General features: G+C 32.9%; 57 protein-coding genes, 1 pseudogene and 1 riboswitch (1 of these 59 running past the window's edge). Of the genes and pseudogenes, 49 read left to right on the forward strand and 9 right to left on the reverse strand.

Annotated features, from left to right (window positions below):
- The 6 genes from lpdA to LN736_RS11290 all read left to right on the forward strand — a co-directional run.
- Positions 1-1,144 (forward strand): dihydrolipoyl dehydrogenase (gene lpdA, locus LN736_RS11265; RefSeq protein WP_229981555.1); only part of this gene is annotated, 1,144 nt, incomplete at its 5' end.
- A gap of 206 nt (positions 1,145-1,350) precedes the next feature.
- Positions 1,351-2,658 (forward strand): hypothetical protein, encoded by a 1,308-nt coding sequence (locus LN736_RS11270; protein ID WP_229981556.1) that lies wholly within the window; start codon positions 1,351-1,353, stop codon positions 2,656-2,658.
- Between the two features lie 38 nt (positions 2,659-2,696).
- A complete protein-coding gene (locus LN736_RS11275; RefSeq protein ID WP_150357996.1) occupies positions 2,697-3,413 on the forward strand; it encodes a zinc dependent phospholipase C family protein in 717 nt (238 codons plus the stop codon).
- A gap of 100 nt (positions 3,414-3,513) precedes the next feature.
- Entirely contained in the window at positions 3,514-4,053 is a 540-nt protein-coding gene (locus LN736_RS11280; protein ID WP_179978281.1) for a class I SAM-dependent methyltransferase, read from the forward strand.
- Positions 4,054-4,107: 54 nt separating this feature from the next.
- Entirely contained in the window at positions 4,108-5,817 is a 1,710-nt protein-coding gene (locus tag LN736_RS11285; protein ID WP_150357994.1) for a B12-binding domain-containing radical SAM protein, read from the forward strand.
- 20 nt (positions 5,818-5,837) lie between these two features.
- Complete coding sequence (locus LN736_RS11290; protein WP_150357993.1) at positions 5,838-6,143, forward strand: hypothetical protein; 306 nt, start codon at positions 5,838-5,840, stop codon at positions 6,141-6,143.
- Positions 6,144-6,220: 77 nt separating this feature from the next.
- Here LN736_RS11290 and def read toward each other — a convergent pair whose 3' ends face one another.
- Positions 6,221-6,697 carry a peptide deformylase gene (gene def / locus LN736_RS11295; protein WP_150357992.1) on the reverse strand — a complete coding sequence of 159 codons (477 nt, stop codon included), beginning with the start codon at positions 6,695-6,697 and terminating at the stop codon, positions 6,221-6,223.
- A 155-nt stretch (positions 6,698-6,852) separates the two neighbouring features.
- Between def and LN736_RS11300 the strand changes: the two genes are divergently transcribed.
- Entirely contained in the window at positions 6,853-7,341 is a 489-nt protein-coding gene (locus LN736_RS11300; RefSeq protein ID WP_150357991.1) for an ECF transporter S component, read from the forward strand.
- A 216-nt stretch (positions 7,342-7,557) separates the two neighbouring features.
- The gene (gene helD / locus LN736_RS11305; RefSeq protein ID WP_150357990.1) at positions 7,558-9,861 is read left to right on the forward strand and encodes an RNA polymerase recycling motor HelD; all 2,304 of its coding nucleotides are present in this window, start codon (positions 7,558-7,560) and stop codon (positions 9,859-9,861) included.
- A 194-nt stretch (positions 9,862-10,055) separates the two neighbouring features.
- Here helD and LN736_RS11310 read toward each other — a convergent pair whose 3' ends face one another.
- Positions 10,056-10,220 (reverse strand): aspartyl-phosphate phosphatase Spo0E family protein, encoded by a 165-nt coding sequence (locus LN736_RS11310; RefSeq protein WP_150357989.1) that lies wholly within the window; start codon positions 10,218-10,220, stop codon positions 10,056-10,058.
- Positions 10,221-10,607: 387 nt separating this feature from the next.
- Here LN736_RS11310 and LN736_RS11315 point away from each other — a divergent pair, with 387 nt between their 5' ends.
- The 9 genes from LN736_RS11315 to LN736_RS11355 all read left to right on the forward strand — a co-directional run bounded on the left by LN736_RS11315 (position 10,608) and on the right by LN736_RS11355 (position 18,910).
- Positions 10,608-11,327: a TIGR04283 family arsenosugar biosynthesis glycosyltransferase gene (locus tag LN736_RS11315; RefSeq protein ID WP_150357988.1), complete on the forward strand. Its 720-nt coding sequence runs from the start codon at positions 10,608-10,610 to the stop codon at positions 11,325-11,327.
- Positions 11,284-11,994 (forward strand): TIGR04282 family arsenosugar biosynthesis glycosyltransferase, encoded by a 711-nt coding sequence (locus LN736_RS11320; protein WP_150357987.1) that lies wholly within the window; start codon positions 11,284-11,286, stop codon positions 11,992-11,994. The genes LN736_RS11315 and LN736_RS11320 overlap by 44 nt, the downstream gene beginning before the upstream one ends.
- Positions 11,995-12,020: 26 nt before the next feature.
- Entirely contained in the window at positions 12,021-13,025 is a 1,005-nt protein-coding gene (locus tag LN736_RS11325; RefSeq protein WP_229981557.1) for a phosphotransferase, read from the forward strand.
- The gene (locus LN736_RS11330) at positions 13,019-14,161 is read left to right on the forward strand and encodes a (Fe-S)-binding protein (protein WP_229981558.1); all 1,143 of its coding nucleotides are present in this window, start codon (positions 13,019-13,021) and stop codon (positions 14,159-14,161) included. The genes LN736_RS11325 and LN736_RS11330 overlap by 7 nt, the downstream gene beginning before the upstream one ends.
- A complete protein-coding gene (locus tag LN736_RS11335; RefSeq protein WP_229981559.1) occupies positions 14,158-14,871 on the forward strand; it encodes a TVP38/TMEM64 family protein in 714 nt (237 codons plus the stop codon). Before LN736_RS11330 ends, LN736_RS11335 begins: the two co-directional genes overlap by 4 nt.
- A gap of 24 nt (positions 14,872-14,895) precedes the next feature.
- Complete coding sequence (hprK, locus tag LN736_RS11340) at positions 14,896-15,819, forward strand: HPr(Ser) kinase/phosphatase (RefSeq protein ID WP_150357983.1); 924 nt, start codon at positions 14,896-14,898, stop codon at positions 15,817-15,819.
- Positions 15,816-16,361, forward strand: a complete 546-nt coding sequence (locus LN736_RS11345; protein ID WP_179978280.1) for a 5-formyltetrahydrofolate cyclo-ligase — start codon at positions 15,816-15,818, stop codon at positions 16,359-16,361. The genes hprK and LN736_RS11345 overlap by 4 nt, the downstream gene beginning before the upstream one ends.
- Before the next feature lie 137 nt (positions 16,362-16,498).
- Positions 16,499-17,437: a magnesium transporter CorA family protein gene (locus LN736_RS11350; RefSeq protein WP_150357982.1), complete on the forward strand. Its 939-nt coding sequence runs from the start codon at positions 16,499-16,501 to the stop codon at positions 17,435-17,437.
- A gap of 72 nt (positions 17,438-17,509) precedes the next feature.
- A complete protein-coding gene (locus LN736_RS11355) occupies positions 17,510-18,910 on the forward strand; it encodes an aminopeptidase (protein WP_229981560.1) in 1,401 nt (466 codons plus the stop codon).
- Between the two features lie 52 nt (positions 18,911-18,962).
- Here the strand turns inward: LN736_RS11355 and LN736_RS11360 are convergent, their stop codons facing one another.
- On the reverse strand, positions 18,963-19,814 hold the full coding sequence (locus tag LN736_RS11360) for a PHP domain-containing protein (RefSeq protein WP_229981575.1): 852 nt from the start codon (positions 19,812-19,814) through the stop codon (positions 18,963-18,965).
- Between the two features lie 239 nt (positions 19,815-20,053).
- Between LN736_RS11360 and LN736_RS11365 the strand changes: the two genes are divergently transcribed.
- The 4 genes from LN736_RS11365 (at position 20,054) to LN736_RS11380 (ending at position 23,257) form a co-directional block, all read left to right on the forward strand.
- Positions 20,054-20,254, forward strand: a complete 201-nt coding sequence (locus LN736_RS11365) for an alpha/beta-type small acid-soluble spore protein (protein ID WP_150357979.1) — start codon at positions 20,054-20,056, stop codon at positions 20,252-20,254.
- A 153-nt stretch (positions 20,255-20,407) separates the two neighbouring features.
- On the forward strand, positions 20,408-20,779 hold the full coding sequence (locus LN736_RS11370; RefSeq protein WP_150358996.1) for a phage holin family protein: 372 nt from the start codon (positions 20,408-20,410) through the stop codon (positions 20,777-20,779).
- A gap of 209 nt (positions 20,780-20,988) precedes the next feature.
- Positions 20,989-21,426, forward strand: a complete 438-nt coding sequence (locus LN736_RS11375; RefSeq protein ID WP_179977367.1) for a bacteriohemerythrin — start codon at positions 20,989-20,991, stop codon at positions 21,424-21,426.
- 4 nt (positions 21,427-21,430) lie between these two features.
- Positions 21,431-23,257, forward strand: coding sequence for a MutS-related protein (locus LN736_RS11380; protein ID WP_229981561.1), 1,827 nt, complete (start codon positions 21,431-21,433; stop codon positions 23,255-23,257).
- Positions 23,258-23,285: 28 nt separating this feature from the next.
- On the opposite strand, the gene rbr is transcribed toward LN736_RS11380, so the two are convergent.
- Positions 23,286-23,873, reverse strand: a complete 588-nt coding sequence (gene rbr / locus LN736_RS11385; RefSeq protein WP_150358993.1) for a rubrerythrin — start codon at positions 23,871-23,873, stop codon at positions 23,286-23,288.
- Positions 23,874-24,070: 197 nt separating this feature from the next.
- Positions 24,071-24,248: riboswitch (Lysine riboswitch) on the forward strand.
- Positions 24,249-24,368: 120 nt separating this feature from the next.
- On the opposite strand from rbr, the gene LN736_RS11390 reads away from it, so the two are divergent.
- Positions 24,369-25,841 (forward strand): amino acid permease, encoded by a 1,473-nt coding sequence (locus LN736_RS11390; RefSeq protein WP_150358045.1) that lies wholly within the window; start codon positions 24,369-24,371, stop codon positions 25,839-25,841.
- A 97-nt stretch (positions 25,842-25,938) separates the two neighbouring features.
- Here LN736_RS11390 and feoB (LN736_RS11395) read toward each other — a convergent pair whose 3' ends face one another.
- Positions 25,939-28,062 carry a ferrous iron transport protein B gene (feoB, locus tag LN736_RS11395; RefSeq protein WP_150358046.1) on the reverse strand — a complete coding sequence of 708 codons (2,124 nt, stop codon included), beginning with the start codon at positions 28,060-28,062 and terminating at the stop codon, positions 25,939-25,941.
- Positions 28,046-28,300 carry a FeoA family protein gene (locus LN736_RS11400; protein WP_150358047.1) on the reverse strand — a complete coding sequence of 85 codons (255 nt, stop codon included), beginning with the start codon at positions 28,298-28,300 and terminating at the stop codon, positions 28,046-28,048. Before LN736_RS11400 ends, feoB (LN736_RS11395) begins: the two co-directional genes overlap by 17 nt.
- Before the next feature lie 466 nt (positions 28,301-28,766).
- Here LN736_RS11400 and LN736_RS19215 point away from each other — a divergent pair.
- The 8 genes and pseudogenes from LN736_RS19215 (at position 28,767) to LN736_RS11440 (ending at position 37,469) form a co-directional block, all read left to right on the forward strand.
- Positions 28,767-29,875: pseudogene (locus LN736_RS19215) on the forward strand (ABC transporter ATP-binding protein).
- Positions 29,872-30,771: an ABC transporter permease gene (locus LN736_RS11410; RefSeq protein ID WP_326839083.1), complete on the forward strand. Its 900-nt coding sequence runs from the start codon at positions 29,872-29,874 to the stop codon at positions 30,769-30,771. The pseudogene LN736_RS19215 and the gene LN736_RS11410 overlap by 4 nt, the downstream one beginning before the upstream one ends.
- The gene (locus LN736_RS11415; protein ID WP_150358049.1) at positions 30,771-31,559 is read left to right on the forward strand and encodes an ABC transporter permease; all 789 of its coding nucleotides are present in this window, start codon (positions 30,771-30,773) and stop codon (positions 31,557-31,559) included. Before LN736_RS11410 ends, LN736_RS11415 begins: the two co-directional genes overlap by 1 nt.
- Positions 31,560-31,621: 62 nt before the next feature.
- On the forward strand, positions 31,622-32,701 hold the full coding sequence (locus LN736_RS11420; RefSeq protein WP_150358050.1) for a polyamine ABC transporter substrate-binding protein: 1,080 nt from the start codon (positions 31,622-31,624) through the stop codon (positions 32,699-32,701).
- A gap of 45 nt (positions 32,702-32,746) precedes the next feature.
- Positions 32,747-34,117 carry an N-acyl-D-amino-acid deacylase family protein gene (locus LN736_RS11425; RefSeq protein WP_229981562.1) on the forward strand — a complete coding sequence of 457 codons (1,371 nt, stop codon included), beginning with the start codon at positions 32,747-32,749 and terminating at the stop codon, positions 34,115-34,117.
- Between the two features lie 47 nt (positions 34,118-34,164).
- The gene (gene galE / locus LN736_RS11430) at positions 34,165-35,151 is read left to right on the forward strand and encodes a UDP-glucose 4-epimerase GalE (RefSeq protein ID WP_229981563.1); all 987 of its coding nucleotides are present in this window, start codon (positions 34,165-34,167) and stop codon (positions 35,149-35,151) included.
- A 94-nt stretch (positions 35,152-35,245) separates the two neighbouring features.
- Entirely contained in the window at positions 35,246-36,943 is a 1,698-nt protein-coding gene (gene argS / locus LN736_RS11435) for an arginine--tRNA ligase (protein ID WP_229981564.1), read from the forward strand.
- A gap of 145 nt (positions 36,944-37,088) precedes the next feature.
- Positions 37,089-37,469 (forward strand): CBS domain-containing protein, encoded by a 381-nt coding sequence (locus tag LN736_RS11440; RefSeq protein WP_150358054.1) that lies wholly within the window; start codon positions 37,089-37,091, stop codon positions 37,467-37,469.
- Between the two features lie 10 nt (positions 37,470-37,479).
- Here LN736_RS11440 and LN736_RS11445 read toward each other — a convergent pair whose 3' ends face one another.
- The 3 genes from LN736_RS11445 to LN736_RS11455 are packed head-to-tail and all read right to left on the reverse strand — an operon-like array spanning position 37,480 to position 39,698.
- Positions 37,480-37,632 carry a FeoB-associated Cys-rich membrane protein gene (locus LN736_RS11445; RefSeq protein ID WP_207708013.1) on the reverse strand — a complete coding sequence of 51 codons (153 nt, stop codon included), beginning with the start codon at positions 37,630-37,632 and terminating at the stop codon, positions 37,480-37,482.
- 17 nt (positions 37,633-37,649) lie between these two features.
- Positions 37,650-39,416, reverse strand: coding sequence for a ferrous iron transport protein B (gene feoB / locus LN736_RS11450; protein WP_150358055.1), 1,767 nt, complete (start codon positions 39,414-39,416; stop codon positions 37,650-37,652).
- A gap of 48 nt (positions 39,417-39,464) precedes the next feature.
- Positions 39,465-39,698, reverse strand: a complete 234-nt coding sequence (locus LN736_RS11455) for a FeoA family protein (RefSeq protein WP_150358056.1) — start codon at positions 39,696-39,698, stop codon at positions 39,465-39,467.
- Between the two features lie 212 nt (positions 39,699-39,910).
- Between LN736_RS11455 and LN736_RS11460 the strand changes: the two genes are divergently transcribed.
- The 19 genes from LN736_RS11460 to LN736_RS11550 form a co-directional block, all read left to right on the forward strand.
- The gene (locus tag LN736_RS11460) at positions 39,911-40,636 is read left to right on the forward strand and encodes an HAD-IB family hydrolase (RefSeq protein WP_150358057.1); all 726 of its coding nucleotides are present in this window, start codon (positions 39,911-39,913) and stop codon (positions 40,634-40,636) included.
- 70 nt (positions 40,637-40,706) lie between these two features.
- Positions 40,707-41,360, forward strand: a complete 654-nt coding sequence (locus tag LN736_RS11465) for a ribonuclease H-like domain-containing protein (RefSeq protein WP_229981565.1) — start codon at positions 40,707-40,709, stop codon at positions 41,358-41,360.
- Between the two features lie 78 nt (positions 41,361-41,438).
- Positions 41,439-42,137, forward strand: a complete 699-nt coding sequence (locus tag LN736_RS11470) for a FadR/GntR family transcriptional regulator (RefSeq protein ID WP_179978279.1) — start codon at positions 41,439-41,441, stop codon at positions 42,135-42,137.
- Positions 42,138-42,440: 303 nt separating this feature from the next.
- Positions 42,441-43,967 (forward strand): L-lactate permease, encoded by a 1,527-nt coding sequence (locus tag LN736_RS11475; RefSeq protein ID WP_150358764.1) that lies wholly within the window; start codon positions 42,441-42,443, stop codon positions 43,965-43,967.
- 52 nt (positions 43,968-44,019) lie between these two features.
- The gene (larA, locus tag LN736_RS11480) at positions 44,020-45,294 is read left to right on the forward strand and encodes a nickel-dependent lactate racemase (protein WP_150358765.1); all 1,275 of its coding nucleotides are present in this window, start codon (positions 44,020-44,022) and stop codon (positions 45,292-45,294) included.
- 48 nt (positions 45,295-45,342) lie between these two features.
- On the forward strand, positions 45,343-46,131 hold the full coding sequence (locus LN736_RS11485) for an electron transfer flavoprotein subunit beta/FixA family protein (protein ID WP_179977362.1): 789 nt from the start codon (positions 45,343-45,345) through the stop codon (positions 46,129-46,131).
- A 20-nt stretch (positions 46,132-46,151) separates the two neighbouring features.
- On the forward strand, positions 46,152-47,366 hold the full coding sequence (locus LN736_RS11490) for an electron transfer flavoprotein subunit alpha/FixB family protein (protein WP_150358767.1): 1,215 nt from the start codon (positions 46,152-46,154) through the stop codon (positions 47,364-47,366).
- A 47-nt stretch (positions 47,367-47,413) separates the two neighbouring features.
- On the forward strand, positions 47,414-48,826 hold the full coding sequence (locus LN736_RS11495; RefSeq protein ID WP_150358768.1) for an FAD-binding oxidoreductase: 1,413 nt from the start codon (positions 47,414-47,416) through the stop codon (positions 48,824-48,826).
- A gap of 293 nt (positions 48,827-49,119) precedes the next feature.
- A complete protein-coding gene (argC, locus tag LN736_RS11500; RefSeq protein WP_150358419.1) occupies positions 49,120-50,154 on the forward strand; it encodes an N-acetyl-gamma-glutamyl-phosphate reductase in 1,035 nt (344 codons plus the stop codon).
- Positions 50,155-50,177: 23 nt separating this feature from the next.
- On the forward strand, positions 50,178-51,398 hold the full coding sequence (gene argJ / locus LN736_RS11505) for a bifunctional ornithine acetyltransferase/N-acetylglutamate synthase (protein WP_179977361.1): 1,221 nt from the start codon (positions 50,178-50,180) through the stop codon (positions 51,396-51,398).
- Positions 51,399-51,435: 37 nt separating this feature from the next.
- Positions 51,436-52,287, forward strand: coding sequence for an acetylglutamate kinase (gene argB / locus LN736_RS11510; protein ID WP_150358430.1), 852 nt, complete (start codon positions 51,436-51,438; stop codon positions 52,285-52,287).
- Between the two features lie 90 nt (positions 52,288-52,377).
- Entirely contained in the window at positions 52,378-53,553 is a 1,176-nt protein-coding gene (locus tag LN736_RS11515) for an aspartate aminotransferase family protein (protein ID WP_150358431.1), read from the forward strand.
- A 187-nt stretch (positions 53,554-53,740) separates the two neighbouring features.
- A complete protein-coding gene (locus tag LN736_RS11520; protein WP_150358421.1) occupies positions 53,741-53,947 on the forward strand; it encodes a DUF1657 domain-containing protein in 207 nt (68 codons plus the stop codon).
- Positions 53,948-53,963: 16 nt separating this feature from the next.
- A complete protein-coding gene (locus tag LN736_RS11525; RefSeq protein ID WP_150358422.1) occupies positions 53,964-54,824 on the forward strand; it encodes a DUF421 domain-containing protein in 861 nt (286 codons plus the stop codon).
- Between the two features lie 11 nt (positions 54,825-54,835).
- The gene (spoVAC, locus tag LN736_RS11530) at positions 54,836-55,315 is read left to right on the forward strand and encodes a stage V sporulation protein AC (RefSeq protein ID WP_150358423.1); all 480 of its coding nucleotides are present in this window, start codon (positions 54,836-54,838) and stop codon (positions 55,313-55,315) included.
- The gene (gene spoVAD / locus LN736_RS11535; RefSeq protein WP_150358424.1) at positions 55,316-56,317 is read left to right on the forward strand and encodes a stage V sporulation protein AD; all 1,002 of its coding nucleotides are present in this window, start codon (positions 55,316-55,318) and stop codon (positions 56,315-56,317) included.
- 21 nt (positions 56,318-56,338) lie between these two features.
- On the forward strand, positions 56,339-56,692 hold the full coding sequence (gene spoVAE, locus LN736_RS11540) for a stage V sporulation protein AE (protein WP_150358425.1): 354 nt from the start codon (positions 56,339-56,341) through the stop codon (positions 56,690-56,692).
- Between the two features lie 23 nt (positions 56,693-56,715).
- Positions 56,716-56,922 carry a DUF1657 domain-containing protein gene (locus LN736_RS11545; RefSeq protein WP_150358426.1) on the forward strand — a complete coding sequence of 69 codons (207 nt, stop codon included), beginning with the start codon at positions 56,716-56,718 and terminating at the stop codon, positions 56,920-56,922.
- Positions 56,923-57,073: 151 nt separating this feature from the next.
- Positions 57,074-57,671: the start of a sigma-54 interaction domain-containing protein gene (locus tag LN736_RS11550; RefSeq protein ID WP_150358427.1), read on the forward strand. It continues 1,472 nt past the right edge of the window; the window shows 598 of its 2,070 coding nt (coding positions 1-598); it begins with the start codon at positions 57,074-57,076; the stop codon falls past the right edge of the window.

The raw sequence follows: 57,671 nt of genomic DNA on the forward strand, positions 1-57,671 counted from the left end.
GAGAAGAAAGAGAATAATAAAGAAACTTGTATCAGGAGTAAAAGGACTGCTTTCATATAACAAGGTAAATGTGATCAAGGGGTTTGCCAAAATGGAAACTAAAAATTCCATTGTAGTAACCAGAGAAAATGGAGAAGCTGAAAAAATAAGTTTTGACGATGTCATAATTTCCACAGGTTCTCTTCCCTTTGCACCTCTTATACCCGGAATAGGCCTTGAAGGTGTAGTGGACAGCACCGGTGCACTGGATTTTGAATCTCTTCCGGAGACAATAGTGATTATAGGCGGCGGAGTAATAGGCATAGAATTTGCAAGCCTGTTCAGCTTACTTGGAAAGAAAGTGACCATTCTGGAAATGCTGCCGTTTATTTTACCGCCTATAGACAGGCAGATTTCAAATCTAATTGCTGATAAGCTGTCAAAAAGAGGAGTTACACTGAATACCGGATGCAAGGTAACTAAAATAGAAAAGGTAGAAAATGGACTGAAGGTTGATTTTACTAAAGGAGATGGCGTTTCAAGCGTGGAGGCCGAGAAAGTATTGGTAGCCATAGGAAGGCGTGCAAATACAGAGGGGCTTGATTTAGATAAAATTGGAGTAAAGGTGGAAAAGGGAAATGTATGTGTGGATGATCATATGAGAACTAATATAGAAAATATATATGCCATAGGGGACTGTACAGGGAAAATAATGCTCGCCCATGTTGCTTCCGAACAGGGTGTGGTGGCTGCAGAAAATATATCGGGTCAGAATGCAAAGATGGATTACAAGACCGTGCCCTCCTGTGTATATACAAAACCTGAGATAGCTGCCGTAGGGTATACTGAAGAACAGGCCGAAGAAAAAGGAATTGACTACAAAGTAGGTATTTTCCCCATGGGTGCCAACGGAAAGGCCATGATATCAAAGGAAACAGACGGTATAATAAAAATACTGGCGGACAAAAAGACGGAAGAAATCCTTGGCGTTCACATCATGGCACCCAGGGCCACGGATCTCATAGGGGAAGCTGCACTTGCACTGAGGCTTGAAGCTACTGTAGACGAAATAATTACTACTGTGCACGCCCACCCGACTATAGGTGAAGCTTTCAAAGAAGCCGCGCTGGCTGTCCAAAACAGAGCTCTCAATTCTGTAAATTAAAAATTAATTTAATTTGAATAATTCTAAGCTTTAATAATTTTTTTATTGAGGCTTAGAATTATTTTTTAGAGGTGGTAACATGGTGAAATTTTCCGAAATTATAACATACAAATTATTGTAGTATTCTTTCTAAATAAACATTCATATGCAGAAAATTTTTTTAATATAATATTTTAGGATCTATATTTGAGGAGAGTATTATATTTATGAAAAAATTATTGAAAGTTTTATCAATGCTTGTGCTTATATCTGCATCAGTTTTTGCAATTCAATTTTATTTTGATAAAACACATCCCAAAATTCAGGTGGAGTTGAAAGACAACGCTCTAAGTTGTAGTTTGAAATATAGTGGGCTAAAGAACTCAGTTGATTTCACAGTGGATGAAAAGAATAATTATTACATAGCATATAAAAATAAAATACAGATTATAAAAGAAAATGGAAAGAGTTATGATATATTCAAAGATCCTGAGCTGGATATTCACAGTATAGACTATTTTAAAAATAACCTATATTATTCTTCAAAAGATAAAATATATTGCTATAACATGAAACAAAATAAAAATACAGTTCTTTTAGACAATCTCCCTAATTATGGAGATTATAAAGACAGCCTATTAAAAGTAAGAGGAGAATATATATATATATCCATAGGGGCTGCAACTAATTCAGCTGTAGTGGGGGATGACAACAAATGGGTTAAGAAGAATTTCTATGCCCATGATGTGACACCAGAGGATATAACCTTGAGGGGAATTAATTTCGGAAAGTACAAGAGAGGGGCATTTCAAAGTTATAATACAAACAGCTTAAAGGGGCAGATAGTGCCACAGCATTTTCCAGGAAATGCCTCCGTAATAGTATATAATATAAAAAACGACAGCAGTGAAACTTTTGCCTGGGGGATAAGAAATATAGGCGGTATGGATTTTACAAGTAATAATAAACTTATATGCAGTGTTGGAGGTATGGAAAATAGAGGGAGCAGGCCTGTTATAGGAGATACGGATTATATATATGATATAGAGAAAAGTATATGGTATGGATGGCCGGATTACAGCGGCGGTGATCCAGTTACTTCTCCAAAATTCAAGAGTGTCAAAGGTTCACCACTGCAGTTCATACTTGACAACCACCCAAGCACAAATCCTCCGGCTCCATTATATCAGCATAAAAGTGTAGGTACTATAGGAACTTTAGCTGTAGATGCAAATGGAGATTTAAAATCGAGAGATTGTATATTTTTTTATGATAATTCAGATAATATGATCTATAGTTTTCGAGGAGCAGGTTCCCCTTTAGCAGAAGTTAAATTTAAGGATATTTCTAAAATTTCCAGTATAAAGATATACGATAAGTCATTGTTAACACTTGACGGAGAGAGTGGATATTTATATAGTATAAAAAGAGGCAAAATTAATGTAAAGCCGGAAGTAAATAAAAGCATTTACCTATATTTACTTTTAACGGTGATACTTGGAATTATATTGATTTTAAAGAATCAAAATTCTTGAAAGTGCATTAGTATATTTAAAGAGGAGATTATTATTGGATGAAGCGTGGAATTGAAAAAACTTATGGAAATGCTGTTAAAGGTATATTCCTTGCAGTAAACCCACTTAAGAAAAAGATCATGAAGACAAATTGTACTGTTCATAAGTTTATAATTATACAGGCTATAGAAATATTAAAGATCAATGGATATACGGAAGAATATAAGTTTTTTAAAAAATACGTAAAGGCTTTGAATATAGGAGTTACCTGGGCAGATCAAGATTTTAAGAGTTCAAATCATTTTTATCATATAACTAGAGGCAGAGGACTATACGGGTTTTCAGATGCACTGACAGAATGTAAGAAATATTACAATAGATCATTACAATTTCTGAAAGATAGAGAAATTCAAAGGGCTTTATTTTATTTTGGAGCATCCTGCCATCTTGTTCAGGATGTTACAGTCCCACATCATGTAAACAATAAGCTTTTAAACAGTCATAGAAAATTTGAACTCTGGATAATAGGAAAGCTTATGACAGATTATTCTTTTACTACAGAAGAGGAACCCATAATGTATGATAAAGTAGATGATTTTATAAAGAACAATGCCATAATGGCAAACAGCACCTATATAAAAAACAGAAATATAGAGTCCAGAGAGGAAAGATACGGTAGGATATCCATGATTATTATAAAAGAAGCTGAGAGGACTACAGCAGGCTTTATGCTTAAATATTTCAATGAAATAAAAAATTTAAAAATTCTTCCATAGCTTGGAGGATTTTTTTTCCTTTTACAGAACATATATAATAGGTATATAGCATATTATGTATTTTATTATATTTTTTACTATATGTTCATAAAGGATAGTGATTCGATTGAATAGAAATATATTTATAAATATGGAAAATGAAATATTTAAGGGAAACTTACTGGATGTAGGTCTTGACAATCAGGGCATAGTATATAATGTATATAAGCAATTTAACGATAACATAAATGTCGAATATATAAGTGGAAAAGATGAACGGAAAAATATAATGGAGGACTACTATGATAATTGTATACTGTTATTTTCTTTTGATAAACTCTGTTTTAATTTTAAAAAGAAAAATTTTATAATGAATATACATAGATATTTGAATAAAAATGGATTTTTGCATATATGGGATATAGACAAGGGATATAATAAAATTTTTTGTGGAGATATAAAAATAGCAGTACCTGGAGGAAAACTTAAGAAAATAAAAATAAGGGATTTTAATATTTTAAAAAATAGTTCTAAAGAAAATACTTTAAAGCTGCTGGAAGATTATTTTAAGGTTTTAGATTTTAGAAATTCAGATGGAATTTACTATATAAAGGCCAAGAAAAAAATATTGTCTAGTTTCAAACGAAATTCTAAATTGTAATTTGTGATGCCTATTAGAAAACTATGGTGATTTGGAGGTAAATAGGAAACTCATATGAAGATATTACTGACTGCATTGAACTCAAAATATATTCACAGTAATTTGGCAATAAGATATTTAAGAGCTTATACCGAGAAACTTGATTATGATTGTGTTATAAGGGAGTTCACAATAAATGATATACTGGATAGAGTTTTAGAGGAGATCATAAGTGAGAAACCTAACATAGTAGCTTTTTCCTGTTACATATGGAATATAGAGTATATCAAATCTCTGGCTGTACTGATTAAGCTTGTTGATCCTAAAATCCAGATTCTATATGGAGGTCCGGAGGTCTCCTATGACAGCTGTAAATTTTTAAAAGATGCTGCGGGAGAATACGTAATCATAGGAGAGGGAGAAGAAACTTACTGCGAATTTGTAAAACTTCAGATAGAAAATTTCAGGAATTCAGGTAGAGAAAATAGTGAAACAGATTTTTTAAAGCTTAAGAATATAAATGGACTTTGTTTTAAATGGAATAACAAAATAATTTTAAATGAATATAGAAGATTAATGGATATGAACAGAATAGTATTTCCCTATAAAGTGAAAGAGGATTTTCAAAATAAGATAATATATTACGAATCCAGCAGAGGATGTCCTTTTAACTGTAAATACTGCTTATCTTCAACCACTGCAGGTGTCAGATTTCTAAATATTGAAAGAGTGAAAGCGGAACTTCAATTTTTAATGAGAAAAAATATAAAACTTATAAAATTTGTAGACAGGACTTTTAACTGCAACCATGAATTTACTATGAAACTCTGGAAATTTATAATAGATACAGATACAAATATTACCTTTCATTTTGAGATCTCGGCAGATATCCTTACAGAAGATGAAATAGAATTACTTCAAAGGGCCCCTGCAGGAAGAATTCAACTTGAAGTTGGAGTTCAAACTACAAATGACAGGGTTCTAAATAATATAAACAGACATGTTGAGTTTCAAGAAATAAAGAGAAAAGTGAAAAAAGTAGAAAAAAACCACAATGTAAAACAGCATCTTGATTTAATAGCAGGACTTCCGGGAGAGGATTTTAGTTCCTTTAAAAAATCATTCAATGATGTGTATTCTGTGAAGCCAGAAGAAATTCAGCTTGGATTTTTAAAACTTTTAAAGGGATCTGACCTGAGGAAAGATGCAAAAAATTTGGGAATTGTATATTCTCCTTATGCCCCATATGAGGTTTTAAAAACAGACAACATAAGTTATGAAGAACTAGTTGTATTAAAAAGGATAGAGAAGATGGTAGATAAGTACTATAACTCTGGAAAGTTTACACATATACTAAATTATTTTACAACTAAGTTTAAAACCGCCTTTGACTTTTATTATGAATTGGGAATGTTTTTTTATAATAGTGGATATTTAACTAGAAATATATCATCGGCAGAATATTATAAGGTGTTTGTCGAATTTGAAGAACAGTATTTAAAGGAAAAAAATGTTGAATTAAATGAGATAATAAAATATGATTATCTTAAGTTCAATAAAAAACGATGGCTTCCAGATTTTTTATTGAGATATAGGGATAAATATGGAGAAAAACTTATAAAGCAAAAAATACAGGATAAGGATATAGCGGTATCGAAGAATTATTATCTTGAAAAATTTTCTATAAATATAGAAAAGCTCTTGAAAAGCTCCCTTATAGAAAAAGAAGATGGATATGTGGTATTTGACGGAGAAAGGGAATTATATTTTTTCGGCCATATTTAAATAATGAAGGAGTTGATATTATGAACTTGACTATTGATGACAGAGCCCTTGAATATGCAAGAGAAAAAGGCGGAGATTTTGTAGTTAAAACTGTTTCTACATCCGGAGGATGCTGTGCTATGGAAGTACGGGAGATAACTGTAGAATTTTCAAGTGATTTTAAAGGAAGCAATAAAATATTTAATAGGTACAACTATAAGGGTATAAATGTATATGTAGAAAGAGGACTTGAAATGGAGGAAGAAGTACTCATATATGAAAAAGCTAAGCTGCCTTTAATTGGAAATCTATTTGGTTCGAAGGGAATATCTGTAAGATATCTTTAATTATTTTTAGACTGGATATGAATTGAGCTGCCCTAAGGTATTAAAATAGGACAGCTTCATTTTTTTGCCCAATTATATTAATCTGAATCTTTTACCTTATATACTTTTTTTGCCCTGTCTGTATACAAAATGCCGAACAAATGATCTATTTCATGGCAAAATACATTGGATACAATTCCATCAACTTTGTAAGTCAATTCATTGCCCTCTATATCCTGACTTGTCACTAAGATTTTTTTTGGCCTTATCACAACTCCTTCATATCCTGGATAACTCAGGCATCCTTCTACACTTTCCTGTCTGCCTGTTTTTTTGATTATTTTAGGATTTATTAAAATTATAGGCTTAGAATCTTCTTTTTTTAAGTCTATAACTACAATTTTCCTGAGTATTCCTATTTGAGGAGCAGCGAGGCCAACACCGTCAGGACTGTTATTTAAAGTATCCTTAAGATCTTCTATAATTTTCAGAATTTCATCGTCTATTTCTTTCACTGGTCTGCTAACTCTATTCAGCAATTTATCTCCAAATTGCAATATCTTTCTTATTGCCAAATATATTACCTCCCTATTAATCTAATCGCCAATAAATAAATTATACATTTATTTCATAAAAGGATCAATTTAGATTTAATAGCTTTACATTTTGAGTTAACTATTATATTATTAGTGTATATATAAGAGTATATACACTAATTTGGAGGAGAAAAATGAATAATATAAAAAAACTTACTTATTCAGGGCTTCTAACAGCTCTGGCAATTGTAATACCAACAGCTTTTGGAATTTTAAAAATACAATTTGGGCCTTTTAGCGCTACTTTGGCTGCTCATGTACCTATGTTTATGTCGATGTTTTTAGGACCTTTTGCAGCAGTAATGGTGGGGATAGGATCTGTAATAGGATTTTTAGTTACTTCGCCTCTTGTAATAGCAGCAAGGGCAGCCAGTCATATATTTGTTGGATTGGCAGGTGCATTTATGCTTAAAAAAGGAATATCTTTTAAAAAGATCATAGTACTTACAGCGCCTATTCACGGAGTACTTGAGGCCATAGCAGTAATACCTTTCGGGTTTACTATGTACAAGGTACTCATAGTAGTAGGAGTTGGTACACTTATTCATCATATGATAGATGGAGCTATTTCTCTTGGCATTCTGGGAGCACTTTCGAGAAGCTTTAGTCTCAAAAGGATTTAGACTCAAACAATGAGAATATAATTAGAGTAAGAATGAACTGCTGAATGTTTGATTATTCAACAGTTTATTCTTTTGCGCAAATATAAGAAAATGTCCTAACTTAGTAAAAAGAGATTTGTAATATTTCCTTCTTGTGGTTCTGACATGTTATAATGTTAAATATAAAATTTATATAATATCTTATACAGTAAGTACAGGAGTGGGAGAAGGGATACTATGTCTATAGATTCTAGTGAAATGGAAATTGAAAAGGAACATTTGAAGGACACTTTAAAATGGTTGGAATCAGAAATAAAAAATATACAGCAAAATGACAAAAAATTAAAGATGAGCATAGAGGACTTGAGGAAGCAGTCTAGGGGAAAGTATAATGAAGAACTGGATACAAAGGAAAAACTTTATAATATCACCCATAAAAGTCTTGAAAAATACGAAGAAAGCAAAGAAAAACCTTATTTTGGAAGAATTGATTTTAGAGAATACAAGAGCGAAAAAGAGACTTTCTATATAGGCAAATTTGGGCTTGGAGATGTAGAAAATGGAGATGAAAAAGTAATTGATTGGAGGGCTCCCCTGGCGGATTTATATTACAGTGGTGTAGAAGGAGATACATTTTACAAGTCTCCTGTTGGAGTGATAAGTGGAAAACTCAGTTTAAAGAGGAAATTTTTGATTGAAAATGGTAATTTAAAAGATGCCTTTGATGATGGAGTAAACGAGATATTACTTAAATCTGACAATGAAGAGGGCAATCCACTGGTAGATGAATTTCTAAAAGTAAATTTAAATCAAAGTGTGAATAACAGGCTCAAAGATGTGGTGGCAACTATTCAGAAAGAGCAGAACGATATAATAAGAGCAGAAAAAAATACCACTCTTATATTTCAGGGAACTGCAGGCTCCGGCAAAACTACAGTGGCCCTTCATAGGCTGGCATATTTACTCTACAGATATAAAGATAAACTAGGTGGAAAAGACGTTTTGGTTATAGCTCCCAATAAGCTTTTTTTAAGTTATATATCAGATGTACTTCCGGATCTGGGAGTAGACAATGTAAAGCAAATGACTTTTGAAGAACTGTGCAGTAAAATACTGCACATTAAATGTAAAATATACACCAAAGATAAGAAATTGGCAGATATACTTGAAAATAAACAATGTTTTTCTAAAAAAAACATGATCTACAACAGCCGTATAAGGGGGAGTATTTTATACAGGAAATTAATTGACGATTACATAAAATATATTGGGGAAAAGGATTTAGATATAAGTGATATAAAAGTAGATGATTATATTTTATTTGACAGTAGGGAAATATACAGGCTATACACGAAGGATATGAAATATTTGCCTGAAAATCAAAAAAAATATAAGATAAAAAAATATTTCGAGTTGAAGATAGATGATAAAATACATAAAATAATGGATAAAATAGATTTTCTATATGATTATAAAATTGCCAGATTAAAAAAAACTATGAAAGACAGCGCAGGTAGGAGAAATAAAATTAGATTTATCTACGATGAAAGAGATGAAAAGAAAGAATATATAATAATTCAATCGGAGAAAAATTTTGAGGATTATTTCAATAGGTGGACTGAAGTCGATACATCTAAGCTCTATGAAAAATTTCTAACGGACAAGGATGTATTTGAAAAGATCATAAGTAAAAAAGTTTCCAGGAATCGCTGGAACGACCTGGTAAATGAAATACAGGCAAATAAACAGAATAACGTAATTGATAGTGATGATTTAGCAGCTCTTTGCTATTTGAAATTCAAAATAGATGGAATACCCGAAAAGTTCAGATTTAAATACCTGGTTGTGGATGAGGCTCAAGATTACAGCAGTTTTGAAATGACTGTCTTAAAGGAAATAAGTACAGGCAGTTCTATGACTATAGTGGGTGATCTTGCCCAAGGTATATATGATTATAGAAGTATATCTGACTGGAATGATATTATACAGGATATTTTTGGAGTCAACACAAGATATTTTCAGCTGACTCAAAGCTACCGTTCTACAGTAGAAATAATAGAATTTGCCAATAAGATACTTGAGCTTCAAAAAAGTAATCTAATACCGGCAGTACCTGTTTTAAGACATGGGGATTCTCCTAAAATACTTAAATTTATAAACAATAGAGATTTCAGTAAAAGTTTAGATAAAATAGTGAAAAAAGTTCATGACAGTAATAAAAGAACTATAGCCATTATAGGAAAAACTTCTGTCCAATGTAAAAAAATTAGAGATTATTTAAAAAAGTACAGTGCTTACAATTGGAATTTAGTCAAAGAAAATGATAATGTATTGAAAGAAGATAAAATGATAATTCCCTCCTATATGACAAAAGGGTTGGAATTTGACTGCACTATAATTTACAATTGCAATGAGGAAAATTATACCGAAAATGAATTGGATAAGAAGATATTATACGTAGCTCTCACTAGAGCCCTTCACATGGAGTACATATTTTACTCAGGCAAAATATCAAAGATTATTGAAAGTTTTTATAAATAAACCAACCTTATGAGAAAAATTTAAAAAATAGACGAGTTTATATATGAATTTCTAACTTTAGTTTTAGAAGTAGGGGCTCAGCCCCCTATTTTTATTATAGTAAAAAGTTATATAGATTTTTAAAATCAAGTCCAAGGAATAGAGCTTTTAAAATTTAAATGAAATGAATATGTAGTTTATAAAATTAAAAATATCTAACCAAAAGTGTTTTTCCTCTGGTATTCTAAAATTAACTTGTCCAGTTTTTCACTGCATTTAACTACTGTTTCGTCTGTAAGATTACTGTTTCTCATCAGCAGATATAGAGTTTCTTTTAGATTATTTATCTCGATATCTAAATTTGCTAAATCATTTTTCATCGCTATTCCCCCATAAGGTAACTTTACTCCTCTTATATTTTACCAGATAATAATAAAATAAACATATCTTTTATTAGCCAATAAAATACAGTATATTACAAAAATAAACATAATTTCTGTAGATAAGGTGTGGATTATTCTGTGGAGAAAATGTGGAAAAAAGAAAAATGTGTCTGTATATATTGGTATAAAGTGCTATGGAAAAAATTACTAAAATAAAATAATGTCTAAAAGTTTTTTGCATGTATTAATAGCAGATAAGAAATTTTGATAAGAAATAATAATATAACTTACTATAAGTATTTTAAATAGCAATAATAATTAGGGTTCTGTATACAAAAAAGTTATAATTAAAATAAGAAGTACAATTTTGATTTGGTGATTAAAATGGTTTCAATAATAATTCCTGTATTAAATGAGGGTAAAAATATAAAAGCATTTTTAACAATGTTGGAGAAAGTGAAGGGAAAAAAAGAGATAATTTTTGTAGATGGAGAGAGTACAGATAATACTGTGTCAACAGTGAGAAAATGTGCAAAGGTACTGTCTAGTGAAAGAGGAAGAGCAAGGCAGATGAATGAAGGTGCAAAATATGCTAGAGGGAATATACTATGGTTTTTACATGCAGATTCAATTGTAGATCCTAATTCAATTGACTACATAGAAAAAGCTATTGAAGAGGATGAAATTATAGGAGGAGGGTTTTCCCTTTATTTTTATGATTGCAATACACTATTTATGAGATACATATCCACTACTTCAAATATTAGAGCAGGAAAACTTGGAATATATTTCGGGGATCAGGGAATGTTCATTAGAAAAGATGTATTTGAAAAATTAGGAGGATATGCAGACATAGATATTATGGAAGATTTAGAAATATCATTGAGATTAAGGAAAATAGGAAAAATGAAGCTGCTCAGATATGGCATTGGAACTTCTGCAAGAAGATTTAAAAAAAGTGGTCCTATTAAAACCCATATATTAATGCATAAACTCAGGATACTGTATTTTCTAGGTGTTTCATCAGAAAAATTAAATGAAATGTATAGGAGGAGTATGGATGAATGCACTCATACTTATGACAAGAGTACCTATTCCAGGTAAAACCAAAACTAGATTGATGGAAATTTTAACAGGCGAAGAATGTGCCAACCTTCATATCCAATTTTTAATGGATATTTTCAAAGTGTGCAGTAGGTTGGTCAATGACACGGATATATACCTTACATATACTCCAAAAGAAGATTTATCTTACATGAAGGATATGATTCCAGAGTATATTGATACATTCCCTCAAATTGGGGGTGATTTGGGAGATAAAATGGACAATGCCATAGATACTGTACTGCACAAAGGATATAAAAAAGTAGCTTTGATAGGAACTGATATACCAGAAATACAGCCATCCAATATAGCCAGAGCCTTTTCTGTATTGGAAGATAAGGATCTATGTCTGGGGCCGACAGAGGATGGAGGATACTACTTGATAGGTATGAAAAAAAGAAATTCACAAATATTTTCAAGCAGCATAAACTGGGGAAAAAAGTCAGTGATTGAGGGTACTATAGATATTGCAAATAGAAATAATATAACAGTTGGATTTACATGTAAATGTTGTGATATAGATACTAAAGAGGATTTAATGAAATTTAGGGATAAGATGAAGGACAGAACTATAAAGTGGGAAATTTTTCCTCAAAATACCTACAAATTTATAAATGACATCTTATTTAGTAAATACCACAAAATCAAAATCAATACAAATAGTTAGCTTTGTTATATTTAAAAGGAGTTAATATGTTAAAAGATAAATTAATATATAAAATAGAGGATTACATAAATAAAAATAAGGAATTGAGGAAAATAGGCATAGATGGAAACTATTCCATTAATTTTTTGGCACAGGGAGAATATAATATAAATTACATACTGAAATATGGAAATAAAAAATATGTGTTTAGAGTAAATACAGGGAGTCAATTAGAGCTTAAACATCAGATTTTATATGAATTCAATGCACTTAAAAGACTTAAAGTAAGCGGAGTTACGCCTGAAGTATATTATGTAGATGATAGTAGAAAACTTTTGAATTATGGAATTTTAATTATGGAATTCCTAGAAGGTGTACCTTTAAATTATAAAAGGGATCTAGAAAAAGCTGCAGATATTTTTGGCAGGATTCACTCTATAGACTTAAGTGAAGATGATGAAAAAATTTTTATAGTGGAAGACAAAATTTTTTCCAGCAGAGTACTGGAATCTAAAAAATGGCTTAAAGATTTTATGTCATCTCCTCTAGTCAATAGAGAACAAAAAAATTTCTTCTATAAGTTTTTGCAAAAGGCTGAAGATAATAGTTATAGGGAGAAATATTTCATGGATGACAAATGGCATGTGATAAATAATACGGAGGTCAACTCAAATAATTTTATTATAGGTGGGAAAGAGTATTATCTTATAGACTGGGAAAAACCAGTTATAAGTGATCCCTGTCAGGATTTAACTCAATTTCTGGCAAAAACCACTACATTGTGGAAATCATCTTATCTTTTTAGCAAAGAAGAAATAAATGAATTTCTCACTATATACGAAGGCAAATTGAAAAATGGCAAAAGAGATATAAAGGAGAGAGTACATCTATATAAACCTTATCTGTATCTAAGGGCACTTTCCTGGTGTGCCTATGCATGGATTCAATATAAGAATCCGGAAAAGAATATAAAGAACGAGGATACATTGAAAAAGATAGAGGAATACCTAAGTTTGGATTTTCTGAAAAATCTAGAGGTGAATTTATGGTAAATAAGCCCATTGAATTGGATGAAAATATTTTAAATGAGTTGAAAAGCACAGGAAATAGGTGTGTAAAATGTGGTGCATGCATGAAACAATGTGAGATGCTTAGATATTTTTGTAAAAATCCCAGATCTCTATTTAAAAGTGCAGTAGAAGAAAAAAGTATGAATTTATATATACCTTATTCCTGCAGCATGTGTAAAACTTGTAAATCAGTATGCCCGGAGAATTTGGATTTGGGTGATGTATTTATGAATATCAGAAAATATGCAGTGGAAAATAACGGAGGAGTATCTCCCATGAAAGGCCATAGATCCGTGCATATGCATCAAACATTAAGTTTTTCAAGATTTTTTAGCGGTATTTTGGGAGATGAATCCCATAAAAAGATTAAAAGGCTCTTTATGCCTGGATGCAGTCTTTGTGCTTATAATCCAGAGCTTGTATTCAAAACTCTTGAATACCTCAAAAAAGATTTTCCCGAGACAGCAATGATTATAGAATGCTGCGGAAAGCCTTCCAAAATTATCGGGGAGGAGGAAAGTTACAAGCAGAAAATTACAAAATTAAAAAGAATGGCAGATTCTTCCGGTGCTCTAGAGATAGTTACAGCTTGCCAGTCCTGTTTTTTACTTCTTAAAGAATGCGGATTGAATCAAAATATAATTTCACTTTGGAACCTGCTGGCAAAAATTGGACTACCTCAGGAGGCAAAAGGTATAGGAAAGAGCAGTGATATAGTCTTTTCAATTCAGGATTCATGTGTAACTAGGTATAGGGAAGATATTCAAAACAGCGTAAGATATATTGTAGATGAACTTGGATATAAAGTAGTGGAATCACTGCATTATGGAAAACATACTCACTGCTGCGGTATGGGAGGAATGGTTTCTACAACGAATCCAGATATATCCATGCAGGTTATGGAAGATACAGCCAACTCCGGCAGCACCGATTATTTACTTACGTATTGTGCCAGCTGTAGAGAATCCATGTCTATGGGAGGGAAAAAGTCTCTGCACCTTTTGAATTTAATATTTGGAGGTAAGTGGGATTCCAAACGTGAGGTACCTGGCAAAACAAGCCTTTATAAAAGTTGGATGAATAGATATAAAATCATGAGAGGAGGATATAGGATTTGAACAAAAAGAAAACTATATTGCTGAAAATACTGATTGCAATTTTAATTATATCTGCCGCAGTGATATGTTTTAAATGCGACCTGCTGCATAAATGCAGTGCCTCTAACATAAAAGCTTATATAAGTTCTTTTGGGATGCTTGCACCTGTAGTTTATATAATAATGTTTACTTTTGTACCTCTTACACTTTTTCCCAATGCTTTACTTGCCATAGCCAGCGGAATGGTTTTTGGAGTGTTCTATGGTATGATATATACTATTATTGGGGCTGTTTTAGGAGCAGCTCTATCTTTTTATATAGCCAGGTTTTTGGGAAAGGATATAGTAAATAAATTGGTCAGGGGCAGGGGAAAATGGTTCCAAGACGGAGTTGAAAAAGAGGGCTTCTTAATAGTATTTATATTGAGATTGATACCACTGGTGCCTTTTGATATAATAAGTTATGGAGCCGGCCTTTCTAAAATAAAATTCAAAGATTTTCTTATAGCCACTACAATAGGGATAATACCCGGGGTATTTGTATTTATAAATTTAGGAGATAAGTCACAAAATATAAATTCTTTAAATTTTGTTCTGGCTTCGGTTCTTTTGGGTGCTCTTGTTTTAGTATCCTATTTTATTAAGAAAAAAATCACCTTCAATAAACTTCAAAATGATTTAACCGTAACAGAGGTTGACAATTCAAAAAAACTTATGGAAAATAAAGACTAGATGATCCAACTAAGGGGTGATAAAATGCCAGTAACGGTAGAAGATATTATAGAGGACTTGAATTTGGAAGTTATAACTAAAGGAGACAAAATAAATAAAATAACTGAAAGTGATATAAATAGACCAGGACTTCAATTCAGCGGATTTTACAATTATTATGCAAATAAAAGAGTTCAGATAGTGGGTAAAGCTGAATGGAGTTTCTTAGATGCGATGCAGTCAGAACTCAGGAAAAAAAGATTGGAAAAATATTTTGAATTTTATAATCCCTGTACTATAATTACTAGAAATTTACCACCACATAAAGAATTTTTAGAAAGTGCCCTTTCTAATAAAAGATGGATACTTAGAACTGATAGTATATCGACGAGATTCATAAATAAACTGATGAACTATTTGGATGATAAGCTGGCACCTGAAACCAGGCTTCATGGGGTGTTAGTGGATGTATACGGCATAGGTATACTTATAACTGGTGAGAGTGGAATAGGCAAAAGTGAAACTGCGCTGGAACTTATAAAAAGAGGACACAGGTTAGTAGCGGATGATGCAGTGGATATAAAACAGATAAATGGAGTACTTCACGGGACTTCACCATATATTACAGCGGGAATGATAGAAGTTAGAGGAATGGGAATTATTGATGTCCCTGCACTTTATGGGTTGAGTTCTGTACTTAAGACCAAAAATGTCAACCTTGTAATATATCTGGAGCAGTGGAAGGAAGATGAGAATTACGACAGGCTTGGAATAGACAAGGAATACATGAATATTTTAAATGTTCCTGTGAGAAAGCTAAAGGTTCCTATAAGGCCTGGAAGAAATTTGGCTGTCATAGTTGAAGCTGCCGCAGCAAATTACAGATATAGTCTTATGTCAAGCATAACTCCAGTAGATGTAATCAGCAAGAGAATAAAAGAGTTGGAGAAAAAAAGACCATGCAGATGAATAAAGAAGATATCAGAAAAAAAATCAAAGAAAAAAGAGATAGTATGCCTGAAATTAAAAAGAGGGCATTGGACAATATAATATTTGAAAAAGTTTTACTAAGTGAAGAATATCGGAAAGCTGGAAATTTATTTATATTCGTCAGTTTTGGAACTGAAGTTGATACTCATAGAATTATAAAAAGGGCTCTAAGAGATGGCAAAAATGTCTCTGTTCCAAAGACAATATCCAGGGAAAAGGGAATGATAGCGGTAAAAATAAACCATTTCAATGAACTGAAAAGTGGTGCCTATGGAATACTTGAGCCTGAAAATATAAATTTAAGGATGGATGAGTCTACAATAGATCTATGCTATATACCAGGTATTGCTTTTGACAAAGAGGGAGGAAGAATAGGCTATGGAGGAGGATATTATGACAGATTTCTAAAGATGACTAGAAAGGATTCCAAGAAGATAGCCCTTGCATACAGTTTTCAGATTTTAGATAAGGTTCCCAGAGAAGAACATGATATACCTATAGACAATATTATTTCAGATTAAATTTTATTTTAAATTTGCCTGTGAATCAATTTGTTTGAAAGGGCAGTGAATTATTTTCTGATTAAATTAACACACTAATATAAGATGAAACTATTTACATGTAAATTATAGTTAGTTTTTATTGGTGGTGTTTTTTTATGAAGGTACTGGATATAGATAATGGTTTTCAAGAAATTACTGAATCATTTGATTTTGTAAACGGTCATTATTGGATACTTCTGCATGTAGATGAGGTTGAAAAATTAAATGATTTCATATCCGTGGATGAGGAAACTGTAGATGAGTGTAGAAGTTTTTCCCAGGCATCAAAAATAAGTTTTTTTAACGGGTATATTTTTATAATATTTAATGTACTCAATTATATAGAGAGAATAGTGGTATCCAGGGAGTTGAATGTTTTTCTAAGTAGAAATTATATAATAACTGTATACAAAGACAAAATCGATATACTGGAGAATTTAATAAAAGACATAAATAGCTGGAAGAATTGTTTTGTGCTAAAAGACAATCCCCGGGTGTGTATACTTCTTTACTGCATTTTAGACAGAATAGTTATGAAAAATTATGATATAATATCCGAACTAGAAGTAGAGGCAGATAAAATCGAAATAAATATTTTGAAAAACCCGAGGCAGGATCAGATAGACAATTTGATAACTTTAAGAAGACAGGTTTATAAAATAAGAAAGTATTTAAGTCCCCTGATTTATATAGGAGACAGCTTAACTATAAATGACAACCTTGTTATTGAAAAAGAAAGTATAAAATATTTTATAGGCTTAAGTAAAAAAATAGAAAAGCTTATGATTTCCCTTGAAAGCCTGGTCCAGGATTTGGCACTGGTAAGGGAAGCTTTTGAATCAGAGATAGCAAATAAAACAAATGAACTCATGAAAATTTTTACTGTTATAGCTACTATATTTTTACCTTTGAACCTCATAAGCAGTATTTATGGTACTAATTTAAAGGGAGTACCTTTTATGGAAGTGGAAAATGGATGCCATTATGTAATTATAATGATGACTTTTATAGCCATAATCCTCATATGCATATTCAAAAGGAAAAGATGGCTTTAAAATAAACAGGATTGATAATGAATATTAAAATTTGTTTTTTATCCTAAATAAATACAGATAGGAGAGATTATAGTGTCAAAGGATTTAACTAAAAAATATAAATATGCCTGGGATAAATATTCAAAAAAGGATTTTGAATCACTTTTTAAATTATCAGATGAGTATAAGAATTTTATGTCCAAATGTAAAACCGAAAGAGAATGCATAGCGGAATTTGTGTCAATAGCTGAAAAAAGTGGCTATAAAAATATAGAAGATATAAGAGGTAAAAAAGCTTCACTGGAACCAGGAGATAAAGTTTATGCCAATAATAAAGGAAAGACTCTGGCACTCTTTGTAATTGGGAAAAAAAACATAGAGGAGGGCATGAGGATACTTGGAGCACATGTAGATTCTCCAAGACTTGATCTAAAGCAGAATCCGCTTTACGAGGATACGGATTTAGCTTTATTTGACACTCATTATTATGGTGGAATAAAGAAGTATCAGTGGGTTACACTTCCGTTGGCCATTCATGGGGTTGTCGTAAAAAAGGATGGCACTAAGGTCAACTTAGTACTGGGGGAAAAAGAGACTGATCCCGTATTTGGCGTATCCGATTTGTTAATACATCTTGCCAGAGAACAAATGGACAAAAAAGGAGATAAAGTAGTTGAAGGAGAAGATTTAAATTTACTGGTGGGAAGTATTCCAATTAAGGATAAAGATGCCAAAAACAGAGTAAAACAGAACATACTGAAGTTGTTGAATGAAAAATACAATATTGAAGAAAAGGATTTTGTATCCGCGGAACTTGAGGTAGTTCCTGCAGGAGCTGCAAGGGATTTTGGACTGGATAGAAGCATGGTTATGGCTTATGGACACGATGATAGAATATGTGCATATACCTCCTTTGAGGCAATGATGAAAATAGAAAATCCTGAAAAAACCTGTGTAACTCTTTTAGTTGATAAAGAGGAAATTGGAAGCGTTGGAGCTACAGGAATGCAGTCTAGATTTTTTGAAAATACGGTGGCAGAAATCATAGATCTCTGCGGAAAGTACAGCGATTTAAAAGTAAGAAGGGCTCTAACCAATTCAAAAATGCTATCTTCAGATGTAAGTGCAGCTTTTGATCCAAATTATCCTTCTGTCATGGATAAAAACAACTCGGCTTATCTTGGGAAAGGGATAGTCTTTAATAAATATACTGGAGCCAGGGGAAAATCGGGATGCAATGATGCAAATCCTGAATATATAGCTGAAATAAGAAATATAATGGAAAAAAATAATGTGTACTGGCAAACTGCAGAACTTGGAAAAGTGGATCAAGGAGGCGGTGGAACAATAGCATATATACTGGCAGAATACAATATGCAGGTAATAGACTGCGGCATAGCACTTCATAATATGCATGCCCCTTGGGAGGTAGCAAGCAAGGCAGACATATACGAAGCTGTAAAGGGATATACGGTCTTTTTGAATGAAATATAATATAAATTAAAAAATAATTCGTGTAATTGCAAATGTAATTACATGGATTATTTTAATTTAAGGTGTTTAGTTTATTTAAAAATATTTCTATATCTTTTTCCTCTAAATAAACTTCACCTATACTATGAGAGTGCTCGGGATCGTCTCTGTCTTTTCTTGGTAAACCGTGGAAATCTGAACCTGCAGTTATTATTTTATTATATTTTTCAGCATATTTTATAAACTTTTCTGTATCTTTTGGTGCATTCATGGAGTAAATTGCCTCTATACCGTCAAAGGGAAGCTTAAGTAGGGTTTCCATATTGACATCTTTTATGAGAACTGGATGTGCTAAAACAACCACGGAATTTAAAGATTTAAGCAGTTTCACACCATCTTCAGTGGAAAGCTTCTTAGTGGGGACATATGCGGGACAGGAATCGCCTATAAAATTCGTAAATATATCCTTAAAATTATAATTATATCCAGAATCTATTATGGCCTGTGCAATATGAGGTCTTGTAACAATATTGTGAGCATTTTCAAGTATGCTTTGATAATCTAGTTTTATATTAAAAAATTTATATAGATTATCTACTATTTTTTTTGCTCTCTTTTTTCTATATTCACTCATTTCCTGTAAAAAATTTTTAAATTCAGGAGATATATTTGAAATTGCTTTAAAATATCCTAATATATGAACACTTTTTCCATAACATAAAGTAGACAGTTCTATTCCTGGAATAACTTTGAGTTTTATTTTTCTACCAGCATCTAAGGCTTCATCCATACCGGATACTGTATCATGATCTGTTATGGCGATTATATCCATACCCCTTCTGCCGGCCATTTTTACAAGCTCACTGGGAGATAATCTTCCGTCAGATGCAGTGGTGTGTAAATGGAAATCTCCTCTTTTATACAACAATATCACCTACCCTTTTTAGTTTATCTAAACCTTAATATTATATTATACGCTAAATAAATTTTAATTGTAGATTAAAATTTAAAAGTTATGCTAAAATAAACTTTTATATATAAAAATTTCTATCTATGTCATATCATATCTCAATTTCATGCAATTTTATAGAGTAATAATTTTTATATGGAGCAAACTTATAGATGTAATACAAAATAATAATATATAGGAGGAGGAAATCAATCATGGCAAGTAACAGAGGAAATAGAGTCCTAGTTCCACAAGCTAAAGATGCCTTAAATAGGTTCAAAATGGAATCAGCTAGAGAAGTTGGAGTAAACTTAAAAGAAGGATATAATGGAGATCTTACATCAAGAGAAGCAGGCTCAGTAGGTGGAAATATGGTTAAAAAGATGATTGAAGCTTATGAACAGGGCTTAAAATAAAAAATAATATAAAATAAGTTAGGGGGCTGCTGCATAGTTAAATTATGCAGCAGCCCCCTATAATTAAAAAATTTATTATTTTTAAATATTTTTTAGATATTGGGTAAAACTATATTTGCACAGATAATATTTTATTGAAAAGGAGTGACTTCTATGGCTGACGATACAAAGAGAGAACCGGAAAATTCAAAATCTACTGTGGGCAGTTATATATTAAGATTTATCTTAACATTAATCGTGCTTGCAATAACATCTTTTTTGACACCTGGTTTTAGAATAGTAGGATTATGGTCTTATTTAGGGGCGGCAGTTGTAATAAGTATAATAGATTATTTAGTAGAAAGATTTATGAGAGTGGATGCATCTCCTTTTGGAAAAGGATTAAAGGGATTTGTAATTGCAGCTATAATCCTCTATATAACTCAGTTTTTGGTTCCGAACATGAGAGTATCTATATTAGGGGCTATTTTGGCCGCAGTAGTTATCGGAATATTAGATGCTGTAATTCCAGGAAGAGTTATGTAATAAAGTGACTCAGTAAGCTGCTGGTAATTTACCAGCAGCTATTAAATTTCAAAAAATAATCTGCACTAAATTGGAAATGTTATAGGTATCCTATGGTCTGCGATTTTAAAGTTTGCTATAATTACAATGTAAGGAATATATTAATTTTCAAATATATTTTTAGGACAAACCATATAAGGTGTTAATTTTTAAAGGGGGCAAACTTGTAGATGTTTGATTGGAAAGATGAATACAGTTGTGGGATTAAAAGAATAGATGATGAGCATAAAAAGTTATTTGAAATAGGAAATTCCATCTATGAACTAGCCACGAATAAAAATCGTGTGGATTATTTTGATGAAATATTAAATTCGATTGATGATCTGAAAGAATATACAGTTTATCATTTTGAAGATGAAGAAAAAATAATGGACATGTATGAGTATCCAGGATATAGAGAACAGAAAAAAGTACATGATAAATTTATTGAAAAAATTCAAAATGTGGATTTAGAAGAAATTGATGAAAATCAACAGGAGGCAGTGTTAAAGCTGCTGGATTTTGTATATAACTGGATAACAAATCATATAATAGGTATGGATTTGAAGATTAAAGATTATTTTGAAAGTTTGAAGCTAAATGGAACTGTAAAAAAGAAAGAGAGGTAATGGTTTGAACTGCATACAAAAAATTTATTCCAGAAGAAAAGAACATTATTATAAACTTATAAGAAGGCAGAAAAATAACGCCTTATACATAAGCAAATTGAGGTTTGCAATATTCCTATCGGGAATGTTCTGCTCTATATTTTTTTATGCAAAAAAATTTTATTATATGAGTTTTAGTTTCTTACTGGCTTTTCTTATACTATTTATATTTGTCATAAAAATTCATTGTAAATTAAAAGAAAATGTGAACTTCACAGAAAAGTTATGGAGAATAAATGACAATTCTTTAAATAGAGTTGAGGGGAATTGGAATAAGTTCAGCAAAACAGGTCAGGAGTTTAAAGACAAAAATCACAGTTATTCAGAAGATCTGGATTTATTTGGAGAAGGTTCACTGTTTCAATGGATGAACTGCTGTAAAACCTATTTTGGAGAAAAAAAACTAAAGGATGTTCTATCAGGAAATATTGGAAGTAAACAGAATATAATAAGCAGGCAGAAAGCAGTGATGGAATTAAAGCACAAGTTAAAATGGAGACAGCATTTTGAAGCAGAAGCTTCTTTTATAGAAAATGGTGGAAAAAATATTTTAAAAATAGAGAAAATATTGGAAACGGAAAATCCATTTTATGAAAAAAGATATATGATAATTTTGTTTAAGACATTGCCTGTTATAACTATAGCGCTCTTGATTATGAGTTTTGTATTCCATCTATTTGGAAATTATGTAGGTTATACAGCAGTTATAATACAGATAACTTTGCTTATACCTGGAATGAAAAACAGATTTAATATTTTAGATGGCGTATCTGAGATTAAAAATAGTATAATGGTATACGATAAAGTTATATATATGATATCCAGAGAAAAATTCCAGTGCACATATTTAAATTCTTTAAAAGAAATACTTTATAAAAAAGGGGAAACATCAATTGATGCTGGAAGAGAATTGCGGAATTTAAATAAGATTTCAGAGAATGTATCCCAGAGAAAAAATATTTTATACATCTTGATAAACATTTTTTTATTATGGGATTATCAATGCACATTTGCCTTTGAAAAATGGAGAGTAAAAAATGGCAGGTCAATTTATAATTGGATTGAAGCAGTAAGTCAATTTGAAATGCTGAACAGTCTTGCTCTCATAGCTTTTGAGCATCCGTATTGGACAATTCCTGAAATTTTAGATACCCCGCTTGTGTTTAATGCAAAATCCATGGCACATCCTCTTCTTGGAGACAGAGCTGTGTGTAATGATTTGACTTTAAAAAAGCCTTCTAATATAGTGTTGATTACAGGGTCAAATATGTCAGGGAAGAGCACGCTCCTGAGAACTGCAGGTGTAAATTTAGTATTGGCATATGCAGGGGCCCCAGTTCGTGCAAAAAAATTTAGCTGTTCTATAATGAACATTTACACTTGTATGAGAATAAGTGATAATTTAGAAGAAAATATATCTTCTTTTTATGGAGAAATACTCAGAATAAAAGGGATTGTAGAGGCCTGCGGCAGAGGTGAACAGGTATTTTTCCTTTTGGATGAAATATTCAAGGGAACTAATTCCATTGATAGGCATTTAGGAGCCAAAATTTTGATAAAAAATTTAGAGAATGGAAAGACCTGTGGAATGGTATCGACACATGATTTAGAATTAGCTGAAATGGAAGAGGAAAGTGGCGGTAAAATAAAAAACTATCATTTTAAGGAATATTATGAAGATGGAAAAATCAAATTTGATTACAAACTCAGAACTGGAGTTTCAACTACTAGAAATGCACTTTATTTAATGAAAATGGCAGGTATAGATATAGGGGAATCACCTAAGCAGTGATTCCCCTATATCTAATATTAATTAAGTATTAAAATTCTTCTACAAATAACTGAAAATATGCTTTAGGATGTGCACATGAAGGGCAGAACTCAGGAGCAGATGTACCTTCATAAATATATCCACAGTTGCTGCAGATCCACTTACATGGTTTATCTTTTTTGAATACAGTACCATTTTCTACATTTTTGAGCAGTGCTAGATATCTTTCTTCATGGTGCTTTTCAACCTCTGCTATTTTTCTAAAAACAGTCGCTATAGCATGAAATCCTTCTTTATCAGCTGTATCAGCAAAGGAAGGATACAACTTAGACCATTCTTCATTTTCTCCAGCAGCAGCTGCTTTTAAAATAGTCTTAGTATCACCTAATGCAACTGGATAAGACGCATTATTTATTTCCACAGCTTCGCAATGCAGATCTGCATCTAAGAATTTAAAAAATCTTTTAGCGTGTTCCCTTTCATTTCCAGCAGTTTCTAAAAATATATTGGAAATTTGAACATACCCTTCTTTTTTTGCAGCAGATGCATAATAAGTGTATCTGTTTCTTGCCTGAGATTCTCCTGCAAAAGCTTTCATTAAATTTTCAGCAGTTTTTGTACCTTTTAACGATGCCATAAAAATTACCTCCTGATAAATAATATAATTTAATATTTTGTTCTATATAATATAATATATTAATTTGATTATATATTCAATGCAATTTTAGTAAAATAACTGGAAAAAGGAAAAATATAGCTTATTGCAAAACAAAAATTATTAAAATGTATTGACTAAATTTCATTTTTAGTTCATAATATTTAATATAAGTGAATAACTGGGGTAGAGGTGCGAAATTTAAGAGTAAAGTTGCGGAGTTAAGCGCATTGAAACAACTTAAAAGGAAATTTCGCCGAAGTGTTTAGCTAATGCTTTAATGCTGAACAACTGGGCTTGTATAAAATATGTACAAGACTGTCACAATATTTTAATTTGTGGAGAGCTATCATTCATTACGGAATTAATATTTTTATGTTTAATTGCCTTGAGTGTACTCTCAAGGTATTTTTTATTATAGGCTCATCTTGGTTAATTCACTTATGGGAATTTAAAACCCATAGGGAGGAATAAAAAATGCAAAATGTAAATGCAGTAGAACAACTAAAGGACAAAAGTAATTATAAGCTGAAAAGAGGACTTAAAGCGAGACATTTAAATATGATTGCCATGGGTGGAGCCATTGGAACAGGCATATTTTTGGCACTTGGTGCTACTATTAAACAAGCTGGTCCCGGAGGAGCACTAGTAGCCTACGGATGTATAGGAGTTATGGTATATTTCCTAATGACCAGTTTGGGAGAAATGGCCACATATATGCCTGATTCAGGTTCTTTCGGCACTTATGCTACCAAGTTCGTAGATCCAGCTTTAGGCTTCGCATTGGGTTGGAACTACTGGTATAATTGGGCTATAACTGTAGCAGCAGAAATGGTAGCGGGAGCTCTTATAATGCAGTATTGGTTTCCAAATATACCTGCTATTATATGGAGTATATGTTTCTTGACTTTGATTGTTGGGCTTAACCTATTATCTGCCAGGGCTTATGGTGAATCGGAATTCTGGTTTGCAGGAATCAAAGTATTGACAGTTATTGTATTCTTAATAGTCGGCATAGCAACTATCTGGGGCATATTTAACGGAAAACCTGTAGGGCTGAAGAATTTTACTATAGGAGAAGCTCCATTTGTTGGTGGATTTAAATCTATATTTTTGGTATTTTTAATTGCAGGTTTTTCATTCCAAGGTACAGAACTTGTAGGTATAGCAGCAGGAGAAAGTGAGGATCCAGAAAAAAACATACCAAGAGCAATAAACACTATATTTTGGAGAATACTTTTATTTTATATAGGTACTATATTTGTAGTAGGAGCTTTAATTCCATACATGAATGCAGGCGTGAATACAAGTCCTTTTACCATGGTGTTTGAAAGGGCAGGAGTAGCAGGAGCAGCTTCCCTTATGAATGCAATCATATTGACTTCCGTATTATCTGCAGGAAATTCTGGAATGTATGCTTCTACCCGAATGTTATATTCTATGGCAAAGGATAAAAAAGCTCCAGCATGGTTGGCGAAAGTCAATTCAAGAGGAGTTCCTGTAAATTCATTAATACTTACTACTATAGTGGCATCTGCATGTTTTCTCACGGGACTTTATGCTGAATCTACAGTTTATGTATGGCTTGTGGCAGCTTCAGGACTGGCAGGATTTGTGGCCTGGCTTGGAATAGCACTTTGCCACTATCGTTTCAGAAAAGCCTATACGGTACAAAAACGTGATTTCAGTAAATTGAAATATAAAGCTAAATTGTTCCCTTTGGGACCAATAATAGCTCTTGCATTGTGTATTGTAGTTATATTAGGGCAGGGAATTACTTATTTTGGAGCCGATAAAATAGACTGGAGCGGAGTGATTTCCTCTTATATAGGCCTTCCTCTATTTGCAGGATTGTGGTTGTGGTATAAGAAAAAATATCATACCTCCACAATAAAATTAGAAGAAGTTGATTTTGACAGCATTGAAAAGGATATGAAATATTTGAAATAAAAGTTAAAAGTTCAAATGTCAGAGTTCAAATCTGGTGGATTTTCGCCATAAGCTGAAAATTATCACTATTTGATACCCGATATTTGAACTTTTATATTTAAACACAGAGAGTATGAATTCCCCTATAAATCAAAGTAGTGCACAAACATACTGCAAAGGCGGTTATCAATGGAATAAATGCTGAAAGTACCGTCCATTTTAAGCTTTTTGTCTCTTTTTTTATAGTAAGAAGTGTAGTTGCACAGGGCCAGTGAAGTAAACTGAACAGCATGATATTTATAGCTGTAAGATATGTCCAGCCATGGTTTAAAAAAATCTGTTTTAAAGACAAGATGCTTTCAACATCAACCATTGTATTTGTGGATAAATACAACATAAGCAGGATAGGGAGTACTATTTCGTTTGCAGGTAAACCAAGCAGGAAGGCCACCAATATACATCCGTCCATACCTATGAGTTTTCCCAGCGGATCTAGAAACATAACTACATGATTTATTATATTGATGTCTCCAATGTATATATTGGAGAGTATCCATATAACTGCTCCTGCCGGAGCTGCTACAATTACTGCTCTCCAGAGTACAAATATGGTTCTGTCTATTATGGAAGTGTATATTACCCGTCCAACTTGAGGTCTTCTATAGGGAGGAAGTTCAAGTGTGAAGGTGGACGAAACACCTTTTAGTAAGGTTTTGGATAATAAATAAGATATAGATAATGTTACACATATGCCAAATAGTATTATGAGAGTTATAATTACCGCAGGTATTATTTTAGAAAAATTGGCACTTGAGGCAAAGAACAAAGAAGATATTATTATCAGTGTAGGAAATCTTCCATTACAGGGGACAAAGTTATTCGTTACAGTAGCTATAAGTTTTTCCCTTGGAGAGTCTATTATTCTGCAGCCTATTACTCCTGCGGCATTACACCCAAGTCCCATACACATGGTGAGACATTGTTTTCCATGGGCACAGGCTTTTTTAAAAAGATGATCCAGGTTAAAGGCAACTCTGGGTAGATACCCAATATCTTCTAGCAAAGTGAATAGGGGAAAAAATATGGCCATAGGAGGCAGCATTACAGATATAACCCAGGCTAGAGTTCTATAAACCCCTAAAATCAACATACCATATAGCCATTTGGGAACATTTAATTCAATAAACCATTTGGCAAGTACATCTTCGAATCCAAATAGTATTTTGGATAGGATATCAGAAGGTATATTTGCCCCCTTTATGGTTATCCATAAAATTCCACATAACATCAGCAGCATGAGTGGTATTCCATATTTTTTTGAAGTTATTATGAGATCAGGATTGATTTTTTTAACAGCTTTTTTACCTGTTCTTTTTCTTTTAATATAATTTAATTTTATAAATTCAGCTAGCTTATAATTCTGTTCCGTTATATAATCCCTTATGGCTTCTCTATCTGTATTTTTGCATAATTCGTCTACAGATTTTTTAGTGTAATATAGGGCATCTTTGTCAAGATACTTTGACATAGAATCGAGAAAGTTCTCATTTCCATCCATAAGCCTTATAGAAAGCCACCGGGGGTTTATATTCAAAAATCTTTTTTCTACCATTTTTTTTATCTTATCTACTGTATTCTCTATGTTTTTATAGGTTACAGGATTATAGTTCAATTTTATTTTATTTAACGCAATATCATATATACTTTCTTTTAACTCATCTATACCTATATTGTTTCTGGCAGAAGACATGATTACTGGTATTCCCAGCTTTTTTTCTATAGCTTTGCCATCTATTATTATACCTTTTTTTTCTGCCTCATCTATCAAATTTATACACAGTACTACGTTGCAGTTAACTTCCATTATCTGAAATACCAGATTTAAATTTCGCTCTAAACAGGTAGCATCTGTGATTACAGCTATGACATCGGGGTTCCCAAAGCATATAAAATCTCTTGCTACAGTTTCTTCAGTAGAAGATGCGAATATAGAATAAGTACCTGGTAAATCAACAATTAAAAAATCTTCATCTTTGTATTTGTAACTTCCACGGGCATTTACTACAGTTTTACCAGGCCAATTACCAGTGTGCTGGTGAAGACCTGTAAGAGAATTAAATATAGTGCTTTTACCTGTATTGGGATTCCCAGCTAATGCTACTACGAAAGTTTTTTCTTTAGCTTGAATATTGAAGGTATCTTTAAGCGATTTGCTTCTTGTGGATTCAAAAGTTAATCCCATATTTATTCTCCTTTATCTGCTGTATTGCTATCAAAGAGGCTTCTTCTTTTCTAAGAGCAATTAAAGTATCTCTAATTTTATATAAAGTCAGATTATCACCAGGTCCTTTTAATATCACCTCTATCAAGGTCCCCTTGGTAATGCCAAGTGCCATCATTCTTTCCCTAAGTAGATTTTTTGAGAAGAGCTGTTTTACCATTACTGTTTTGCCTACATTCACATGACAAAGTTTTTCCACATTAATTCCTCCTTCCCAGGGCTCGTAAAAATATAAGATTATTTCCCTAGGCTAAAAATATTAGTCTAGATTAAAACTCGATTCAATATTAATTTATGAAATATAAAAATAAACGTGATTATAATCTTTTATAAATTTTATATACATACTAAAATGAACATATCTCAGCAAATGTAATTGACTTAAAAGTATTAATGTGCTATTATTACTCTGTAATTTAAATTTGAGTAAAGCACTAGGAATTGATATTGAAAATACAATATATCAAGGAAAATTTTAAAGTCTGTAAAAAAATTTTGATATGATAACAGGGTGAGTAGAGACTGCAGGAGTAAGCTTCTGCCTCTGTAATGGAGGCGGAGGCTTTTTAATATATATTTTACACTAATTACATATTAATTACTTATAATAATATAATAATGAAAAAAACTTTTAATAGTTATATTATAATCTGGAGGTGAAAAAATTGGATACTATACTTAAACTAGTCAACCTAGTAAAAGTTTTTAATAATCAGGAAGTAATAAAGAATATTTCTATGGATATTAAAAGGAGCGAATTTTTAACTATTCTTGGCCCCAGCGGCTGTGGCAAGACTACTACTCTCAGGATGATTGCCGGGCTTGAAAAACCTACTAGCGGAAATATATTATTAGATGGTCAGCATATAGAAGATAAGGAACCCTATGAGCTCAATGTAAATACTGTTTTTCAAAATTATGCTCTTTTTCCTCATATGAATGTCTACAAAAATATAGCTTATGGCTTGAAAATCAAAAAGATCCCAAGATCAGAGATAAAAAAGCGTGTGACTAAAATGCTGGAACTTGTACAACTTAATAGTTATGAAAAGAGGATGCCAGATCAATTGAGCGGAGGACAAAAACAAAGAGTAGCAATTGCAAGAGCACTTATAAATAACCCCAAAATATTGCTTTTGGACGAACCCTTAGGTGCATTGGATTTCAGACTTAGAAAAAAATGCAAAGTGAATTAAAATCTCTCCAGCAAAAATTAGGAATAACTTTTATCTATGTAACTCATGATCAGGAAGAAGCTCTTTATATATCCGATAGGATAGTCGTAATGAATGCTGGAGCTATAGAACAGCTAGGTGACCCTAAAGATATATATGAAAGACCAAAAAGCAAGTTTGTGGCTAGCTTTATAGGTGAGTCAAATTTGTTTGATTCAACTGTAGAAGAAATTTTGGGAAACAAAGTTCTGTTGAGAACAAAAAATTCACAAATACTTGTAAATAATAAGTCACTGAAAATAGGAGATAAAGTTTGTATACTTATTAGACCTGAAAATATAAAATACTCTCTAACAAGTATTGAACATTTTAATCTCAAAGCTGTAGTAAGGGAAAATGTATATTTGGGATCCAACATAAAAACCATTTTTGTACTGGAAGATGGAAGAAAGGTAATTTCAGTTAATTATAATAAAGATCTTAAGATTCCAGAAATGAATGAACATGTTTGGATATATTGGGATCCAGAGGATGCAGTGATAATAAATTGTGAAAATGACAATAAATCAGATCGGGGAAAAAAGGTGATGGTGAGTTGAGCAGTAGAAGTGAAACATCGGTGGTAAAAAATACAGTTAAAAGACGAATTCCGAATTTTGAAAAGAGTTTTTTTATACTTCCCATTTCCGGGTGGATGATATTTTTTATGGCAGTGCCAATTCTATATATAATTTTTATAAGTTTTCTTCAGAGAGGGATAAATGGGGGAATTGACGTTATATTCTCTTTAGAAAATTATAAGAGAATTTTTTCTCCACTTTATCTCAGAATTTTTCTTGACTCTGTTTCCATTGCATTTACAACCACTTTATGTACACTGTTCCTGGGATATCCCTTTGCCTATTTAGTGGCAAAAATACCAAAAAGATTTCGCATATTGGCCGTAATGTTGATAATTATTCCTTTTTGGACAAATTCCCTTATAAGAACTTATGCATGGATGATACTTATGAGTACAGGGGGACTTATAAACAATGTACTTATTAAAATGGGACTTATAAGTGAACCTCTGAAAATGCTCTACACATATGGTGCAGTGCTTGTAGGAATGATATATGCCCTTTTTCCATTTATGGTACTTCCTCTCTATACTTCCATAGAAAAAATTGAAGGGATCTTCATTGATGCAGCTAAAGATCTTGGGGCAAATCCTCTTAAGGCTTTTTTAACGGTAACTTTGCCTCTTACTATGCCTGGAATAATTGCAGGATGCATACTGGTTTTCATACCTTCTTTGGGGCTGTTCTATATATGTGATCTCATGGGTGGAAGCAAGGTTATGCTTATAGGGAATCTTATTAAAAACCAATTTTTAGTTTCAAGAGATTGGCCTTTTGGAGCAGCTGTATCCATAATTATGATGATTGCTATTTTGGTTATTATAGGTATAAGTATAAAATTGCTTGGAAAGAAAATTGACTTGGAGGTTTTCTGATGAAGACTAAATTTTTTAGGCAAATTTCCAATATATATATTGGAATGATATTTATATATTTATATTTACCTATATTTATAGTCGTAGTTTATTCCTTTAATAAATCAATGGCAGGGACTGAATGGATGGGATTTACTATGGACTGGTATAGGAAGTTATTTAAGGATTTAAATGTCATAATTGCATTCAAGAACAGTTTAACCATAGCAATTGTAAGCACTGTAATTTCCTCTATAATAGGTACAATAGGAGCTGTTGGACTATATAAGTATAATTTTAAAGGGAAGAATTTAGTGGAAGGGCTTTTAGACATAACTATTGTTATCCCCGAAGTCATAATGGGTATTGCTCTGCTCATGTATTTTTCTCAGATGAGATTTCCTCTTGGAATAGGTACTTTAGTTTTATCTCACACTACTTTTAGTATACCTTTTGTATTTATTGTAGTAAAATCAAGATTGGCCGGATTTGACTCCAGTATCGAAGATGCTGCAATGGATCTCGGGGCAAGTAGATTTAAAGTATTTACAAGTATTATCCTTCCACTTATATTACCTGGTATATTATCAGGAGCTATGATTGCTTTTGTTTTGTCTTTTGATGATGTAATTATAAATTTTTTTGTATCTGGTCCAGAAAGTACTACTTTACCTATAAAAATATTTTCCATGCTTAGATTTGGATTATCACCAGAAATCAACGCACTTTGTACTTTGATGCTTTTAATTACGTTTGGAATTCTAATTATGGTACAATTTATTAAAACAATGGGAACAAAGAAAGTGTGAAAATAGAAGTAGCTATAAATGAATTATATTGCGATTAATATAGAATCAAGGAGGAATGTATAATGAAAAAAAATCCGTTTAAAATATTAATTTTAGGGATAACAAGTGTCTGTTTTATCTTTGCTTTATCTGCCTGTAGCATTCAAAGTAAACCTACATCCGACAATAGTGAAAAAGTGGTAAATCTATTTACCTGGGCCAATTATGTGCCTGATTCAGTAGTAAATGAGTTTGAAAAACAAACTGGAATAAAAGTAAATTACAGCAATTTTTCTACCAACGAGGAAATGCTTGCAAAACTTCAGGCCTCCAGAGGCTCTGAGTATGATGTAGTAATATGCAGCGACTATATTATTGAGGTTATGGGGAAACAAAAAAATATTTTGATGCAGCCTATAGATAAAGCAAAAATACCTAATTATAAAAATGTGGATCCACAGTTTTTGAATCAGGTTTATGACAAGGGGAATAAATACTCCATGCCTTACACCCTTGGAAGTCAGATGATTGTATATAATTCCGAAAAAGTAAATTTCCCAATAAGAGGTTATAAAGATCTATGGAATCCTGCACTTAAGAATTCATTGGTTCTCGTGGATGATCCAAGAATAGTGTTGGGAATGACACTAAAAAAACTAGGTTACTCCATGAATGAAACGGATTCTAAAAAATTGGATCAGGCTAAACAGGATTTACTTAAATTAAAGCCCAATGTAAAAGTACTTGATGCAGATACTCCCCATAACAGCCTTATAAATGGCGATACCACAGTAGGATTCATGTATGGTTCTCAAGCATCGGCAGCAGTTAAAGCAAATCCTAAATTTAAGATAGTATACCCTGAAGAGGGAATGAATGCTGAAGAGGATAATTTTATTATACCGATAAAAGCCCCTCACAAAGAAAATGCAGAAAAATTTATAAACTTTATGCTGGATGGTAAAATAAGCAATGAAGCTACTACTGCAAATGAATATGTAAATACAAATAAAGCTGCTAAAAAATATATGTCAAAGGAGTATTTAAACAACAGGGCGGTATTTATACCTGATTCAGAATTAAAGAGAGCTGAGAGATTCAGAGATGTGGGAAGTGCTACAAAAACGTATGATTTAATATGGTCTGAATTCAAACAAAGATAAAGAGGATTTTAAGCATAGAAAATATTTTGAAAGGAGGTTAGCTTTATGGATATCTATGATGTAGTTATAAAAAATGCCCAAGTGGCAGATCCAGAACAGGAGGTTATGTTTAAAGCCAATATAGCACTGCTGAATGGCAAAATAGCTGCAATTACCAGTGAGGATATAAGAGGAAAAGTAGAAATAGATGCTAAAGGGTGCACAGTAAGTCCTGGATTTATAGATATTCATGCCCATATTGATGGAAATATTAACTGTGGAGAACTGTCTTTAGTTCAAGGAATTACCACTACAGTAGGGGGCAACTGCGGCGGTGGGCCATTGAATTTAGATAAATTTTTTTACAGGCAAAACAAAAATGGTTTCTTAATAAATCAACTTCAATTCATAGGACATTCATTTAGTTTGAGATGCAGTGTGGGAATTACCAATCCATATATTGGAGCTACTGAGAACGAAATAAGAAAAATGAAAACTATCTTAGAAAAAGAATTTTACAACGGTGCAGTGGGGCTGTCCTTTGGCCTTGAGTATGCTCCAGGATCTTCTTTTGAAGAAGTTATAGCCTTGAGCAAAGTAGCTTCAAAGCATAAAAAATTAATTTCTATCCATACAAGACTTAGAGCCCCCAATGATTTAGATTCTCTTAGAGAAGCTGTTAGAATTTCCGAGATTACTGGAGCCTTAGTACAGGTATCTCACCTTGTATATCAATATGGAACAGGGGTCATGACAGAAGCACTTGATATCATCGATCGTGCAAGGGATAGAGGAGTGAATATATGGGCGGACAGCGGTATGTATACTTCTTTTGCTACAGGTATATGTACCAGTGTTTTTGATGAAAATCACATCAAAAAATTCGGTTGGAAGCTGAGTGATTTGTTTATTGCATCTGGAAGTTTAAAAGGGCATTGCCTTACGCGGGATTTGTATAAAAAACTGAGAAATAAAAAGGAAAATGCAGTGATAATCTGCAGTACTGGAATTGAGAATGAGATCTACGAGGCACTTTTAAAGGACTATATAGTACCTTCCTCGGATTCAGGAGCCAGCCCTACAGGCAATATGGGAGAGGGGCATCCACAAAATGCGGGTACTTTTCCACGATTTTTTAGAAAGATGGTGAGGGAAAAAAATTACATTTCACCTATTGAAGCCATTAAAAAATGTACTCTGATACCTGCACGTATATTAGGGCTTAAAAATAAAGGCAGAATGGCTGTAGGATATGATGGCGATCTTGTTGTATTTGACCTAAATACTATTTGTGATAAATCTAGATTTTTAGGAAAGGGTAAACCTGATACCTATCCCGAGGGAATTCATTATGTTATTGTAAATGGACAGATAGTATTTGAAAATGGCAGGATCAAAAAAGGAGTTTTACCTGGAAGGGCAATTGAAATGAACTAAATTTAGTTATAAAATATATATTATTATGTATTTTAGGAGGTTTTATAATGCCAATTCTAGTTTGCGGCGGAGCAGGATATATAGGCAGCCATATGGTTGCAAGACTGCTTGAGGAAGGAAAAAAAGTTGTAGTGTTGGATAATTTTGAAAAAGGACATAGGAATTCCATTTTAGGCGGAAAAGTCTATGAGGGTGATTTAAGGGAAGAAAATTCATTAGAGAAAGTTTTTAAAGAAAATGAAATTGAAGCGGTAATAGATTTTGCAGCCTATTCCCTTGTGGGAGAAAGTGTAGATAAACCTATTAAGTACTTTCAGAATAACATGGGAGGTACTTTAAATCTTATAAAGGCCATGAAAAAATATGGAGTAAAATATATAGTATTTTCTTCAACGGCAGCTGTATATGGAGAGCCTAAAAGTATTCCTATTTTAGAAAATGCACATACTAGTCCTACAAATCCTTATGGTGAATCTAAGCTCACAGTAGAAAAAATATTAAAGTGGAGCGATAGAGCCTATGGAATAAAATATGCTGCACTTAGATATTTTAATGCTGCAGGGGCACATGTAAATGGACTTATTGGAGAGGATCACAGGCCGGAATCCCACTTAATTCCAATAATACTTCAAGTGGCCTTGAAAAAAAGAGATAGAATATTCATATTTGGAGATGATTATGATACAGAGGATGGAACTTGTATAAGAGATTACGTACATGTCGCTGATTTGGCAGATGCCCATCTCCTGGCACTGAAGAAAATTATGAATTATGACGAAAGCAAAATATACAATCTTGGAAATGGAAAGGGATTTTCTGTAAAAGAAGTAATTGAAATTTCAAGACAGGTAACTGGTGAGAAAATAAAGGCTGAAGTTTCTCCAAGAAGAGCAGGAGATCCTGCAGTTCTGGTGGCTTCTTCTAAAAAAGCCATGGAAGAACTTGGCTGGAATCCAAAATACAATTCCATTGAAAAAATTATTGAAACCGCATGGAATTGGCACAAAAAGCATCCTCATGGCTATGAAAAATAATTAAAATACATAAATTTGGAATCGAGATCAAGAAATGTAGATTGTGAAAGGAGTTGAAAAGTGTTAAATAGGCTGACGTTTATTTAGCAAAAGTATGGATTATAAGGAACTGGTAGCAGAAAAAATTCAAAAAAACATAAATGCGGATTTGCAATTGGATTTTATAGAGGGATTGATAGAAATACCTCCAAGACCTGAAATGGGAGATTATGCATTTCCATGTTTTCAATTGGCAAAGGCTCTGAAAAAAGCACCTAATATAATTGCACAGGAACTAAAGGATAAAATAGGAAAAGACTATTTTGAAAAAATTGAAAATAAAGGAGCTTATTTAAATTTTTTTGTAGATAGAAATATATTTATAAAAAATGTGATAACCAAAATATTAGAGCAGAAAGATAAATATGGAAGTTCATCTATAGGTAAAGATAGTAATATAGTTGTGGAATATTCCTCTCCCAATATTGCAAAACCCTTTCATGTAGGTCACCTTTTTAGTACTGCCATAGGAAATTCTCTCTATAAGATGATGAGTTTTGAAGGCTATAATTGCACTAGAATAAATCATCTTGGAGATTGGGGGACTCAATTTGGAAAACTCATAGTTGCATATAAAAAGTGGTGTAATGAAGATGAACTTCATAAAAATCCAATAAAGGAGCTTTTAAGGATATACGTAAAATTTCACAAAGAGGCAGAAAAAGATCCTGAGCTTAATGAAGAAGGCAGATTGCATTTCAAGAGACTTGAGAACGGATGCAGAGAGGAAGTTGAGCTCTGGAAAAAATTCAAGGAATTAAGCCTTAGGGAATTTAAAAAAGTATATGATCTATTGGGAGTGGAGTTTGATTCCTGCGCAGGTGAAAGCTTCTATACAGATAAAATGGATGCAGTTATAGATGAAATAGATAAAAAAGGACTTCTTGTAGAGAGCAACGGAGCAAAAGTAGTTATGCTGGATAAATATAACATGCCTCCTTGCATTGTGAAAAAGTCAGATGGCGCCACTATATACGCTACAAGAGATTTGGCTGCAGCTATATACAGAAAAAAGACTTACAATTTTTCTAAATGCATATATGTGGTTGGAATGGATCAATCCCTTCATTTCAGACAGGTATTTACTACACTTAAATTAATGGGAAAAGATTGGGCGGATTCATGTGTGCACGCGGGTTTTGGATTAGTCAGATTTGCAGATAAAAAGCTTTCTACCAGAAAAGGCGACGTGATATTCCTAGAGGATCTTTTAAATAGATCAGTACAGAGGACTCTTGAAATAATAGATGAAAAGAATCCCAAACTGGAAAATAAGCTTCAGGTGGCTCAAAAAGTGGGAATAGGTGCTGTAATATTTACTTATTTAAAGAATAACAGAGAGAGGGATATAGTATTCGACTGGAACGAAATGCTGAACTTTGAGGGTGAAACCGGACCTTACGTTCAATACAGTTATGCCAGAGGGAAGAGTATACTCAGAAAGGCAGAATACATTGACAGTCAGGCAGATTATAGCAAATTAAACAGCAAAGAGGAATTTGAACTCGTAAAATTTCTAAACAATTTTAGGGATTCTATATTAAATGCTATAAATAAATTAGAACCTTTTATGGTTACCAGATATGTAATAGATGTGGCAAAAGCTTTTAATAAATTCTATAATGCACACAGCATTTTAAATGCAGAAGACGAAGCTATAAAATTTGCTAGATTGCAGCTTGTAAAGGCAACCTGCCACGTAATAAAAAATGGACTGAATTTGCTTGGGATTGATGTAGTTGAAGAAATGTAGTATCCGGGTATAAGTAGGTCTTGTAGGTATTTCGTTATTAACCTGCCTTCCGTACCACAGAACATTTATTTGTGAACCCATGTGGTGATTATATTAACTTTTTTAATTTATTAAGATGTTGTATAATAAAAGGGGAGGTGGGTATATGACAGTAAAAGAAATAATGCGTTCTCATATTATAAAGCTAAAGAAAAAAGATAGCCTTTGTAAAGCTTTAAAAATGATGGACAATCACAATGTAAACGGTGCACCAGTAGTGGATGAAGACGGAGAACTAGTAGGAATGATAGTAAAGGCTGATATATATAGATTTCTCATGGAAGAGGGACATTATGATACTTGTCCAGTAGATTGGGCCATGACAAAGAATGTAGTCACTGCTTATAGTGATGAGGACATTTTTACTGTAGCAAAAAGATTGAGAGAAAAAAACATAATAGCTATTCCCGTAGTTGATGATAAAAATATAGTAAAAGGAATCGTATCCATTGAAGATATATTGGATTATGCATTAAAAAAGTCCTAATTATATGCAATCAAGACTTTTTTTTCTTAATATTATGATATGGGCAATTTGTGGTAGAACAGCAATCACATTTGCCCCTTGATTTAATTTTAAGGTTTTTATACAGTAGATAACCTGCTACTATTACTATTACAGCTGTTATTGTAATTTCTATAAATATCATATGAGATATCCTCCTAATTAGCTAAATATTAAAGTAGCTATTCTAAATACCAGGAAAGAGCCTATCCAGGCAATTACAAGTTGATATGCTACAGAAAAAACGGCCATTTTGTTTCCATATTCTTTTTTCATGGTTGCTATTGTAGATATACAGGGAGTATAGAGCAGTACAAAAACTAAAAATGAATAGGCGGAAATAGCTGTAAAATGATTTGGCAATACAGCAGTTAAATTTCCACTGTACACAATTCCCATGGTACTCAGTACAATTTCCTTAGCCATAATTCCCGTTATGAGAGCTACTGAACTCTGCCAATTTCCAAATCCCATAGGTGCAAATATAGGACTTATAAAATTACCAATTGAAGATAAAATGCTCTTATCCATATCTACCATGCCAGATAAATTGAAATTAGACAGGAACCATATCAGAACAGACATTGAAAATATTATTGTACCAGCTTTCCTCAAAAAGCCTTTAGCTTTTTCCCAGGTATGCAGTAATAAGCTTTTAAGTTCAGGAATGTTGTATTCTGGAAGTTCTATTATAAAAGGTTCTTCATCTTTTTTAAATATAGTACTTTTAAAAAGAATTCCTATTAAAAAAGCTACTGAAATTCCCAAAATATATAGTGAAAAAACTACAGTGGTCTTATAATTTACAAAAAAAGCAGATGCAAAAAGTGAATATATTGGAAGCCTGGCATTACAGGACATGAAAGGTACTAACAGTGCTGTCAATTTTCTGTCTTTTTCACTTTCCAGGGTTTTAGAGGACATAATAGCTGGAACTGAACATCCAAACCCAACTATAAGTGGAATAAATGCTTTTCCAGATAACCCCATCTTTCTCATAAGCTTATCCATTATAAAAGCTCCCCGTGCCATATATCCGCTGTCTTCTAAAAAGGATACTCCTAAAAACAAACAAAATATAACTGGGAAAAATACAATTACAGATCCTACCCCAGCTAAAATACCATCAACTAAAAATGAACTAAACCACGGACTGGTTGATGAAAGCAATATTTTTAAATGTGAAGTTAAGAAACCATCTACAAAATCACCAAGAGCATCTGCCATAGGCTGTCCTACCCAGCTAAAGGTGAATTTAAAAATTAATATAAGTGCTAATAAAAATATGGGATAGGCCCACAGCCTATTCAAAACTATCTTGTCTATTTTTTCAGTAATAGAAGTTATATCTTTTTTTACCTTTGTCAAACAATTCTTTAGGACTTCATTTATATAATGATAAGCTTCACTTTCGTCTTTGAAATCAAATTTATCATCGTTTTGCGGTTGTTTAAAATCACCGTTCTTTAAAATTTCAAGAAGCTTATCTATTCCCTTACCTTTAGTTGCTATAATTGGAACTACAGTTACTTCCAGTTCATTAGATAATGTCGAAAAATTTATCTTAAAACCCTTTGATTCAGCTACATCTAGCATATTTAATACCAATATAATGGGCTTGTTAAATTGCTTTAGTTGAGTAGTAAGATATAGATTCCTATTTAAATTAGAGGAATCTACAATATTTATTATAACATCCGGGTTACCCTTCAATAAAAATTCTTTTGATACTTTTTCTTCATTGGAATAAGTATCCATAGCATATATACCAGGCAAATCCACCACTTTTATAGAATTATCTATATAACCTTCCTTTTTTTCTACAGTTACTCCAGGCCAGTTACCTACATATTGATTGGAACCAGTTAAATGATTGAATAAAGAAGTTTTGCCTACATTTGGATTTCCCAATAAAGCTGCCACAATCATAATAATCCTCCCGCCTCACATATATCGTCGATATTTATATCTTAACTATTACAATTTACTTAAACTGCTTATTGATATATTTTTTGCATCTCTTTTACGTATTGCCAGATTGAAGCCTCTTAAATTTATAACTATGGGATCTCCCAAAGGAGCAGATGTTTTTACCAGTATTTCGGTACCTTCTATACATCCAAGCGCTAGAAGTCTTTTAACTAATCTTTTATCTCCACTTAAATTTTTTATAAATCCCTTCTCACCGGGCTTTAAATCGCAAATGCTCATAATAACTCACCTCGACAGGTAATTTATAAATAATGAAAATCATTATCATTATTTGATTTTATAATATCATATTTAGAATGTACTGTCAATAAATCAAAATATATTTTTATTTTTAATATTTTATCTAAAGACTTGTAAAACTAATGTACATATATGTGCTAAAATAATATTATAAAATAGAATTCTTTTATTAAAGAGGAGAAATAACAAATATGAACACTGCAGCTTTTTTTGATATTGATGGTACTTTATACAGAGAAGGACTTATAACAGAGGTTTTTAAAAAATTAGTCAAATATGAGATAATACCTGCTGAAAGATGGTATAAAGAAGTCAAGCCAGAGTATGATAGATGGGATAAGAGGAAGGGAAATTATGATAACTATCTTTTAAAAATGGCAGATATATATATTGAGGCTATAAGGGGGCTTCATAGATCCCAGGTAGAATTTATAGCTAAAAATGTAGTATCACAAAAGGGAGATAGAGTATATTCTTATACTAGAAATAGAATAAAATGGCATAAAGAAAAAGGGCATAAAATATTAACTATATCTGGAAGCCCTGTAGAACTAGTGAGAGAAATGGCTATTAAACATGAATTTGATGATTATGTGGGTGCTGTATATATCAGGGATAAAAATGAGGTATATACAGGAGAAGTTATTCCCATGTGGGATAGTGAAAGCAAGAAAAACTCCATAAATATGCTCGTAAAAAAATATAATATAGATTTAGATAAAAGTTATGCTTATGGAGATACCTCAGGAGATTTTTCAATGATGAAAATGGTGAAAAATCCTGTATGTGTGAACCCAACAAGGGAACTTGTAAAGGAAATATTGGATGATTCAGAATTGTGCAAGAAGGCACATATAATAGTTGAGAGAAAAGATATGATATATAAATTAAAGGCAGAAGATGTAAATTATATATGAGTTATAATACAACTGAATATGAATAAATTTAAAATTGTGTACTTTAAAATAGTTAGAAAAGAGTGGTAAAGTGATAGAAAGAATTAATGATATTTGTGTAGAAAAACCATCTATTGAGAATTCATTAAAAGTAGGTGACAATGAATGTATTATTAAGGATGCTGTTTTTTTTGATTTAGAACATTATATATACAAAAAACCCATATGTATAGGTGTATTTGGTTCTTGTTTTTATGATTATAAAAATGAAAGTTTAAAAGTAACTCAATATATGATAGAAAATAAAAAAGATGTAAAATCTATACTTAAATTGTCAAAACAATATTTTAAGGCCATGATTGAAAAAGGCAAAAGATATATAGTTACTTTTTCAGGAAATAATGATTTTACTGTTATAAACTATCTCTTCAAAAAATATAACTTGGAGTTTAACATACAGGATTATTTTACGAGTATAGATTTACAGAAGCAATATGAAAATAAAATCCATAAATCTATAGGATTGAAAGCATTGGAAAAAGAATTCGGAATTACTAGAGAAAATGGAGTTATAAGCGGATCAAATCTGGCTAAAACTTTTAGTAAAATAGTAAAAGACAGTGAATATATAAATAGAATGCCAAATATTAAAAAGCAAAAAATATTGCTTTATAACGAACAGGATGTGGTAAGTCTATTTGATATATACACCAAATGGAATGACGTGTTTATAAATTCTATATAAAGTACTTTAAAAAAAATATCAAATATTGTAATATTAATATATAGATATCATATATATTATAAAGAGGTGACTAAGTTGATTTTTACTCCTATAAAGAATACAAAGGTATATGAACAAGTAATAGAACAAATTGAAAATATGATTATAGATGGGACTTTAAAGAAAGGAGATAAACTTCCTTCTGAAAGAGAGTTAGTGGAACATCTTCAAGTGAGCAGAACTTCCATAAGAGAGGCATTAAGAGCTCTGCAGGTTATGGGACTCATAGAAAGTAGACAAGGTGAGGGCAATTTTATAAAACAAAGTTTTGAGAATAGTTTGTTTGAGCCTCTCTCGGTGATGTTTATGCTTCAAGGGGGGAATCCAGAAGAAATAATAGAGGTAAGAAAACTTTTAGAAGTGGAAACCGTTTCTCGGGCTGCTGTAAAAATAAATGAGGAACAGCTGAAAAATTTAAAAAAATTGTCGGATGCTTTTAAAACTTCTAAAGATGAGAATAATAATGTAAAATTTGACAAACAATTTCATTATGAAATTGCACAAGCTGCTGGAAATTTTTTAATAATAAATATTTTAAATGCTATGTCTTCTTTAATGGACTCTTTCCTAAAGGATGCCAGAAGAAAAATACTGGTAAATAAAGAAAATTTAAAAATTCTCGCTGAACAGCACGGTAGAATATATGAGGCCCTTAGACTACATGACGCAAAAATGGCTTCGGATGAAATGAATAAACATTTAGCATTTACCAATATGTACATTAAAAAGAACATGTAAAAATTTTTTGGATATACAGTTTACCTTAAAATAAGGCAAAATTTTTTTATATATAATAGTTAATAAATTAACTATTATATATAATTTTTTTACTTGTTGAGAGAAAAATTATATGTTTAAGTATGTAAACGTTGTATAAATAGTAGGGTTTAAATGTTAATTGTAAAATTACTTACTGTTAATAAAATAACAATTGTAGAAAAATTGAGACAAATGTGATATTATATTTCATAAGTGGTAGTACCATAGTACCATAGCATGTAGTACCACATGTTTTATATATTTTAGGGGGAGGGAATAATATTGAATGTTTACTTACTTTTTTTCATAGCACTAATACCAATAGTATGGCTTATGGTTTCATTAAGTGCTTTAAAAATGCCAGGTCATAAAACTTGTCCTTTTACATTGGTTGTAACTATACTGTTGGCAGTACTAGTATGGAAAATGCCAGTGTTAAATGCAGCCACTGCAACCTTAGAGGGGTTTGCTCTTGCCGCATGGCCTATTTTAATTGTAATAATAGCAGCTGTGTTCACCTATAATCTTACCGTTTACACCAAGAGTATGGATGTAATCAAGAAGATGATGACAGGTATAACAACAGATAAGAGAATACTGGTACTTATCCTGGCCTGGGCTTTTGGCGGATTTATGGAAGCTATAGCGGGATTTGGAACTGCAGTTGCCATACCTGCAAGTATACTGGCTGGCCTTGGATTTAACCCACTTTTTGCAGCTATTATATGTCTTATTGCAAATACAACTCCCACCGCTTTTGGAGCTATAGGAATTCCTGTAACAACTCTTGCAAAGGTTGCCAACATTGATGTAACGCAGCTCAGCTATGCAGTAGGTCTCCAATTGGCAATATTGATTGTAATCGTACCCGTTGTACTTGTAATGTTAACAGGTAAAAGCGTAAAGGCAATAAAGGGCTTTTGGGGAATATCCCTTGCATCCGGTATTTCTTTCGCAGTTCCAGAAGTATTGGCGGCAAAATACTTAGGTGCAGAACTTCCTGCAATACTAGGATCAGTAGTCTGTATGATAGTTACAATAGCTGTAGCTAAGATATTTTATAAGAATACTGCTGATGAAAAAGCTGAAAAGGTTTCCTTCAAACAAGGAGTATTGGCCTGGCTGCCTTTTATATTAGTCTTTATATTTGTAATATTGAGCAGTGCATTGTTCCCAACTATAAACAAGGCACTTTCTGCGGTGAAGACATCAGTACCTATTTATACTGGAGAGGGAGCGTCACCTTATGTATTTAATTGGATATCAACTCCAGGTACACTTATCATAATAGCGACTTTTATAGGAGGACTTATTCAAGGTGCTAAGTTTGGTGAAATAACAAAGGTTCTAGGCAACACCTTTAAACAAATGGCCAAATCATCTATTACCATAATTGCCATAGTAGCACTGGCAAAAGTAATGGGATACAGTGGAATGATAAAATCAATATCAGTTGTTTTAGTAGCAGCTACAGGAAGTTTTTACCCGCTGATTGCTCCTATAATAGGTGCACTTGGAACCTTCGTAACAGGGAGCGATACGTCGGCCAATGTATTGTTTGGAGGCCTTCAGGTAGAAGTCGCAAGATCTCTGCACCTGAATGAATTCTGGCTTGCTGCAGCAAACACGGGAGGAGCTACTGCAGGAAAGATGATATCACCTCAAAGTATAGCAGTTGCCACAGCAGCTACAGGACTTGCGGGACAAGAGGGAAAAATATTGAATGCCACTTTGAAGTTTTGTATAGTATACGTAATCATATTGGGCATTATTGCCTACTTTGCGGGACCTTTATTGGGATTTAGATAATTCTGATTTCACCTGATTTTACTAAATTCAAATATTAGAAAGGATGATTGATATGGCATTGATAAAGCTGCCTTATAACAAAAAAACTTTAGAAATTGAAATAGATGACAAGAATCTGTCGGCTGTACTTGAATCAAAGGCAGGGAAGTACAAGACGAAACTCACTGAATCTGAAATAGTTGAAAATGCACTCGATAACCCAATAGGATCTCCTAAACTGGAAGAGCTAGTTAAGGATAAAAAAAATATGGTCATTATAAGTAGTGATCATACAAGACCTGTTCCAAGCAAAATCATAATGCCCATACTTTTAAAAAGAATAAGAGCAGTCAACCCTAAAATCGACATAAAAATTCTAATTGCCACAGGTTTTCACAGACCTACAACAAAAGAGGAGCTTATAGGTAAGTTTGGTGAAGAGATAGTCCAAAATGAAAATATAATAGTACATGATTCCCGTGACAGCAGCAGTTTAGTTAAAATAGGAACATTACCCTCAGGAGGAGAACTTATAATAAACAAGGCAGCAGTGGAAACCGAACTTTTGATTGCAGAGGGTTTTATAGAATCACATTTCTTTGCAGGATTTTCAGGAGGCAGAAAAAGCATACTTCCCGGTATAGCTTCTACTAAAACAATTATGGCCAATCACTGTTCGGAGTTTATAGCAAGTCCTTATGCCAGAACAGGAAAGCTGAAAGGCAATCCAATTCATAAGGACATGCTTTACGCTGCTGAAAAGGCAAAATTGGCCTTTATAATAAATGTAGTTATAGATGGGAATAAAAAGATAATAAATGCATTCACAGGTCACAGTAAATTGGCTCATGAAGAAGGTTGTAAATTTGTACTTGAGTTGTCTAAAGTGAATGCAGTTGAATCAGATATTGCCATTTCTACAAATGGAGGTTATCCACTTGATCAAAATTTGTACCAATCAGTTAAGGGAATGACTGCAGCAGAGGCAACCTGCAGGAAAGGCGGAGTAATAATAATGGTAGCTGCCTGCAATGATGGGCACGGTGGTGAAGGCTTTTACAAGAGTTTGTCAGAAGTAAAATCACCTGAGGAATTTTTGGAAAAAGTTTCAAAGGTTTCAAGAGGAGAAACAGTACCTGATCAGTGGGAATCTCAGATACTTGCCAGAATACTCAGTAAATGTACTGTTATCATGGTTACCGATATGTGTGATCCTCAAATTATAAAGAATATGCACATGCAACATGCATATACTATTGAGGAAGCTCTCAATAAAGCTTATGAAATTGCTGGAAAAGATGCAAAAGTAGCTGTTATACCAGATGGAGTTGCCGTAATTGTAAGTTAAATAATAAAATGTTTTTAAATTTATATAAATTTTGGAGGTAATTTATAAATGGATATATTAGTATGTATAAAACAGGTACCTGGAACTTCTAAAGTTGAAGTAGATCCTGTAACTGGAGTATTGAAAAGAGAAGGTATAGATTCTAAGATGAATCCCTATGATCTATTTGCACTGGAAACTGCACTGAGACTCAGGGAAAAACATGGAGGAGTAGTAAAGGTAATAAGCATGGGACCGCCTCAGGCTGCAGATGTAATAAAGGAAGCCTATATGATGGGTGCTGACGAAGGAGTGCTTCTGTCAGACAGAAAATTTGCAGGGGCTGATGTACTTGCAACTTCCTACACCATATCCCAGGGAATAAAGGCAATGGGTCATATAGACCTGATTCTCTGCGGCAAGCAGACTACAGATGGAGATACGGCTCAGGTAGGACCTGAAATGGCGGAGAATTTGGGAATACCTCATATAGCTAATGTACTAAGCATTGAAGAAGTAAAGAATGACTCAATGATAGTTAAAATGGATATGCCCAATACTGTGGAAATATCACAGATAAAATTTCCATGCCTTTTAACAGTGGAAAAAGATATCTTTCAGCCAAGGCTTCCATCTTACAAGAAAAAGGTGGCTACAAAAGACAGAGAAGTTAAGATCTTGAGTCTCAAAGATTTTGAAGATAAAAGTGAAAACAGGTACGGACTCAACGGTTCACCAACTCAAGTAGAAAGAATATTTCCACCTGAAGTAAACACAGATAAAGAGATGTGGAATGGAACTAGTGAAGAACTGGCGGATAGATTGACTGAAAAACTTAAAGAATTAAAATTTATATAGGTTATTAGGAGGAATGGAAAATGGGTAAATTGGTAATAAACAAAGAGAAGCTTACTCCTTCAATTATAAAGGAATTAGTTGATATATGTCCTTTTGGGGCAATGGAGAGCAAAGATGGAGGATTGGAAATAAATGCAGCTTGTAAGATGTGTAAGCTGTGTGTAAAAAAGGGACCAAAGGGAGTAGTAGAGTTTATAGAAGATAAAGTTGAAGAAATAGACAAAAGTCTCTGGAAGGGAATAGCTGTTTATGTGGATCATGTAGAGGGAAATATTCACCCTGTAACTTATGAACTCATAGGTAAAGCTAAAGAGTTGGCAGCTAAGATAAGTGATGATTATCCCGTATATGCTGTATTTGTAGGACATAATATAAAGGATAAAGCACAGGAAATACTTCATTATGGTGTAGATGAGGTTTTTGTATATGATTACGAGGAGCTTAAAGATTTCATAATAGAGCCTTATACTGCAGCTATGGAGGATTTCATAAGTAAAGTTAAACCTTCAACTCTTCTTGTAGGAGCTACTACCGTTGGAAGATCACTGGCACCTAGAGTTGCAGCTAGATTCAAGACCGGACTTACTGCTGACTGTACAGTACTGGACATGAAAAAAAATACAGATCTCGTACAGATAAGACCTGCTTTTGGTGGCAATATAATGGCTCAGATATTAAATCCAAATCACAGACCTCAATTGGCTACCGTAAGATATAAAGTCATGAATGCACCGGAGAGATCAAAAGATATTTCAGGAAAAATAACTGTCCAGGAAATGGATAGGAAAAAATTTAAATCTGGAATAAAAGTACTTAAAGTAACTAAAAAAGAAGTTGAAAAAGAAATATCAGAAGCAGATATTATAGTTGCAGCAGGCAGGGCATTCAAAAATGAAAAGGATTTGGAAATGGTATATGAACTTGCAGATCTGCTTGGAGGACAAGTAGCTTGTACAAGGCCACTTATAGAAGCAGGGTGGATAGATTCCAAGAGACAGATAGGACTAAGTGGGAGAACAGTTAAACCAAAACTCATAATAACTTGTGGTGTGTCTGGTTCAGTACAATTTGTAGCTGGTATGAATAATTCTGATTTAATTATTTCAATAAACAAGGATCCAAAAGCATCTATATTCAATGTAGCCCACTATGGTATCGTAGGGGACGTATATGAGGTTATACCAAAGCTCATAGAGAATATCAAAGCAAAAAAAGGTCTGTGCCAACCGGCGTAAATTGCAGATGAATTTCAAATTTTTAAGTTTAGTTTGGAGGAAAAAACATGGAAATGTGTGTTGAAAAATATAAAAAATTAAATAGTGATGATATAAAATTTCTGGTGGATTTACTTGGCAAAGACAGAGTTTTTACAGGAGAAAATATAAATGACGATTACAGTCATGATGAATTGGGTGGAGTCAGCAAATATCCCGACGCAATGGTAGAAGTTTTAAATGCAGAGGAAGTTTCAAAGATAATGTCCTATGCCTACAAAAACAATATACCGGTAGTAGCAAGAGGTTCAGGAACTGGCTTAGTTGGATCATCAGTGCCAATAGAAGGAGGCATAATGATAAACCTAACCAAGATGAACAATATAATTGAATTGGATGAAGAAAATCTCACTTTAACTCTTGAGCCAGGCGTGCTTCTCATGGATATAGCAAAATTTGTAGAAAGTCATGATCTATTTTACCCACCGGATCCAGGTGAAAAATCCGCGACCATTGGTGGAAATATAAGTACAAATGCCGGTGGAATGAGAGCTGTAAAATACGGTGTTACAAGAGATTATGTAAGAGGCCTTGAAATAGTACTTCCCAATGGAGCTATATTGGAGCTCGGTGGAAAAATAGTTAAAAACAGCTCAGGTTACAGCATAAAGGATTTGATATGCGGCTCAGAGGGAACTCTCGGGATAATTACAAAAATAATATTGAAGCTTCTTCCTCTTCCAAAACAATCCATAAGCTTGCTTGTGCCATTTCCAAACCTGGATAAAGCTATAAGTACGGTACCGAAGATAATAAAATCAAAATCCATACCAACTGCTATAGAATTTATGCAGAGAGAGGTCATACTTGCAGCAGAAGAATTCCTTGGAAAGAAATTCCCGGACAATTCGTCAGATGCATACTTGCTTCTGACTTTTGATGGAAACAGCAAAGAGCAGATAGAAGCCGATTACGAAAAAGTAGCTGAAATATGTCTTCAGGAAGGAGCCCTTGACGTCTATATTTCAGACACGGATGAAAGGAAAGAATCAGTTTGGTCTGCAAGGGGAGCATTTCTTGAAGCCGTTAAAGCCACCACTACTGATATGGATGAATGTGATGTTGTTGTTCCAAGAAACAAAGTAGCTGAATTTATAAAATACACCAATGAGCTTCAAAGACAATTCAACATAAGAATAAGGAGTTTCGGCCATGCAGGAGATGGAAATCTACACGTATATATTTTGAAAGATGAGCTTTCAGATGAAGAATGGAAGAAAAAGCTAAGCGATGTATTTGACTGCATGTATAAAAAATCAGAAGAATTACAGGGTGCTGTGTCGGGAGAACACGGTATAGGATATGCCAAGAAAAAATATATATTCCGCCAGTACGGTGATGAATATATGAAACTTATGAGGAATATAAAACTTGCCTTTGATCCTAAAAATATATTGAATCCAGATAAAGTTTGTGAATAATCAGAAATAGAAGAATAAAAACCTTCGTAAAATTTTATGAAGGTTTTTATTCTTTTTTATAGAAAATATTTAAATTTTAATAAAATGATATATATAAATTATTGTATATTTATAATAAAATAAATAATGCAATGATAACTTTATATACTTTGACCTACGACGTATAAGAAAAAAATTATAAAAAATAAATTAATTTTTATAAAATATGTTGCATATTTATTCATAAAGTCATATAATAACTACATATTCAAAATAGCATCCTATAAGTTCTATAAAAAAGGGGGTAAACAAATTTGATACAGGTAGGAATTATTGGGGGGACAGGTTATGTAGGCGCAGAACTTGTAAGGCTTTTGTCAAATCACAATAAAGTGCATATATCTGGAATATCTTCTGTTCAATATAAGGGGAAATCTCTATCCAGTATATATACTGGATTTTACAAAATCAATGAACTTATATGTGAAAGTCAACAGGATGTTGTAGAAAAAAGTGATTTGATATTCTTGGCACTGCCCAGTGGATTAAGCCAAGCTATTATTGAAAAGGCGGTTCAAAAAAACAAAATATGCATTGACATGGGAGCAGATTTCAGATTTAAAAATGAAGATTTGTATAAAAAATGGTATGGTAGAGATTTTATCAACCACGACTTACATCAACAATCTGTATATGGCCTTCCGGAATTGAATAGAGAACATATACGAAAATCTCAGATTATAGGGAACCCTGGATGTTATGCTACTTCAGTTGAATTGGCACTTTTGCCTCTTATTTCCGGAAACTTAATAGAAAAAAAGGGTATAATTGCAGATTGTAAATCCGGAATAACTGGATCAGGAAAAAATCTTACAGAAAGCAGTCACTTTGTAAACTGCAATGAAAATTTCAGTGCTTATAAAGTGGTAAATCATAGACACACTCCGGAGATAGAGGAAACTTTAAGTAATGTATGCAGGGAAAATGTAAAGTTAACTTTTATTCCCCACTTGATTCCAATAAATAGAGGAATCTTATCTACAGTTTATACGACTCCCAAGGATACAATAGATTTAAAAAGTATATATAAAAAATACTGTGAATTCTATAAAAATGAATATTTTGTAAAAGTATTACCACTTGGAGAAGTGTCAAAAATAAGTAATGTTAGGCTCTCAAACTACTGTCATATATCTTTACACTATGATGAGGACAATAACAAGCTGGTAATTATATCCTGTTTAGACAATATGATAAAGGGTTCGGCAGGACAGGGAATTCAAAATATGAATATTGTTTTGGGTTTTTCAGAAAAAGAGGGACTTGCCGCTTTACCAGCTGTTTTCTAATTGAACTACAGGAGGTTGTTAAAATGGTTTTTAAATTTATAAAGGGAGGAGTAACTTCTCCTAAAGGCTTTATATCTTCTGGAATTGACTGTGGGCTTAAGGGAAAAAATTTAAAAGATCTAGCTCTTATAATGTCCACTGGTTCCTGTAATTCCGCAGGAGTTTATACCACAAACAAGGTCAAAGGAGCTCCTCTTCTGGTTACCAAAAAACACCTGGAAAATAAAACTGCTCAGGCTATAATCGCAAATAGCGGCAATGCCAATACATGTACAGGTAAAGTGGGTATAGAGGATGCAGAGAAAATGTGCAGGTTTGTGGCAAAAGCATCAAACATTAAAGAAGAAAATGTGCTTGTGGCATCTACTGGCATCATAGGAGTAAAATTGAATATTGATTCCATAGAGAATTCCATTCCAGTTTTAGTCAAAAATTTGAGTAAGGATGGCTATAAAGATGCATCTGAAGCCATAATGACTACGGATACTATTCCCAAAACCCTGGCTGTGGAATTTAAAATTCAGGGAAAACCAGTTGTCATAGGTGTCATGGCAAAGGGTTCTGGAATGATACATCCGAATATGGGAACTATGCTTTCTTTCATTACTACCGATGCAAACATAAGCGGTGAACTCTTAGAAAAAGCCTTAAAGGAAAGTGTGAGAGTGAGCTATAACAGAATTTCTGTAGATGGAGATACATCTACAAATGATATGGTATTAATTATGGCAAACGGGCTTTCTGACAATCCCGTAATAGAAGAGGAAGATGGGGACTACAAAATATTTTTAGAGGCACTTAAAAAATTAAATATAGAAATTGCAAAAATGATTGCAAAAGATGGAGAAGGTGCCACAAAACTTATAGAATGTAAAGTTTTAAATGTTCCCAGTGAAAAAGATGGTGAGATCCTTGGAAAATCAGTAATATGTTCCAATTTAGTCAAAACTGCCTTTTTTGGATGCAATGCAAATTGGGGAAGAATACTGGATGCAGTTGGATATTCCGGAGTGGATTTCGATATAAATAAACTTCAGGTATCTCTGAAAAGTTTGAAAGGAAATATACTGGTATTTAAAAATGGAGAACCTGTAGAATTTTCAGTAGATGAGGCAGAAGATATATTGTCGGAGGATGAAGTGAGTATAATCTTAAATTTCAATTCAGGCAATTACAGCACCTGCTGCTGGGGATGTGATTTAACCTATGACTATATAAAGATAAACGGAAGCTATATGTCATAGAAACTGTTGTTTAACAAGGGGGGCGCATATGCAAATAATGGATCATAATGAGGTAGCAAAAGTCTTAGCAGAGTCTCTGCCTTATATTCAAAAATACAGAGGGAAAACCATAGTTATAAAATATGGCGGCAGTGTGATGAAGGATGAAAAGCTCAAGGGATATGTCATAAATGATTTGGTACTCATGAAATGTGTGGGAATAAATATAGTAGTTGTCCATGGGGGAGGTCCTTTTATATCCTCCCATTTAAAAAAATTAAATAAAAAGAGTATTTTTATAGATGGATTAAGATATACTGACAATGAAACCATGGATGTAGTCCAAATGGTACTTTGCGGAAAAGTTAATAAGGATTTAGTCAATTTAATAGAAAATTATGGTGGGAAATCCATAGGCCTGTGTGGTATAGATGGAAATATGCTTGAGGCTAAGAAGGCTTCTCTTAAAATGGATCTGGGAAATGTAGGAGAAATAGTCAACGTAAATACCGAAATCATCAACAATTCCATAGAAAATGGATACATCCCTGTAATAAGTAGTGTGGCCAGGGGAAATAATGGTGAATTATACAACATAAACGCAGATACATGTACTTTTAGAATTGCAGCAGCCTTAAAAGCACAAAATTTAATATTTCTTACAGATGTACCTGGAGTTATGACGGATGTTAGAGATCCATCTACACTTGTTTCAGAACTAAAATTACAGGATATTGCTAAGATGTATAAGGACAATATGATAAAAGGCGGAATGATACCAAAAATTACATCTTGTGTTGAGGCAATAGAATCTGGAGTTAAAAGTGCTCACATTATTGACGGAAGAGTTCCTCACTGTCTTCTTCTAGAATTATTCTCAAAAAAAGGAATAGGAACAATGATCTATTAAAATAAAATAATATATATCTAAAATTATTTATATAAAAGGGGGGCAAAACCATTTGCAGGATAATATGAGTTCTGTATAATGGAAATTTTTATGGATTATTTATATTATGCAAAAAAATATCTAATTAACACTTATAAACATCTTCCTGTGGTATTTACAAATGCTAAAGGATGTAAGTTATATGATGTCTCGAATAAAGAATATTTGGATTTCACTTCAGGTATAGGGGTTATGGCATTAGGACATGGAAATGAGAAATGGATAAAAGCTGTGGAAGATCAACTGGAAAAATTAGTTCATACATCAAATATAGTTTTAAATATTCCCGTGTTGAAGTTAGCCAAAAAACTTACGGAGATCTCAAATATGAGCAAGGTATTTTTTTGCAATTCAGGAACGGAAGCTAATGAAGGTTCCATAAAGCTTGCAAGAAAATACAGTTTTGAAAAATATGGAAAGGGAAGAAATACTATAATCACTTTAGATAGAAGTTTTCACGGAAGAACAATGGCCTCGCTGGAGGCTACTGGAGAAGAGGAACTTCATAAATACTTTTATCCTTTTCCGGAGGGGTTCAAACATATTGATATCACTGTAGAAGCCCTGGAAAAAGCTGTAGATTCAACTGTGTGTGCTATTATGATAGAAGCAGTTCAAGGAGAAGGTGGAGTGAATCCATTGAGTAAGGAATTTGTCAGCAAAGTATTTGAAATAGCTGAAAAAAATGATATATTGGTCATATGCGATGAGGTTCAATGCGGTCTGGGAAGAACGGGAAAGCTATATGGATTCAATAATTACAATGTACAGCCGGATATTATATCCGTAGCCAAGACTCTTGGAGGAGGTCTTCCAATGGGTGCTGTTCTCTGCAACGAGAAACTTAAAGATACTTTTAAGTATGGAGATCACGGTTCCACTTTTGGAGGAAATCCAGTTTGTGCAGCTGGAGCCATAGAAGTGTTAAATGAAATTACTGATGAAAGTTTCTTAGCAAAGGTAGCTGAAAAAGGAAAATTTATCAAAGAATTTTTTAAAAATAACTCTTCTAAAAATATAAAAGAAGTTCGAGGAATAGGATTAATGGTAGGCGTAGAAATCAAGGGGAAAGCTTCTGAGATTCAAAAAAAGGTCTTTGAGAAAGGTCTTCTTGTCCTAACCGCCGGCAGGGATAATGTAGTAAGAATTCTTCCACCTCTTATAATTACGCAGGAAGAATTGGAAAAGGGACTAAATATAATATATGAAGCTATAAAAAGTATGTAGTCTGTTTCAACAATAAACAAATGATTTGAACTCCAACTTATAAAAATTAAGTTGGAGTTATTTTTGTCGAAATTCATAAAATTAAACGTAATAATTTAATACAAATAAGGTAAAGCTAAATTAAAAGATTTAATTTGTACTTTGTAAATAAAGGGGAAAAATATAGTGAAAGAGGAGGGATTAAAAATTGACTGTGGGATCTAAAGTAAAACAAACAATGATAACCTTAAAAGGCGCAGAAAGTACTTTGAGACTATATTCTCTTCAAGAACAGGATAAAAAGGCCAAAGGCATATATAGAGAATCTTTTGAAGCTGTGGATGGTATAGTTCAGGACTTGAAAAAGAGAATTAAATTTTTAGAATATGAGGAACCCCAGTATAAAAGTAATTGATTTGGAGGAATAGTATATGAAGATTTGGATTGCAATTCTATTAAAATCAACAGCATTATTTTTTTTATCTTTACTTTGTATAAAAGTACTGGGCAAAAAACGCTGGACAAAAATAACTCCTTTTAATTTTATAAACTATATCGTAATAGCTGTTTTAATTGTATTGATTTCCGTAAATATTATACCCAACTGGGTGTTTGGCATAATTACATTGGCTGTATGGATACTTATTCCAATAGCTCTGGATTATATATGCATGAAAAGTAAATTTATATATAACTTGATAAATGGGAAAGATATAATAATTGTTAAAAAGGGAAAAATTATGGAAGAAAATTTGAGCAAAGTCAGATACAGCGGTGAAGATATCATCAGAGAACTTCGTTCCAAAAACGTATTTAATCTAGCAGATGTAGAATTTGCAATAATGGAATCTACCGGGGATATAAATGTAATGTTGAAATCTGACAAAAAACCTGTCACCCCAAAAGATTTGGGAATACAAACTTCCCCTGAGGGAGCACCTCAAACTGTAATACTGGATGGAAATGTTATAAATGAATCTTTAAGCAACCTCGGGCTGAATCAGGGTTGGTTAAATGAGCAGCTGGAGCTTCTAGGAGTTTCTCTAGATAATGTATTTATAGGTCAAGTAAATTCCAGAGGCGAACTATACGTAGATCTATTTGATGATATGATTCAGGTCCCTAAATTAAATCTGAGAGAAATGCTTTATGCCAATCTTGAAAAGGCAGAATCGGATTTAATGTCTTTTGCCTTGGATACACAGGATAAAAATGCCAAGAATATTTATGAAAAAGATTCTATTATACTAAAAAACATATTGGAAAAATTAAAACCCTATTTATTGGGATAGAAGGTGATACAATGTCTGATAAAAAGAAAAAAAAATTAACTCCTGCACAGCAGCAGTATCAGAACTTTGCAAAAGAAAATGAAACGAAAAGAAAGGTTTTTACAAACTGTTTAAAGGCATTCTTAGTGGGAGGTACAATATGTGCTGTAGGTCAGGGACTTCAATTTATGTTTATAAAATATTTTAATTTTACAGAGACAACTGCAGGAAATCCTACATCTGCAATTTTGATAATAATATCTGTATTACTTACGGGATTTGGAGTATTTGATCATATTGCCCAGTGGGCTGGGGCAGGTACTGCCATACCTGTCACTGGTTTTGCAAATTCCATTGCATCCTGTGCTATAGAGCATAAAAGTGAAGGGTTTGTTCTGGGAGTAGGCGGCAATATGTTTAAGCTGGCAGGCTCTGTAATAAGTTTTGGAGTTTTTTCCGCATTTGTAATGGCTATTGTGAGAATAATTATTCAATGGTTAGGTGGGATGTAGATGATTCAGGGACATCAATCATGGATATTTCAATCCAAGCCAATTATATTGGGATGTTCTGCCGTAGGAGGACCTTTTGAAGCAAAAGGTGCACTGGCTAAAGAATTTGATTTACTCCATGAAGATATTTGGCTTGGTCAGGATAGTTTTGAAAAGGCTGAAAAAAAATTGCTGGAAGAAGCCTGTAATATAGCTATAAAAAATTCAAAAATTAAAAAGGAAGACATAAACTTTTTTACCAGTGGAGATCTTATGAACCAGATAACCAGCAGCAGTTTTTCTGCGAGAAGCCTTAAGATACCATATCTGGGCATATTCGGCGCATGCTCTAGTTCTATGGAAGGATTAGCCTTGGCATCTTTTATTGTAGATAGCGGTGGAGCCAATTATGTCCTCTGTGGAACTTCAAGCCATAATGCAGCTGCAGAAAAACAATTCAGGTATCCTACTGAATATGGAGGGCAAAAGCCTCCTACAGCACAATGGACGGTAACTGGAGCAGGTGCTGCAGTAATCGGCAAAGGATATGATAAACCTAAAGTCACTTCAGCCACCATAGGCAGAGTAATAGATATGGGAATTTCCGACCCTTTTAATATGGGAGCAGCTATGGCACCTGCAGCAGTTGACACAATAGAGGCACATTTCAGAGACCTGCACAGGGATCCATCCTACTACGATATTATAGCCACTGGAGATTTAGGCAAAATAGGGCATGAAATAGCTAGAAAAATGCTGAAGAAAGACGGTTTTGAATTTCCCCAGGGAGTATTTACAGACTGCGGCATTTTAATGTATAAAAAGGATCAGCCTGTATTTTCGGGTGGCAGTGGATGTGCCTGCTCTGCCACAGTAACTTATGGTCACTTTTTAAAAGAGATGAATAGAAAGAAAATAAACAAAATATTGATAGTGGCCACAGGAGCACTTATGTCACCCATGTCCTATCAGCAGAAGGAAAGTATACCCTGTATCGCCCATGGAGTATCTATAGAAACATAGAAAAGAGGTGCATTTATTTATATGGAAAAGTTTATTTGGGCATTTGTAGTAGGCGGATTAATATGTGTAATAGGCCAGATCATGATGGATGTCTTTAAGATGACTCCGGCCCATACTACAACTACTCTTGTAGTAGTTGGAGCCATATTAGGAGGATTTGGACTATATGAGCCGCTTATAAAATTTGCTGGAGCAGGTGCCTCTGTACCTATAAGCAGTTTTGGAAATGCACTTGTGAAGGGTGCTATTATGGAATCTAAAGAATATGGAATAATAGGAGTATTAACTGGAATTTTTGAAGTTACCAGTGCCGGTATATCTGCTGCTATAATTTTTGGATTTATTGGGGCTTTATTATTCAAACCCAAAGGATGATTTAAAAAAGGAGGTGATAAAATATGACAGTCGGAACTCAAATGCAGCAAGCAATAGCTGGGGTTCAGAGCGCAGCTGCAACTATGAAGACATTTGCACTGGAAACCCAGGATCAAAATGCCAAAAATGATTTTCAGAATATAGCAAAAAACCTAGATGAAGCCTTGAAAATACTTAATGGAAGACAAAAATATATCCAACAGCAAGAGCCACAATATACTAAACTTTAGCAGCAATTAAAAATAAACAATATTTAATAATAATTTAGAGGCTATAATTGCCGGCATATATACGTTATAGGCAATTATAGTCTTTAGCTTAAAGCATATTGGAATAGATATGTTATACTATAGTGGATAATTAATTTAAAGGATGAAAAATATGAATAAAAAAATTGCAATAATAGGTTACGGAAAGGACGCAGTGGATACCTACGGTAAACAGATTACTGCTTTATTTTCGAATAATTTATCTATAGAAAAATTTTATATAGATGAACCCAATGTAAGGAAAGTAATAAATGCAGATCTTATCCTTGTCCAATCATACTATATTTTAAGGAAAGTAAAACCCTACTTGAACTTAGAGAGTAAGATAGTGATTGCAAATAGGACTATTTCAAAAACTGGATTTAACAAGATAATGAATATTCCGAAGGGATCTCATGTATGGCTTTTAGATGAAAGTATGGAAATGTCCATAGAAATGGTGTGTTTATTATATGAACTGGGCATACGACATGTGGAGATCACTCCTATGTATCCTGGCATTGATAGGGACGTGAGTGGTAAAAATCTTATTTTATTGGGAAAATCAGCCTGTAATACCAAAGGTGCTAAACAAATTATAAATATAGGACACAGCCTTTTGGATATAATCACCATACTGGATATAGGGGAAAAATTAAACTTACTGTATATTTTACAAAATCAAAATATAAGAATGGGATACAAGGAAATTGTCAGTAAAAATTTTGGCT

This window comes from Clostridium aromativorans, from assembly GCF_020908015.1.
Taxonomy (GTDB): domain Bacteria; phylum Bacillota; class Clostridia; order Clostridiales; family Clostridiaceae; genus Clostridium_B; species Clostridium_B aromativorans.

Coding starts and splice junctions, on each gene's coding strand:
- LN736_RS11270 (WP_229981556.1), top strand. CDS start 1,351: ATGAAAAAATTATTGAAAGTTTTATCAATGCTTGTGCTTATATCTGCA.
- LN736_RS11275 (WP_150357996.1), top strand. CDS start 2,697: ATGAAGCGTGGAATTGAAAAAACTTATGGAAATGCTGTTAAAGGTATA.
- LN736_RS11285 (WP_150357994.1), top strand. CDS start 4,108: ATGAAGATATTACTGACTGCATTGAACTCAAAATATATTCACAGTAAT.
- LN736_RS11290 (WP_150357993.1), top strand. CDS start 5,838: ATGAACTTGACTATTGATGACAGAGCCCTTGAATATGCAAGAGAAAAA.
- LN736_RS11300 (WP_150357991.1), top strand. CDS start 6,853: ATGAATAATATAAAAAAACTTACTTATTCAGGGCTTCTAACAGCTCTG.
- helD (WP_150357990.1), top strand. CDS start 7,558: ATGTCTATAGATTCTAGTGAAATGGAAATTGAAAAGGAACATTTGAAG.
- LN736_RS11310 (WP_150357989.1), bottom strand. CDS start 10,220: ATGAAAAATGATTTAGCAAATTTAGATATCGAGATAAATAATCTAAAA.
- LN736_RS11315 (WP_150357988.1), top strand. CDS start 10,608: ATGGTTTCAATAATAATTCCTGTATTAAATGAGGGTAAAAATATAAAA.
- LN736_RS11320 (WP_150357987.1), top strand. CDS start 11,284: ATGAATGCACTCATACTTATGACAAGAGTACCTATTCCAGGTAAAACC.
- LN736_RS11325 (WP_229981557.1), top strand. CDS start 12,021: ATGTTAAAAGATAAATTAATATATAAAATAGAGGATTACATAAATAAA.
- LN736_RS11330 (WP_229981558.1), top strand. CDS start 13,019: ATGGTAAATAAGCCCATTGAATTGGATGAAAATATTTTAAATGAGTTG.
- hprK (WP_150357983.1), top strand. CDS start 14,896: ATGCCAGTAACGGTAGAAGATATTATAGAGGACTTGAATTTGGAAGTT.
- LN736_RS11345 (WP_179978280.1), top strand. CDS start 15,816: ATGAATAAAGAAGATATCAGAAAAAAAATCAAAGAAAAAAGAGATAGT.
- LN736_RS11350 (WP_150357982.1), top strand. CDS start 16,499: ATGAAGGTACTGGATATAGATAATGGTTTTCAAGAAATTACTGAATCA.
- LN736_RS11365 (WP_150357979.1), top strand. CDS start 20,054: ATGGCAAGTAACAGAGGAAATAGAGTCCTAGTTCCACAAGCTAAAGAT.
- LN736_RS11370 (WP_150358996.1), top strand. CDS start 20,408: ATGGCTGACGATACAAAGAGAGAACCGGAAAATTCAAAATCTACTGTG.
- LN736_RS11375 (WP_179977367.1), top strand. CDS start 20,989: ATGTTTGATTGGAAAGATGAATACAGTTGTGGGATTAAAAGAATAGAT.
- rbr (WP_150358993.1), bottom strand. CDS start 23,873: ATGGCATCGTTAAAAGGTACAAAAACTGCTGAAAATTTAATGAAAGCT.
- LN736_RS11390 (WP_150358045.1), top strand. CDS start 24,369: ATGCAAAATGTAAATGCAGTAGAACAACTAAAGGACAAAAGTAATTAT.
- feoB (WP_150358046.1), bottom strand. CDS start 28,062: ATGGGATTAACTTTTGAATCCACAAGAAGCAAATCGCTTAAAGATACC.
- LN736_RS11415 (WP_150358049.1), top strand. CDS start 30,771: ATGAAGACTAAATTTTTTAGGCAAATTTCCAATATATATATTGGAATG.
- LN736_RS11420 (WP_150358050.1), top strand. CDS start 31,622: ATGAAAAAAAATCCGTTTAAAATATTAATTTTAGGGATAACAAGTGTC.
- LN736_RS11425 (WP_229981562.1), top strand. CDS start 32,747: ATGGATATCTATGATGTAGTTATAAAAAATGCCCAAGTGGCAGATCCA.
- galE (WP_229981563.1), top strand. CDS start 34,165: ATGCCAATTCTAGTTTGCGGCGGAGCAGGATATATAGGCAGCCATATG.
- argS (WP_229981564.1), top strand. CDS start 35,246: ATGGATTATAAGGAACTGGTAGCAGAAAAAATTCAAAAAAACATAAAT.
- LN736_RS11440 (WP_150358054.1), top strand. CDS start 37,089: ATGACAGTAAAAGAAATAATGCGTTCTCATATTATAAAGCTAAAGAAA.
- LN736_RS11445 (WP_207708013.1), bottom strand. CDS start 37,632: ATGATATTTATAGAAATTACAATAACAGCTGTAATAGTAATAGTAGCA.
- feoB (WP_150358055.1), bottom strand. CDS start 39,416: ATGATTGTGGCAGCTTTATTGGGAAATCCAAATGTAGGCAAAACTTCT.
- LN736_RS11455 (WP_150358056.1), bottom strand. CDS start 39,698: ATGAGCATTTGCGATTTAAAGCCCGGTGAGAAGGGATTTATAAAAAAT.
- LN736_RS11460 (WP_150358057.1), top strand. CDS start 39,911: ATGAACACTGCAGCTTTTTTTGATATTGATGGTACTTTATACAGAGAA.
- larA (WP_150358765.1), top strand. CDS start 44,020: ATGGCATTGATAAAGCTGCCTTATAACAAAAAAACTTTAGAAATTGAA.
- LN736_RS11485 (WP_179977362.1), top strand. CDS start 45,343: ATGGATATATTAGTATGTATAAAACAGGTACCTGGAACTTCTAAAGTT.
- LN736_RS11490 (WP_150358767.1), top strand. CDS start 46,152: ATGGGTAAATTGGTAATAAACAAAGAGAAGCTTACTCCTTCAATTATA.
- LN736_RS11495 (WP_150358768.1), top strand. CDS start 47,414: ATGGAAATGTGTGTTGAAAAATATAAAAAATTAAATAGTGATGATATA.
- argJ (WP_179977361.1), top strand. CDS start 50,178: ATGGTTTTTAAATTTATAAAGGGAGGAGTAACTTCTCCTAAAGGCTTT.
- argB (WP_150358430.1), top strand. CDS start 51,436: ATGGATCATAATGAGGTAGCAAAAGTCTTAGCAGAGTCTCTGCCTTAT.
- LN736_RS11515 (WP_150358431.1), top strand. CDS start 52,378: ATGGATTATTTATATTATGCAAAAAAATATCTAATTAACACTTATAAA.
- LN736_RS11525 (WP_150358422.1), top strand. CDS start 53,964: ATGAAGATTTGGATTGCAATTCTATTAAAATCAACAGCATTATTTTTT.
- spoVAC (WP_150358423.1), top strand. CDS start 54,836: ATGTCTGATAAAAAGAAAAAAAAATTAACTCCTGCACAGCAGCAGTAT.
- spoVAD (WP_150358424.1), top strand. CDS start 55,316: ATGATTCAGGGACATCAATCATGGATATTTCAATCCAAGCCAATTATA.
- spoVAE (WP_150358425.1), top strand. CDS start 56,339: ATGGAAAAGTTTATTTGGGCATTTGTAGTAGGCGGATTAATATGTGTA.
- LN736_RS11545 (WP_150358426.1), top strand. CDS start 56,716: ATGACAGTCGGAACTCAAATGCAGCAAGCAATAGCTGGGGTTCAGAGC.